Origin of the sequence: Rahnella sp. AN3-3W3 (genome assembly GCF_003263545.1) — a bacterium.
Taxonomy (GTDB): Bacteria; Pseudomonadota; Gammaproteobacteria; order Enterobacterales; family Enterobacteriaceae; genus Rahnella; species Rahnella variigena.
The window spans coordinates 1-57,671 of sequence record NZ_JYDG01000059.1; the positions used below are offsets into that span (position 1 = coordinate 1).

The following is a 57,671-nucleotide window of genomic DNA, read 5'->3' on the forward strand; positions in this document are numbered from 1 at the left end:
CCCGTTGCTCTCAATCACTTTCTGATACCAGCCGAAGCTCTCTTTTTTCGAGCGAGCCATGGTGCCGGTGCCATCGTCATTTTTATCCACGTGGATAAAGCCATAGCGTTTGCTGTACTGACCGGTGGTAAATGACACACAGTCGATACAGCCCCACGGCGTATAACCCATCAGATCCACACCATCTTCCAGCACCGCTTTTTTCATCTGCTCGATATGTGCTTTCAGATAAGCGATACGGTAATCGTCATGAATGACGCCCTCATCACCCGCTTTGTCGATAGCACCAAAGCCATTCTCGACAATAAACAGCGGCTTCTGATAACGCTCATACAAAATATTCAGGGTGTAACGCAGTCCGACCGGATCAATCTGCCAGCCCCAGTCAGACGCTTTCACGTGCGGATTCGGCACGCTGCCCGCAAAACCTGACAAACCGTTATCATCACTTGGATTGTGCGCTGAGATCGCGTTGCTCATGTAATAGCTCAGGCCGATGTAATCCGCGCAGCCGTCGCGCAGCGCCTGCAAATCGCCGTCTTCCATTTTGATGTTGAAGCCGCGACGTTCCCACTCTTTCAGCGCATACGCCGGGTAATAACCGCGCATATGCACATCGCTGAACAGGAAGCGTTCGTGCATCGCCTCAACGGAATACATCACATCGTCCGGATGGCAGGAGAACGGATACAGCGGCACCATGGCGATCATGCAGCCAATCTGGAAATCAGGGTTGATTTCATGACCGAGCCTGACTACTTTGGCGCTGGCAACGAACTGATGATGCAGCACCTGATACATCGTTTCTTCCGGATTTTCCTCCCCGGTAAATACCACACCGGAGCAGCAATAACCGAACAACGGATATTTCCAGTTACGCTGGTTATTGATCTCGTTGAAGGTCATCCAGTATTTCACTTTGCCTTTGTAGCGTTCCATTACCACCTGGCTGAAACGTACAAAGAAATCCACTACCTGGCGGTTTTTCCAGCCACCGTATTCCTTCACCAGATGCCACGGCATTTCGAAGTGGGAAAGGGTGATCACCGGCTCGATATTGTGTTTGAGCAGTTCATCAAACATGTCGTCATAGAATTGCAGACCGGCTTCATTTGGCTGTAATTCGTCACCATTCGGGAAGATGCGCGTCCAGGCAATCGAGGTACGGAAACATTTGAAGCCCATTTCTGCGAACAGAGCGATGTCTTCTTTGTAATGCGAGTAAAAATCGACAGCTTCGTGATTCGGATAGCTGTAGCCGTCAAGCACGCCGTCGGTCATTACACGGTCAACGCCGTGCGCGCCGCCGGAAAGGACGTCACAGATGCTGATGCCTTTGCCGCCTTTGTTCCAGCCGCCTTCCACCTGATGTGCTGCAACTGCGCCGCCCCATAAGAAATCTTTCGGTAACTGATGACTCATTTGATTCTCCCTGGATACTTATTGAGGGCAGATTGCTTCTGCCCTGTAGATCGTAATGTCAGATTTAATTCATTTCTGCCTGAGTAGCACGTCGGGTTTCTGCCTGTACTTTTTTGGTCGCGGCAACGTCGGGTTCATCTTTAAATCCGACCAGCCAGGTAAACAGCGCACCGAGCACAAAGGCGACGGTAATCGACAGCAGGAAACCGAGGAACTGCGGCATGTGGCCTTCTTTGAAGAACACCGGCAGTACGGCGATACCCGGCAGACAGTAGCTCCATGACACGGCGTTAAAGGAACCGGCGATCGCGCCGCCGATACCGCCCGCGACACAGCTGCACAGGAATGGTTTTTTCAGGCGCAGCGCCACACCGTAAATTGCAGGTTCAGTGATACCAAACAGGCCGGTGACGCCAGCGGACAACGAGATACCTTTCATTTCGCGGCTGCGGGTTTTCAGGTACACGCCAAACATACTGCCGGTCATCGCGAAGACCGCGGAAGCCTGCAGACCGGTAAAGGTGTCATAACCCAGCGTAGCGTAGTTGCCGACGGTGACCGGCGTAATACCCCAGTGAACGCCCAGCGTTACCAGCGGCTGCCAGAATGCACCTACCACGAAACCGGCAATGGTCGGGCTGAGGTGATAAAGGGTGTTGTATACGCCGCCAATCGCGCCACCAATCAGGTTTCCGACCGGGCCAAACACCAGCAGCGTCATCGGTACCATAATCGCGATACAGAACATCGGTGTGAACAGATTGCGGATAACCACCGGCAGCACTTTATTAAAGAAGTGCTCGATATACGACATTGCCCAGACCATCAGAATGATCGGGATAACAGACGCGGTATAGCTCAGATATTTCACCGGAATGCCGAGGAAATCGAGCGTCGGCGCTGAAACCGGAATACCGACTACATTCTGCAGGATATTCGCCATATCAGGATTGCTGACTGCTTCACGCATCAGCTGTTGCATGGCCGGATCGGCGGAGTTGATCGACGTAATTTTAAACGCCGTCACCATATTCATGTAATCAGGGCTGATCAGCGCGCAGGCCGTAATTACTGCGGTAAACGGATTGACGTTGAATTTTTTGGCTGCGGTAAACGCAATCATCACCGGCAGGAAGGTAAACGCTGTCCAGGACACAAAGTTGAGAATACGGTAGGTGCCGCTGTTCGCGTCCATAATGCCGACGGCAGCGAGGAAGGAGATAATTCCCTGCAAAATACCGCACGCCGCAAGCTGATAAAGGAACGGTGTAAAGATGCTGGAGATAACATCCATCACGCGGCTGACGATGCCCACATTGGGCGCGGAAACCGGTGCGTTTTCGTCAATCTCAATCAGTTTCAGAACCTCTTTATAGGCGTCGCTCACATGGTTGCCGATCACTACCTGCATCTGGCCGCCGGCTTCGATAACTGTAATCACCCCTTTCACGCGTTTTAATTCTTCTTTATCGACGGCGTTATTATCTTTCAGAACAAAGCGTAAACGGGTGGCACAATGTGTGATGCTAATCACATTATTATCGCCGCCAATATATTTAACAATATCCTGAGCTGTCTGAGCGTAATCAATAGCCATTATTTATTATTCTCCTGCGGGTATACAGAGGTGAGCTTTTTTGTTTTTTTTACTCGTTGGCAGGAGTGTAGCAAAAGAAAGGGTATTGTCACGATATAACAAAAAACAATTCGGGTGATTTGTTACATCTTAAAAACACCCTGTTTTTTCATTGCGCTGAGTCACGTTTTATTAAAGGTAATTTCTTTCCGATGGTTTCAATAATATAAAGTACGGGGATCTGAGTGGTAATATTATATTGGCCTTCGAGCACGATTTGCGGCATGTGGTAGGAGATGTTGAGGTCTGCCATCCGCGCCAGCGTTGAGGTTTCGCTGTTGGTCAGGCTGATGATCTTGCAGTTATGCTGGCTGAACTGCGTGGCAAAACGCAGGACTTCTTCCGTTTCACCGGAGACAGAGAGAATAATGGCGATAGCATCTTTATACATATCGCTGTTGATCGGAAAATAAGGGTCGTCAATAAAGGTGCTGAATTTCCCTACATTCGAGAAAAAGCGTGCGCTGTATTTTCCCAGTGAACCGGATGTTCCCACGCCAACAAATATAATACGCTGGGCATTCGCTATTTGTTTTGCCGCTTCATCTAATAACTCATCGAACTCGCTGTTATTAATACTTTTGAAATAGCTGATGATCTCGCTAATTCCAAATGAAACAGGCGGCTTTTCTTCATGTTCTAAAAACAGTTTAAAACGGATACGAAACTCAGAGTAACCGTCGCAATCCATTTTCTTGCAAAAGCGCAGAACGGTTGTCGTTGAGACGCCCGCCGCATCAGCCAGTTCACGTATGGTCATGTACATGACCTTATCGCCATTTTTGACGATGTAGTTATAGACCGTCAGTTCCAGTTCGTTTAACGCTGAAATGGCTTTGTGTGTGAACATGTGATGCCTGTTTGCAAAGAGCTGATAAAGAAAGAAACGGTGTCAGAGATATTTTAACATCGTCACTTCACAGTCGACATGGCCGGTATTGCCCATTGCGCCGTCAATGTGTTGAAAACCCAGACGCTCATACAGCGCGATAGCCTGTGTAAGACTGGCGGTGGTTTCCAGATAGCAGCGGGCAAAACCCTGTGAGCGCGCATGTTCAATGGCCTGAAGCGCCAGACGTTTCGCCAGCCCCTGACCGCGCAGGGAAGGCATGAAATACATCTTCTGTAATTCACACAAATCGTGTTCTGCGCCTGAGAGCGGAGCAACACCGCCGCCACCGGCGACCACACCATCCAGTTCCACCACCCAGTAAGCACAACGCGGCTGGCTGTAGCTTTCATAGAGATGATCTAAATTCGGATCAGCGACGGTATAGCCTTTATCGGCAGTCAGGCCAAATTCGGCTGATACGTGGCGGATTACGTTAGCGATGGCGGCATTATCTTCGGGACGGATCGGGCGCACCAGCACGCTGACAGGAAAGGTGGTCGTCATGTTGCTCACTTAGTTCCCACAATGAATAATCAAACAGACCGTTTTAATACCATCTTAGGGCGTGCCGATGCAACGCCGCAGGCGTGTCCCGCTGATTTTACTTATCTCAAATGAGAATTTTTTTCATTGGCAGAGGCAATAATTCGTTGCCTGCAAGGTCAGGGGCGTGATTAAATCTTCGGCGTTATATATCGTGCTACGCAACCTTCTTTTTTTAAGGAGGGTGTTTCTCATTCCTTTCAGGACGAAAGATAAAAATGTCAGATAATAATCACTACAACGATAACCTGCATCAGGTGCGTTTTCATGGCAAGGGCGGGGAATATTTCGCAATATGGCTGGTTAATGCATTATTAACCATCATTACTCTGGGGATTTATTCTGCCTGGGCGACCGTTCGTCGTCGCCGTTATTTTTTAGGTAATACCGAAATTAACGGAGATCGTTTTGACTATCACGCAAAGCCCATTCAAATATTGAAAGGGCGTCTGCTGGTGATCGGCGGCATTATTGTTTTCTATATTCTGGCGGCGATACTCCCTCAGTTAGCATTGTTGATTGCGCTGGCTTTTCTGGCGTTAATGCCGTGGGTGGTTATCCGCAGCTGGCGTTATAACGCGATCATGACCAGCTTCCGCGGTGTGCGCTTCAACTATCACTGCAAAGTGGGGCGCGCTTACTGGACAATGTATCTGTGCCCGATTTTATTAATGCTGGCGTTGTATATTCCGATTACTGCCGTGGTGTTGATTGCAGTTCAGATGGCCAGTATTAGCGCCATATTAATAAGCGTCATAATAGTTGTCGTGGCATTGGTTCCGGGTGTTGCGGCGGTTCAGGGTATTATCAGCGCGATGACGCATGACTTGTACATCAATAATCACTTTTTCGGAAATACTGCTTTCCGCGCAGAGCTGAAAAAGTCGACCTTTATTAAGTACAGCTTATTAGCCATCGTATTATTCCTGCCTTTCCTGATTGTGGCGTTCTGGCTGATGGGCTCGTTCTTCACCACGATGTACCAGATGGTGGCGATGGGGGCGATGTCTGATGATATGGCCGGTGCGATGCTGTTAAGTAACTTGTTCAGCTTCCTCATGGCTTTCGTCGTGCTTATCGTCGGTGCATTGGTTGTGGCCAGCTATCAGGTGGTCGCCGTGCGTAATTATGTCTTAAATCAGACGCACATCGGTGAGCGCGTAAAACTGCGTTCATCCATGAAAACCGCCTCTTATCTGGGACTGCTTTTCTCCAATGCGCTGATTGTGGTCTTCTCGCTGGGTCTGGCAACGCCAGTGGCGCATGTCCGCGCTGCGCGATATATGGCGGAGCGCACTGCGGTGGTAGGCGATTTGTCGCTGCTGGATGTCGTCGCCCATCACGATGCAGCCAACACGGCTGTGGCGGAAGAAATGGCGCAGGCGTTCGACCTTGGCGTCGGTATGTAAAACATGATCATCGAAGGCTTTTATCAGCCTCCGGGACGGCAGCACGTGAGGCTGCCCGCCTTTTTTTGGACGACGATCAGCGTCTGACTCTTGATGCGCAACCTGCAATTCAGGTTTTTTCTCTGCGCGATATTGAGGTTTCTGACGCGCTGGGCTCCATTCCCCTGTTTCTGACGTTTCCCGACGGTGGCCGTTTTGTGCCTGCTGATGACAGTGCGTTCCGGCGCTGGCTGCGGCAGCATCGCAGGCCGGGCTGGATATACCGCATGGAAAGCCATAAACGCGGTGTGCTTCTCACACTGGCAGCGACCTGCGTGTTGGTGGCCTTTTATATCTGGGGCGTGCTGCCGTGGGTAAGCAATGTCATTGCGCAGCGAATACCGACGACGATTGAACAAAATCTTGGGCATCACACGCTTACACTTTTGAGAGCCAGTGATTTCCAGGATTCGACGTTGCCTGAAGAAAAGCAGAAAGCCCTTCAGCAGCTCTTTCAACAGGTGACGCCACCTTCATTACGCCATGACCGTACCCCGATCAGACTGAAACTGATGAATATTCCGGACGTCGCCAACGCGTTTATGCTGGCGGACGGCACGCTGATCCTCAGCGATGAACTGGTGACATTGAGCCCCGGAGATGACGCACTGGCGGGTGTGATGTTGCACGAAATGGGACATCACGCTTACCGGCATCCGATGCGCATGATAGTGCGTTCTTCGCTGGTATCACTGACGTTGTTGTGGATGACCGGTGATGTCAGCGGTATCGGGGATACGTTATTGCAGACCGCATCGCTGGCGAATGAACTGCAGTTTTCGCGCGGTATGGAGCGTGAGGCGGATGACTGGGCGATTGTGGAAATGAAGCGGGAAGGGCGCTCGCTGGAAAGAATGGCTGAGATTTACCGTCGTTTATCTGCAGAGGGGCAGGATGAGAAAATAAAGGGATATTTGCCTGACTGGCTGAGTACGCATCCTGCTATGACGTCGCGAATAGAACATATCAGGAAGGCTGAAAGAGAATAGGGTTTATCAGGAACGGTGTCTGACGAGTTCTGGTTAGAGAACCCGTCAGACGCTAACGATTATTCGTAGGTAACGGTGAAGTTCGCTACGGCGTTAGCGATACCCGGTTTGATGGTATCGGCAGTTTGTATATAGGCGGCGGTCAGTGGAATATTGAATGCCCCCTCTTGCGTGGTCTTGGTGACAAAGGTTTTCTGATCGAACACGACGACTTTATCATTCATCTTAAGCTGGATGCCTACGCCTTCGGCCCCGCCTTTAGTCAGATCAATAATGCCATTGCCCAGTGTCGAGGCTGCATCGAAACTGATATTCACCGTGGTGTCAGCGTAACATTGCAAAGGGATCTGTACATTCACCGGCTTGAGCGTGGAATTTTTGCCCGTAAAATCTTCTTTCTTCGCAATCCCCATCGGTACAGGGATCGCACTGTTGCCCGTGATTTCGCAGGATGCCTGCTTAACCACGACGGTGCCAATGTTCACGTCAAAGACCATTTGTTCGCCTGCAGTGTCCACCATGCGAACATAAGCCAGGTTACCCGATATCGCGTTGCCGGGAACGATATTGCCCGTTTTAATGAAATCAACTTTTACGTTAGAAAGATAAATAGGCGAGGTACCATCCCCTTCAAAGGTTTTGTCAATAAATCCTGAGTAAACGGGCAGAGCATCTATTGTGACTCGTATTCCGACCCCCTCGATCCCGCTATTAAACGTCATGCCATCTGATAAGCCTGGATAAACAGAGCTATTTACAAAACTGTTTTTTTTGTATTGACCGCCACAGTTATTGGCCAGTAGAGCGCGCTGGTTATAGGTGTAACTTGCAAGCACGGTGCCTACGGGCTGGCTTTGTATGGCCGTAATCTGGCGATCTATGGTCACTTTCCCAAATGTGGAAGGATAGTCGCAAAGGCCCAGTGCCATGGCATTATGCACGCCGCAGGTCAATAGCAGCACGGCCAGCAACGATCGCAGACTGTTTTTTGCAGAGGCACCTTTCTTCAAAATACCGATAAAATTCTTCATGTTACTTCCTCATGCCTTAGTGGCATTGCGCCGTAATTTGTTTAATCAGCGCGGACGGGTCGCTGGCATTGCTGCCGGCCAGCGTGTATGAGCCTTTACACTGCTCATTGCTGCCGTTGCCCCATTTCGCCATGATGTTGCCGGTTTCCGGCAGGCCGGTCAGGTACACTTCGCCGTTGTCACTGACAATCCCGGTGACGGTGCTGTCGTCGTCCAGCAGGCTGACCGTGGCACCAAATGGCACCGGTTTACCCAGGAACAGCATCTGCACTAAGGCACGCTGACCGACGCGGGTTTTGAAGTCCGCACGCACAACCGCGCCGCGGGTTGGGATCACCGTCTGGGTGTTCATGTCCATATCCACGTCGTCAGCAAAGCTTTCGGTTTCCAGCGTCACGCTGTTTTTACGGTATGGCTGGGCAAAAGGCACGACCGCATAGCCACGCCAGTCGGTATGGACACCGCTGTTGTTTTCGACATCAACGTCATCGGCTCCCGGCGCTTTCACCAGCGCGATGGTATCGCCCAGCGGTTGTGACAGCGTGATGCCGTTTTCGTGGATCAGTACGCCGCCCTGAATGCCGTAGCTCCACTGGCGGGTATCCTGGTCATAGCTGTAACCGAGATTGCCTTCACCGGAGCCGCCTTTGTAATCCATGCTGGCATTACCGGACGCGCCGTTGCCCTGATTTTCATACCCCTGCTGCGCGGAATAGCTCAGGTTATTATTTTCCAGCAAGGTGCCGCTGATACCGGCCTGCTGAACGGTGGAACCGTGTCGTTTGGTGCTCATGCTGTACGTTGCCCATGTGCCGGATGGCCCCATGAACTTATCGAGCGGCACCGACATGTTGAAGGCAAACACCTGATCGGCCTCGGTCATGCCCGGGTTTTTCGAGTAGTTGTAGTTAAAGCCGTAACTGATGCCGTAAATGCTGGTGTTGTAACCGAGCTGTAACAGCTTCTCTTTACCGTCGCCGCCCCAGTAATCCTGCTGGCTGCCGCTGACATAAATCGACCCGTAGTCGCCGATTGACTGGTTGACGGACAACTGCATTTTGCTGCGCTGATTGTGCGAGCGGTTGTAGTTGTCGAAATCGTTATCGGTGTCTTTCTGGTAATCCTGCACGTCACTGAAGGCGTAGTAGCCTTCGGTGGAGTAACGGTAACCAGCGATTTGCAGGTTAGTGTCCGTTGCCTCGAAGTTCTTGGCATACATCGCCCGGTAGGACTGGCCTTTTTTGGTGCCCGGCGCATCATCAAACTCACTGGTGGCCTGGGTGGCATCAAATGACACAGCACCCACGGAACCTAAGTCAAAACCAACGCCGACGTTAGCCGCACGATAGTTTTCGGCATACTGCACGCCACCGTAAACGGTGGTGCGCGCGGTCAGACCATAAATATTAGAAACCTGAATAAAGTTCGGGGTCTGAGTATCGTCATTACCTGAACGATATTTACCCAGCGCCAGGTTGTATTTGAAGCGGCCTTCACGTTGTAAAATCGGTACGGAACTGGTGGCAATGTTGAATTTGGTGGTGGAGCCGTCAGATTCGGTTACCGTTACTTCCATATCGCCGCCGTTACCGGACGGATAGAGATCCGTGATGGCGAACGGCCCCGGCGATACGTTGGACTGGTAGATCACATAGCCGTTCTGTTTAATGGTGACCTGCGCATTAGACTTGGCAATGCCGCGCACCGTCGGTGCAAACTGACTCATGGAATCCGGCAGCATCTGGTCGTCGGAGGCCAGTTGCGCACCGGTAAACTGGACGCTGTCAAACACGTCAGCAGGCGTGGAATACTCGCCCAGCGTCAGTTGCCCGCCCTGCAGGAAACGCACGTCACGCTGCACGTAGGTATTAATCGACTCAAACTTGCTGGTGCTGGTGTCTTCGCCGCCGTGCGAGCCTTCAGTTTGCTGATTGCTGTAGGTCGAATAGTTACGCAGTCGCCACGCACCGAGGTTAGCCCCGCTGCGCAGGTTAACGAAGTTACTCTTTGACTGACCGCTGTCGTCGCGCTCTGTGGTAGAGCCGGAATAGCTGTAATTGAGCATAAAGGCGGCGATGCCGTTATCCCAGCGCTTAGGGTCAACCGAGTTGCGCGGACGTAGATTTACGCCGATTTGCGGTACGGTAATGTCATAACGCTTACGGTTTAAATCCAGATTTTCAGTGGCCTGCGGCACATAGGCGCTCAGCGGCTTGGTCAGTTTTGCATCAGGTGCAACGGCTTTCAGATCAGGGAATACGTCCAGCTTGACGCCGTACTCTGCCATCTCTGCGGGCGTGATCGCGCCATAAAGTTTACCCGGCGCATCCGGCAGGCTGACAAACTCTACGTTGCGCGTGTCAACCTGCTGGTTATTCAGATAGATATCCACCTGATAGGTGCCGGGCATCTGCCCGCCCTTTTCAGCGAAATAATCTAGATTGACGTTTTCCATATCGCCGCCATCACCGATGGCCTTAAGCATTTCCGCGTTAAACGTTTCTGCAGAAAAAGCCAATCCGGGAAGAGATAACAATATGAAAAAGGATAAGGGTTTTAATAAAAAAGAGCGGGCAGTCGTGGTGCTTTTTGATGCGCCACTCTTTCTTTCTTCACCTTTTCTCCTGGTGCTGCCTTTGTCCCGATGATTTTTAATATTGTTATTTTCCATAATAAACAGACATTCCCGGTTTTAATCTTTCGACTTATTTAGATTGATGCTTTGGCTTTTTCGGTTAATCCGCCGAAGTCATTAATAGCCTGCCAGACGATGCTGTTTCCTGCCGGAGCATTATCAATTTTGAACGACGATTTTGGCGGCACCATATACCCTTCTTTTAACTCTTTGCCGTTCACGCTGACTTTAGTCATGTTGACGTAATAAGGTGTCGGATTACTGGCAGTTATTGCATTGCCTGAGCGGGTGAAGGTCAGTTGCTGATACGCTTTGGCAATCGCGTCTTTGTTATTCAATGCAGTCGGGCGATAGATCAGCTTGATGCGGGTATTGATAGAGAACTGCAATGAGTTTTTTTCTTTCGACGCCGGAGGAATAGCCAGTGTGTTAACCCAGTAGACAGACTCTTTGTCCTGCGCTAATGATGATGAAGTTTGGGTAATACGCACGGCATTATCCTGACCCGGTTCAATACGGAACAGTGGCGGCGTGATAATAAACGGCACCTTCTCACCCGCTTTGTCAGAACTTACCCAGGAACGAATAAGATAAACATTCGAATCTTCGGTATTTTTAACAGAGAGGGAAACTTCTTTCATATTGCCGTTATAAATAACGCGGGTAGAACCTACGGAAAAACCGGCGAATGAGGGGGTTGAGAGTGCGAATAGCAATAGAGAATAAAAAGATTTTTTAAGTAGCGACATAATTAACCTTTGAAGTATGCAGTAATGATTCCACAGCTTTACTAAAAGAGTAAATAAAATGGTTGAGTATTTCCCAACCATTTTATTGATAAGTTAATGTATTACAGAATTAATTACTCGTAAGACATTGTGAAGGTCACAGGGATATTAAAATCACCGGCTCCCGCGCTGTTGGTAGCCGTTTTTGATAAACCGACGAGATAATTAAGGGTGTTCTCGCCAGCAACAATTGTCTTTTCATTTGCATCGAAAGTTTTTGGTACGATATCAGTGCCTGTATCAGCGTCTGTAATTAAGAAACCAATATACGGGACCTGTGCATTACCAATGATAACGTTAGGATAATAGCTGGAGGTTCTGGCATCAAAATTAACTTTTGCAACGGACACGCCTTCAGGGCAGCCAGACAATACGATACTAAAAGGCTTCTGCAATGCAGATTTGGTGGTGCCCGGAGCAACTTCATTTAGTGTTGCAATAGAGTAACCATTGAAGCTAACATCCAATGATGTGCTATTCGTAGCAACAGAACAAGAACTGGAAGTCACTTGACCGGTGAAGTTTAGGGAACCTTCATCTGCCTGTGCAGCAGAAACACCCAGACCCAACATAACAACTACAGCAGCACTTAATTTTTTCATATTCATGATCGGTTTAATCCTTTTAACCAAATTCTATTAACTTGGTGTTTTATTTTCAGCAAGCCAATAAATCGGGAAATATTAGTTGTAAGACAGAACAAAAGTAGTTGTTGCGTTGAATGCACCACCGGTCACTGCTTCAGCAGTAGACATGGCTGCCGCTTCCAGATTAATGGTTGCAACGCCGGTTTCAGCATTGATCGGTGCAGCTGCAGAAGCAGAATGCATTGGGATCAGATCGCCACCTTTGTTATAAATAGCGATGCCCAGACCGGTTGCGACTGAATCAGACCCCAGTGCCAGCAACTGGTTGTTAGTCGCATCAGATGCACCGTTCGCAGTAAACATTACGCCAGTCTGAGAAACAGGGCATGCAGTCAGATTCAGGACGATGTCTTTTTTCTCTGAAATTGCGCCAACAGCTGCAAAGCTTGTAGCGGACAGGGTATCAAATGCCACGTCAGTGGTGCTGCCTGCATCAACTGAACATGTAGTTGCAACAAGAGAACCTGTAACATTCAATGTACCAGTATCAGCCGCATTTGCACCCATTGCTGCAACCATACCGGCAGCCAGTACACTCATTTTAAAAAACGAAGTCATTTTCATTACTATTCCTTTATTTTAACAAAAACACACTCTTGGTAATAAGAGCTGGTGGGTGATGATGAAGAGGGTATAAATTCGTCCCCCCCTTATCGTTGGAGCGCATTATTCATAGTTGTCGTATAAATCTCCATGGCATACGCTGAATGTACTATTCAGTAAACTTAAGAATGGATATATCTGTATGAATCAAGGCGAATTTATATGATATATTTATTTTTATAAAATCGGGCCGGATTTCAATTTAAGTTAGTTAAAGGTATAGTTCAGTAAAGTGTATTTACCATCTACTAATATATCCCTTTATTTGTTTTTAGTAGTTTTCGCGATAATGAATTATTTATTATACCCCCCAAAAAATATTACTCATTCAATTATAAGAAATTAAAGTACCGGTAAGGAGACCAAAATTGAGTATCTTGACTATGATAGATGGTGAGAATGCGAACTCTCGCATTTCACCGGAGATCAGAGGACTGGACAGCATGAAAGAAAACACGCTCACCGATCGTTTTAAGATGGTGAAGAATTTTGATCTCAATCTTTTAACCACCTTTGAGGCGGTTTTTATTCATCGCAGCGGGACTAAAGCTGCAGATGCACTGGGCATCACCCCTTCAGCTGTCAGCCAGGCGCTCGGGCGTTTACGTGTTCATTATAATGATGCGTTGTTTATCCGGGACGGAAAGGCGCTGGCACCGACCACCGTCGCGATTGGTATACATGAAGGGCTGGCGGAAGCTTATGACAACATGATCGCCAAGCTGCAGAATATCTCATTTGATTCTCTGCCGACCCGGCTTGTGGTTCACTGCTCGCCATATATCTCTATGTTTACGATTAACGTCATGCGCAGGGTGCTGGATGAAATCGCACCCGACTGTGAGATAGTGCACAGCACCAGCGGTAATTCTATTGCTGAAACGGAAGATGCGCTTATTTTCCGTAAGGCTGACATCATTTTCGATGCTCATCCCCATATCAGCCACTCGCGTGTAAGCCAGCATATTGCCAGTGAAGTACCGGTGATGATTTGCCGGAAATCTCATCCGCGTCTTAACGGTAGCCTGACGCCTGAGCAGGCCGCAGAAGAGAGCCATATTTTCGTGGATTCCGAGAGCGCCAGTCTTTTGTCTAACAGGTTGAGCGTGAATGCTCTGATGCAAGTCGACAGAAAGTGCCGATTTATCAGCCCTTCAATGCTCTCTATTATTTCGATGGTTGAATCATCCGACATGGTGGGTTTTATCACGGAGCGTTTCTATCAGAAAATGAAAGACTCTTTTGATATTCAGAGACTGTCGATTGATGTCACATTGCCTTCACAACCTGTCTACATGATTTATAATAAAGCCGCACTGAATAACCAGTTTTTCTCGACACTGGTGAGAAAAATGTCGGATATCTTTATGCAGGAATTTAAGAATAACGCCCTGCGTTAATCAGTCTGTTGCAGGTATAAAAAATGCCAGTCAGGTTTCCCTGACTGGCATTTGTGTATATAAGGTTTAACGCTTATATCAGGCTGAGATTACAGCGCAGCGATCGTAGCTTTCTGTTCTGCCAGTTTCACTTTTGCATCACCGCAGGCAGCAAGACGTTCGCGTTCTTTAGCGACAACGGCTTCAGGCGCACGCGCCACAAAACCTTCGTTAGACAGCTTGCCTTCGATGGACGCAATCTCACCATCCAGTTTCGCCATCTCTTTGTCCAGACGCGCCAGCTCGGCATCTTTATCAATCAGACCGGCCATTGGGATCAGCAGCTCTGCGCCTTCAACCAGCTTGGTGACAGACACCGGGCCTTTGTCGCCAGCAGGCAGAATGGTGATGGATTCCAGACGCGCCAGAGACTTAATGAAGCTCAGGTTCTGTTCCACACGACGCTGTGCATCGGCACTTGCGCCACGTAACAGCAGTTCCAGCGGCTTGGCCGGAGACAGGTTCATCTCGGCACGCACGTTACGGATAGCGATGATCGCCTGCTTGATCCACTCGAGATCGGCCAGCGCCAGTTCGTCCACTTTCGCTGCATCAAACTCAGGGAAAGGTTGCAGCATAATCGTTTCTGCCGTGATGCCTTTCAGTGATTTGACACGCTGCCAGATGGTTTCGGTGATGAACGGGATGATCGGATGTGCAAGACGCAGCAGACCTTCAAGCACTTCTACCAGCGTATGGCGGGTGCCGCGCAGTTGCGCTTCGTTGCCACCGTTCATGACCGGCTTGGTCAGCTCCAGATACCAGTCGCAGAACTGGTTCCAGGTGAATTCATACAGAATGCTGGCAGCCAGATCGAAGCGGTAGTTATCCATCGCTTCACGGTACGATTTCACCGTGCGGTTGTATTCCGCAAGGATCCAGCGATCAGCCAGTGACAGCTCAAGTTCGCCGCCGTTCAGGCCACAATCCTGATCTTCGGTGTTCATCAGCACGAAGCGGCTGGCGTTCCACAGTTTGTTACAGAAGTTGCGGTAGCCTTCAAGACGCTTCATGTCCCAGTTGATGTCACGACCGGTAGACGCCAGCGCGGCCAGCGTGAAGCGCAGGGCGTCGGTGCCGTGTGGTTCGATGCCGTTCGGGAATTGCTTCTCGGTGCGCTTGCGGATTTTCTCTGCCAGCTGCGGCTGCATCATATTACCGGTACGTTTTTCCAGCAGGTCTTCCAGCGAGATACCGTCGATCATATCCAGCGGATCGATAACGTTGCCCTTGGACTTGGACATTTTCTGCCCTTCGTCGTCGCGGATAAGACCGGTCATGTAGACGGTGTTAAACGGAACCTGTGGCTTGCCGTTTTCGTCTTTCACGAAGTGCATGGTCATCATGATCATGCGCGCGATCCAGAAGAAGATGATATCGAAGCCGCTGACGACCACGCTTGAAGGGTGGAATGCTTTCAGGTCAGGCGTTTGTTCCGGCCAGCCCAGCGTGGAGAATGTCCACAGACCGGAAGAGAACCAGGTGTCGAGCACGTCTTCATCCTGGGTAAGCACAACGTCTGCGCCCAGATTGTTTTCGCTGCGCACTTCCGCTTCGTCACGGCCAACAAACACGTTGCCTTCGGCGTCATACCACGCAGGAATGCGGTGTCCCCACCACAGCTGACGGGAAATACACCAGTCCTGAATGTCACGCATCCAGCTGAAATACATGTTTTCGTACTGTTTAGGCACGAACTGAATTTCACCTTGCTCAACGGCTTCTACCGCCACTTTTGCCAGCGGCGCAGTACGCACGTACCACTGGTCAGTCAGCATTGGCTCAATCACCACGCCACCACGGTCGCCGTAAGGTACGGTCAGATCGTGAGGTTTGATTTCTTCCAGCAGGCCGGCTTCGTCAAACGCAGCGACCACGGCTTTACGCGCAGCAAAGCGCTCCAGGCCACGGAACTGCTCAGGAATATCGTTGGTACATGCATCGCTTTCTTCGCCGTTAGTATCAAATACTTCAGCGGTCTGGCGGATGTCGCCATCGAAAGTCAGGATGTTGATCATCGGCAGGCCGTGACGTTTACCGACTTCATAGTCGTTAAAGTCATGCGCAGGGGTGATCTTCACGCAGCCGGTGCCTTTTTCCATGTCGGCGTGTTCATCGCCAACAATCGGAATACGACGTCCCACCAGCGGCAGAATGATTTCTTTGCCGATCAGATCTTTATAACGCGGGTCTTCCGGGTTAACCGCCACGCCGGTATCACCGAGCACAGTTTCCGGGCGGGTAGTGGCGACTACCAGATAATCTTTGCCTTCAGCGGTTTTCGCGCCGTCAGCCAGCGGATAACGCAGGTGCCACATGGAACCTTTGGATTCGCGGTTTTCGACTTCCAGATCAGAGATAGCGGTACGCAGTTTCGGATCCCAGTTCACCAGGCGTTTGCCGCGGTAAATCAGATCCTCTTTGTACAGACGTACAAACACTTCGCGCACGGCGTTGGACAAGCCTTCATCCATGGTGAAGCGCTCGCGCTCCCAGTCCACGGAATCGCCCAGACGGCGCATCTGACGGGTGATCGTGCCGCCGGATTCTGCTTTCCAGTCCCAGATTTTGTCGATGAACGCTTCACGGCCATAGTCGTGACGGGTTTTGCCTTCTTCAGCCGCGATTTTACGCTCAACCACCATCTGCGTTGCGATACCCGCATGGTCGGTACCCGCCTGCCACAGCGTGTTTTTACCCTGCATACGCTGATAGCGGATCATGGCGTCCATGATGGTTTGCTGGAAAGCATGACCCATGTGCAAGCTGCCGGTAACGTTCGGCGGCGGGATCATGATGGCAAAGCTTTCTTTACTGGTATCACCATGCGGCTTGAAATAGCCCTGTTGTTCCCAGTGCTCGTAAAGCGGCTGCTCGATGTCTTGCGGGTTATATGTCTTATCCATTTCGCTTCGTATTTTCGTCGGTCGATGTGGTGACTGAGGGCGGCGTGGCCGTCGTCAAAGAGAAACCCACGCTGCGATAGGCTTTGTAGCGTTCGCGCGCAAGCTGTTTAAGGGAATCTTCGTAAGGAACGAAGTCTACCACTTCATGGAAAGCAGTAGCAAAATCTGCAAATTCTGGCATCAGGCTGATCAGCAGGTCGCGCGGCGCATTGCCGCGTTTGCCCGGCCAGCATAGCTCGACCGGCGCACCAAAGCGCGGGCCTTCTCCGGCCAGATTGTGCGGGACAAAGTGGCTGGGATCGCGCTGCCAGAGCGCTTCATCCAGACGCTCGGCCTGTTTCTGATCTTCACAGGCCAGCAGAACACGTTTGCCCATCCGGTAACGTTCAGCGGCGACCAGACAGGCCAGCGCTTCGTGTGAGCTAAGCTCGCCACTGGCGTCGGGCGCATCGAGAAGAAAGAAGGTTGCCTGTTTCATGATGAGTTCACTGTGCTGCTGAGAAAAAAACAGGGGCGCAACTGGTGCGCCCGCCTGTAAGAGGCCTGGCGAACCAGACCCTGATACCGAAGATTATAACTTATTTAGCCGGGGAATCACTCATCGCCATCAAGCCCTGCGCGGTTCAGCAGGAACTGTGACAGCAGCGCAACCGGACGACCGGTCGCTCCTTTATTTTTACCTGAACGCCATGCGGTACCGGCGATATCCAGATGTGCCCAGCTGTATTTACGGGTAAAGCGCGACAGGAAGCAACCGGCGGTGATAGCACCACCCGGACGGCCACCGATGTTCGCCATATCCGCAAAATTCGAATCCAGCTGGTCCTGATATTCATCAGCCAGCGGCAGACGCCATGCGCGGTCGCCCGCCTGTTCGGACGCGCCGATCAGTTCGTGCGCCAGCGGATTGTGATTCGACAGCAAACCGGTGATGTGATGGCCAAGGGCAATCACGCAGGCGCCGGTCAGCGTGGCAACGTCAATCACCAGCTCAGGATCGAAACGTTCAACGTAGGTCAGCGCATCGCACAGCACCAGACGGCCTTCGGCGTCAGTATTGAGCACTTCTACCGTCTGGCCTGACATGGTAGTCAGGATATCGCCCGGACGAAACGCCTGACCGCCAGGCATGTTTTCACAGCCTGCCAGCACGCCAATCACGTTCAGCGGCAGATTCAGTTCAGCCACCACACGCATCGCACCATAAACGGCCGCAGCACCACACATGTCGTACTTCATTTCATCCATATCAGCCGCTGGCTTAATGGAAATACCGCCGGAATCGAAGGTCAGACCTTTACCGACGAGCACGATAGGCTTAGCGTCCGGATTAGGATTTCCTTTATATTCCATCACCGACATTAGTGATTCGTTCTTAGAACCCTGACCTACCGCCAGATACGCATTCATCCCCAGCTCTTTCATCTGCTGCTCGCCGATTACGCGGGTAGTGATGTTGGTGCTGAACGCATCTGCCAGCTGACGGGCCTGTGACGCCAGATAAGCGGCGTTACAGATGTTCGGTGGCATATTGCCGAGATCTTTCGCCGCTTTAATACCGGCTGAAACCGCCAGACCGTGCTGAATGGCGCGCTCACCGCTGGTCAGTTCACGGCGGGTTGGCACGTTGAAGACCATTTTACGCAGCGGACGGCGCGGTTCGGTTTTATTGCTTTTCAGCTGATCGAAGGTATAAAGCGATTCTTTCGAGGTTTCGACGGCCTGACGCACTTTCCAGTAAGTGTTACGTCCTTTCACGTGCAGCTCGGTGAGGAAGCAAACGGCTTCCATCGAACCGGTATCGTTCAGGGTGTTAATAGTTTTCTGGATCACCTGTTTGTACTGGCGCTCATCCAGCTCGCGCTCTTTGCCGCAACCAATCAGCAAAATGCGTTCTGAAAGAATATTCGGTACATGATGCAGCAAGAGGGTCTGGCCCACTTTGCCTTCAAGTTCGCCACGGCGGAGCAGGGCGCTGATGTAGCCATCACTGATTTTATCGAGTTGTTCGGCAATCGGTGACAGGCGGCGCGGTTCGAAAACGCCGACTACAATACAGGCACTGCGTTGTTTTTCCGGGCTACCGCTTTTTACGCTGAACTCCATGCACTCTCCTGAATCTTAAAGACAAGGGCGGGAGGTACGGCTAGAATGAGTCGCCGGAGACACTCTCCCGTCATTGTGTTAACGACCTGTGTTAACCTAAACGGCGTTAGTTTTTATTTTGGCGGCTATAAGCAAGTTCCTATAGGACACCCCAATTCTCGGTGTTGTAATACTATTTTAGCTGCGAAGGTTGCCATATGATGAGAATAAATGACGGATTAGCGATGAAACTAGCGATTTTCCTTCAAAAAGACAAGTTTTCACAGGCGTATTAAGCGTGATCATCATTAGATATCTGGTTAGGGAAACCTTCAAGAGCCAATTTGCCATTCTGTTCATTTTGCTTCTTATCTTCTTCTGTCAGAAGCTGGTAAGAGTGCTCGGAGCAGCGGTTGATGGCGATATCCCAACAAATTTAGTCCTCTCTCTTCTGGGCCTTGGCGTTCCGGAAATGGCGCAGCTTATTCTGCCGCTCAGCCTGTTCCTTGGCCTGCTGATGACGCTCGGTAAACTTTATACCGACAGTGAAATCACGGTCATGCATGCCTGTGGTCTCGGAAAACGCTCACTGGTCATCGCTGCAATGGTTCTGGCGCTATTTACGTCAATCTTTGCTGGCGCGAACGCTATCTGGTTGAGTCCGTGGTCGTCCAAACATCAGGACGAAGTGCTGGCGGAGGCGAAAGCCAACCCAAGCATGGCCGCGATGGTCGAAGGCCAGTTCCAGCAGGCACAAAACGGCAATGCGGTTCTGTTCGTCGGCAGCGTGAAAGGCAAAGAATTCCATAACGTGTTCCTGGCTCAGCTACGTCCGAACGGCAATCAGCGCCCTTCTGTCGTTGTGGCAGATAAAGGGCACATGCTGCAGCGTGCTGACGGCTCACAACAAGTGATGCTGGACAAAGGCACGCGTTATGAAGGCACCGCATTGTTGCGTGATTTCCGTGTCACGGACTTCACCGATTATCTGGCGGTTATCGGCCATCAGACGGTGCAGCTTGACCCGAATCAGTCTGATCAGATGTCCATGACGCAACTCTGGAACTCTAACGAACCGGAAGCCAGCGCAGAGCTGAACTGGCGTTTAACGCTGATCGTATCCGTGTTTATTATGGCGTTGCTGGTGGTTCCGCTCAGCGTGGTTAACCCGCGTCAGGGCCGCGTTCTCAGCATGCTGCCGGCTATCCTGCTGTATCTGATTTTCTTCCTGCTGCAAACCTCGCTGCGCTCTAACGGCGCGAAAGGCAAGCTGGATCCGTTCCTCTGGATGTGGGGAACGAACCTGCTCTACTTTGCACTGGCATTGGTGCTTAATGCGTGGGATACCTTGCCGGTTCGCAAGATCCGGGCGCGTCTGAGAGGAGTTGCCTGATGTTTGGCGTATTAGACCGTTACATTGGTCGCACTATTTTCAACACCATCATGATGACGTTGTTCATGCTGGTGTCACTCTCCGGCATCATCAAATTTGTCGATCAGCTGCGTAAAGTCGGGCAGGGCGGATATTCTGCCGCCGGTGCCGGGTTATACACCTTGCTTAGCGTGCCTAAAGATATCGAGATTTTCTTCCCGATGGCGGCGCTGCTGGGCGCATTGCTTGGCCTCGGTACACTGGCAACACGCAGTGAACTGGTGGTTATGCAAGCCTCCGGTTTCACCCGTATGCAGATTGCTGCTTCCGTAATGAAAACGGCGATCCCGCTGGTGCTACTGACCATGGCGATTGGTGAATGGGTTGCGCCGCAGGGCGAACAAATGGCGCGTAACTACCGTGCGCAGCAGATGTACGGCGGTTCATTACTTTCCACGCAAAACGGTTTGTGGGCGAAAGACGGGCACGACTTTATCTATATTGAACGTGTGGCTGGTGAGAAAGAGCTGACAGGCGTTAACATCTATCATTTCAACGATCAGAACAAATTGCAGTCAGTCCGTTATGCCTCTTCGGCAACGTTCGACGGCGGTGAGTGGAAACTCTCTCAGGTAGATGAATCTGACCTGACGGACAACCTGCAGATCACCGGTTCTCAGACCCTGACCGGTGTCTGGAAAACTAACCTGACGCCGGACAAGCTGGGCGTGGTGGCGCTCGACCCGGATGCGTTGTCAATCAGCGGCCTGCACAACTACGTGAAATATCTCAAGCAGAGCGGACAGGAAGCAAAACGTTATCAGCTGAATATGTGGAGCAAAATCTTCTCGCCATTGTCTGTTGCGGTGATGATGCTGATGGCGCTGTCGTTCATCTTCGGACCTCTGCGCAGCGTGCCAATGGGCGTGCGTGTGGTGACCGGGATTTGCTTCGGTTTCCTGTTCTACGTACTTGACCAGATCTTCGGCCCGTTAAGCCTGGTTTACAACATTCCGCCTATACTGGGCGCACTGTTACCAAGCGGACTGTTCTTCGTCATCAGCATGTTCTTACTGCTGAAAAAACGATAACTCCGCAGCGCAGATAAACAAAAAGCAGGCTTCATAAGCCTGCTTTTTTTACGTCTGAAGATTGTCTGCCGGAGCGTCAGATCTCGTTATTACGCACCAGATCGGCGACCAGATCGTTCACGCCATCACTCATGTTCTTAAACTTGGTCAGTTCGCTGCGGGTGACCACCACGAACACACCTACACCGCGCTGCGGCACCATCGCGACATACGTGATAAAGCCGCCGCCGCCGCCGGTTTTCTGAATGATGCGCGGCAGCAACGGCGTTGGCGCCATTGTTACCCAGCCCATTCCCAGTGAGTCCGCCATGCCCGGCACATCCATCCCTTTAAGCGACACCAGATCTGAACGTTTGTAATACATCTTCTGCGCCATATCGGCGGTTGTGGTGCGTTGCCCGAGGAACTGACGCATCCAGCGGCCCATATCGGCAGGCGTTGAATAAAGACCGCCACTGCCCGCTGCTGCAATGGTGTTGATGCACGGACTCGGACGCAGGCCTTCCATCAGGCGCGAACACTGGCTGGCGTTTGGCGTCAGCGTGGTATCGATCATGCCCAGCGGCTTAGTGATTTGATCGCGCAGCAGTTGTGTATAAGGCTGATTAGCGGCTTTTGACAACGCATCGGAAAGCAGGTCAAACGCCAGATTGGAGTAAGACGCGCGGGCGCCCGGTGGCACGGTGAGTTTTGCGACGCTCAGCCAGGTCCAGCGATCGCTTTTCGTCGGCCAGGTAAAGACGGCACGATGCGCCGCTCCGCCCGGTTGCTCACGCGGCAGGCCGCTGGTGTGCGTAGCCAGATTCAGCAGCGTAATCGGATTTGTGCCGCTGTAAGCCGGCACGCGCGCACCGGCCGGAGCATATTTACGCAGCGGGTCATTAATGCTGACTTTTCCCTGCTGCGCCATTTTCACCAGCACTTCGCTGGTAATGAGCTTAGTCAGCGAGGCGATACGCACCACGGAGTCTTCACGCGGACGTAAATCGGAGCCCGGTTTTGTTTCCCCGAAGCTGCGGAAAACCTGCTGATTATTATCAACGACCACCAGCGCCATTCCCATTGCGCCACTGCCGTAAAAGATGTGTTCTGCATGGTCATCCACGACCTGCGACGCCAGACGCGCAGTAGTCTGCGCGTGGCTCCATAAAGGCGTACTGGCGAAGGCCAGCGCGAGGAGCGAAAGTGAGAGTTTTTTCAACAAGCTGGTATCCATCAACAGGGCAAGATCTATTCGTGATTTGTATACTAATGCGAAGTTTGAAAAACGGCACCGGAAAAACGCGGGCAAAACGAAGATTTTTGTCAGTAAATCCTCACTGCATTGCGGTGTATGACTGTTTTTTCAACACTTAAACCGAACAACACGGGATAACTATTGCGTGACCCGCTGGGCTGGGTATAATGCCCACGTTTTCCGCATACTACTTTCAGTGCCGAAGTGGCGAAATCGGTAGACGCAGTTGATTCAAAATCAACCGCCGCAAGGTGTGCCGGTTCGAGTCCGGCCTTCGGCACCATTAGTATGAAAATTAAGTCACCTGCGGGTGGCTTTTTTTATGCCTAAAATCCAGTTCCCGCAAGGCTTTTCCCCGCTTTTCTTTGATTCAACCTATATCAATTTGGAATGCGCCCGAGCCCGTAGACAAATCTGTTCTATATTTTGAACTTAGGATAGGTTTAGACGCATCACTTCATCAAATAGCTGAAGAAAATTTACTTTCCAGCGCCAACTCAGTCAATGCAATCATCCTTTCATAACGCATGATCAGTTGATAAAAGAATAATGATAGAAAGGATAAGACCATGTATCCGTAAGCAATGGCTGAAATCCAATTGTAGTTTTCCGGGATTTTTGTCAAAGCAGTAATGGTTGCGACAATGCCTGGGAGGATGCCCAGCTTATCGATAGGCCCTATCAGAAGATTCATTCTTTTCTCCAGGAATTCCCTTTCATTCTTAATCTCTAATAACCCTAACTGTAACTCCTCCGTTGTTAATTCCTTTAACAAAGGGAAAAACATTCCATCCACGGATAGCTCCGTTTTCACATTAAGGTTAAGAGATTCGCACAAGGGTAAAAGAAACGATCGTTTAATTTTCGAACGATATCGATAGGCCCTATAGATTTGAATGGCTGGGATTGTAAGGTAAAGTAATAATAGAAGGGAAAGGCCAGCTAATCCTAACCACACTACCTTTGTAAGATAATATAGAAATGCCATTGCTACAGACAAGAAACTCAAAGCCGAGATTATTAACAAAAATCGAAAATCTCTTTTGTACGTTTTCTTGTGGGATTTTCTTCTTCTTTCAGCAATTTCGATGGATTTTAATATATTGAGATATCTCATAATTATGACCAAATTTCCTTTTCAGTAAAAAATAAAATGGATACTAAACCCTCAACTTTTAAACACCTGACTCTGATGCCATTCAATAAACCTTTCCGCCGGCCAGTAAACTTTATCTTGCGGTAAATAAAGTTGTTTTCCGTCACGCTGCCAGAAAAGATGATCCACAACCGGGCTTCGGTTTACTCCACCGGAAATACGGATAGTCATATGCTCATCTATTCCTATCGCTCCCATATCAAAGGCTGAGTGATGAAGGGAACAGAGCGCCAGCCCGTTATTCACTTCGCACGGCCCGCCGTATTGTTTCCAGCGGATATGCGCCGCTTCCAGTCCTACAAGTGCGCCATCCAGCCGCAAATCGTAGCCACAGATAGCACAGCGTGAGTGATAAGCCCGAAGAACAATCTCCCTGAAACGTGGATCGCGCGCTTTCATCAGAGACGTAAAATCAAATCCAAGACGGTCTGCGAGAAGTATCTGGAGGCTTTCCGGGAAACGCTCTGTCATGATCTGCTGGGCCAGCTTGTTAATCATTTCCGGCGCTTCACGAAGGATCTGGTAGCTGCTTTCGTCAAAACCACCCGATACATGATTCTCAATCAGTTCACGTTTTGTCGGCTGGATGTTGCCCTTGCGTGGCTTACAACATTCAGTATTTTCCAGTGTCCAGAATCCGTCAGTCCTCAACCGCCAGAAAGGCATATTAGGATAGTAGTCGCGACGCTTAGGGCCGAAGTCCGCCAGCAATTTTGTCAGCGGCTCGTGGATCTCTTGCCCATAGTGGAAGAGCCGGGAATGGCCTCTCAGGTATTGAGATAGAACATAAAGCAACAGCAGAGGTTTATGCGGCGCGCACTGGTCGCCGTTGCGCCAGACTGCCACATTGGAAATTGCTGTTTGCAGTGCTTTACGAGAGGTCATAGCTGAAGTTTAACAGGTTGAAGTTATTGCGATCATGCTCGCAAAGAATAGGTAATTCAACGCTCTTACGTTAAAAACTATGCGACGCGTCACGGGTGCGTTCTGACAGAATATCATCTGTCCAAAAGAGGTTCCCGGTGTGCTGGAATGCTTTCCACCCGCCAGTTAACCGCATAAAAGAGATAAACATTCAGAGGGCGTTTGCCTTCTTTAGTGGTCGCTTCAATCAGGTGGCCAGGGGCGATTGCCGGGAAAATGGCGGTTGAGAATAATGCGGGGGGGGGGCGCCTTAGTGAATTCGTGAAGGCAGCAGAAGAGTTAAGGAGAAAGTAGTAAATCCGGGTTAGGGCCTGGAGGGAGAGTCGGTGAAAAAGGAGTGGGGTCTCATGCCATAACGGCAGCATTGACAGGCGGCCTTTAGGATTTGTCGGCGAGGCCCCAGAAACTAATGCGCCAGCCATTCCTGGCCGACGTCTTCTTTTACGCCTGTAATTCAAGGGAATAGCTGTCTTCCCGGCCTTAGCATTCTATGGAAATCTACCTCATCAATCCACATCAAGTGCTATCAGTGAATGTCCGGGATTTCATCTTATTTTCTATGCCGCCAATAACAGAATATCATCGCTTTCGGCATTGATTACCTGGGTCAGTTCAGGACGCTTCTCTGCTAATATCAGCAGGTTTGTCTGATACTCAATACCTGAAATACGCTCTTTTCGGTAATCGAGGAAAGAACGTATGCTTCCGGCATTGTGTTGAGTCAGTGCATGTATCGTCTCTGGCGATGAAGTTAATGTCTCAACGATAGTTTCATTAATTTCCAGCCAGTCGTTTTGCATTTTTTGCATTGTCTCTATGGCGTATTTGGGCGCATTGATTTTTTGCTGAATATAGCTCAGGCACATTCCGAGATGCATAAAGCGTTCCTGAAGCAGGGATAATTCAGGTAATGAAGTGAAGAAGGTCGGATCATTTGCTGAACGAGCGCAATTTTTTAAAATCAGGCTGGTAAATTCGTACTGCTCATTGAAAGGACGTATCAGTGTTTTAAGCTGTTCGTAGTCATTCATCTCAACAAATTGTCGGGCAGTGGTGATGACAGCATTAAAACGGGCGGTCTGCTGGAATGAGGCCTTCAGCTGGGCATCTAAGGCTAATGAAAGTAGCGTGTCAAGTTTCTCAGTATGCGTATGCAGAATGGACTCGATATTATTAAGTTTCTTACAGACGATGGCGAAGCCAGCAGCTGATACGGCCAGGTTAAGTCCGGCAAGTGCAATATTGGCATACTGAAGATTTTGCAATGTCCCGAGAGAATTTTGCAAGGTGTCAATGCCGCCCTGGATATTGGAAAGTGACGATTTCAATTTCTCTATACTTTCTGCCGTTTGCTCTGCATTACCTGGAAATTTCAAATGAGCAATAATACTTCCCGCCTTGTCATTCCCTTTTGTAACGCGAATAACACCACCATAAATAGCATAAAGCCCGGTCTTGAGGCCTTCCAAAATTTCTGGTGATTGTTGGAACGTACGGTAAAGAACTTCTGGAATCACAGACATTTTTTAAGCTCCTGGCAAAATTTATCAGTTTCCTGCCTGATATAGGCCTGACGGATACACGCAATACGTATCACCGCGGGAAGGGTGATACGAAAGGCGGGCCCCGTGAGATCATAAGTGACCCAGGCAGCCGAAATGACTGCTGCTATCGGGTTCATCATTGCAGGAGCGCGGATCGCAATCGCTTTTCCAATCAGGGGGATCCCCGCTTTCGCTGCCACATTGAGTGCCGGAACCATCGCCGAGTTGACCAGCCGGGAAAGTGTATAGGGTCCGCAAGTGGAGTAAAGCCAGGAGACTAAATCAGCTGTCTTCCCCTTTTTCAATAATTGTTCAAGTTGCTGGTTATCAAACTTACAGTTATGCGCATTAAATAACGCCTCGATTTCTTCCTTACTCTTTCCTTTAAAAGAGGTAGTCAAAATTTGTTTGATAATTAACTCCTCAATATCGCAGACTGAAGCATTTTTGGGAACTTTCACCCCCATTTTTTTGGCGACATCCGTGGCGACAGCAAGGTAAGAGGGTTGAGATGTTGAACGGAATGCATTAACCACGGTGTTTCCGCCAAACGCACAAATTTCACGCGCTAAATCCGCACTAATAATGTGAAGTGCTCTGCGTCTTTGGTGTGCCAGAATATTTTTCTTACTGTTTTCAGTCAGTGCCAGACGACCTTTTCCTGAGTCAGTAATGATATCAGCCAGTTCAGAAAGTTGTGCAGGTGAAGCATAACGCAACAACTTATCAAGTGAGAGTGTCTTATTAATCAGAGGTATAGATTGTTCTGAACTCACTTTACTCTTCTCCCTAAAAAATGAAATGACGTGATACTTCGTGTGTTTTTAAACTGACCTTATTTAAGCCGCGCCATGGCGCTCTGGAGCAGGGCATTACTCTGAGCATGATGTGACTCACTGTTTTCAAGCATTGATACCGATGTATTTAAAGCCTGTCGCGACTGTATTGGGGCTTTAATACGTGCCATCACGGCAACCGTGTCACGATATCCCTGGTCAATCCATGAGTCGATGTTTTCAGCCGTGAATCCCAGCAGGTCCTTCATTCCTCCGAGTACGCCTTCGTTACGGCTTAGTGAAGTTTGTGGCCGGATTTCCAGGACTGTGGTATCTGGAAAATGATGGCGATCCCATAATGAACCGTCGCTCAAATGCGTGACGATCACCATATTACAACCGGCATCAACCAGCGGGGTGACCGGCGTATTACCCTGCAAGGTTGCCCATCCACCCATCCCACCATCACTGTAGTGCTTGCCGTTAATGTCGCGGGATTGAAACAGCAGCGGCAGTGCAGCTGAGGCCAACAGGGCTTCTCTTTGCAGGGTTTGAGGTAAGGCCTGAATCAGTTGGAACTCCGAATCTTGTGTTTTACCTACACCAAATTCAGCCAGTGCGCAGCTTATAATATCGGAGAAGCCTCCCTCTGTGGGATAGAGCGAAGCATATAACGGTGTTCCGCTGGCTAATGCATCGGGATCCAAAAACTGGTTCATCAATTCTATTAACGGTTGGTCAGATAATAGAGATTCATCGTCCTGCAGAGCAGAAAATGATCTTATTCCCAGACCGTTTATCAGAGCACCCAGTAATGTTCCGGATTTACTAAGCAAGGGCGAAAGCCCCATTGCGAGGCCATATTGCGTCAGTAACCGCAGATAAGCCGATTTATTGAATTTAAGCACCTCATTAGTGCCCAGATGGTGCCATATCTCACCCATTCGGGCTGCACCTTGTTCCAGCGAAGCGGAGGATGAAAGAATGGCGCCATTCAGGGCACCGATGCTGGCACCGGCTATGCAGTGAATTTCCGTGCCGGACTCTGCAAGCGCCCTGATAACCCCAACCTGATAAGCGCCAATAGCTCCGCCGCCAGACAGCGCCAGGCCCACTTTTATGGGTTGATTCATTTCAGGTCCTCGCTAAACACTTCGTCGAACATCGCGTCTGCAATGCGTTCTGCCGAACAAATTCGGGGCATCCTGATGGGCAGCGTTTCATAGGATTGAGTAACGGCCCAGCTAATCGGATGACTCTCTTCCTTACACCAGTTAGCCATCCAGTTAATGACCGCAGGCCAGGCTGTGTCTTGTACTGCGCCAGCCTGCCACGCCAACCAGTTACGGACGTCATGACGCGCATTGGGTTTTGTCCCGAAATCCAGAGCCATCTGGGCCAGCGCCCTGTTTTTCAACATCTCAATAAATTGTTCAGCCTGTTTTGCTTCAGCCTGTCGGATAACATCGCCAAAAGCTCCCCAGCGCAATTCTTCAAGTGCCACGTAGCAACGCCCGGCCAGCGGAAGCGCGGCATAACGTCCTGCACTCCAGTTAGAGAAAATACGGTCTAGATGCAACTGACCCTGTTGAAGGCTATCGACGCGCTGGAGCTGCTCTTCCAGTTTACCTACGCGTTGGTTAACGTGGCTGGCAAGCTCACGTAACTGTTCACGTGTGTCGGCGGAATATTCCGCAATTTTCGCCGTATCCTGCGACAACGCATTAACGCGTTCGTTGACCCGCGACACGGCTAAATTGGTGCCTGCCAGTGATGACGTCAGCTCGGTGAGCCAGGTAAGGGATGCCTGTATTCCGTCGTTAAAAGAAGCGTTTATCGCCTGTTGTCTTGCAGCTGATTGTCCACTCATGCCCTCTTTAATTCGCTGAAAGAATGACCGGTTTTGCGAGCTGCGCAGATGATCGTTTACAACATCAATACCGTTAGCAAAATCGACAACGAATTTTTCAGGAATACACTCAAGTACCTGGCAGGCTTCAATATCAGCAAAAGTCTCTTTAAAAAGTGTCATCAGAGCAGCGCCTCCAGTTCTTCTTTCAGCGCTTTACCGTCGAGTATCATTTCCGGCGTCAGCTTCTGCAATTCATGTAAACGTTCTGTGAGCTGTTCCTGCTGCTGCTTGTCACTTTTGTGATCTTCTGTACTTTGGATCAGAGTATTGCGGAGTTGCTCAACTTTACTTTTAAACTGCTGAAAGAACAGGTCGATCTCAGCAACGATGGGGTCGTTGATTTCTTCCTGAATAATTTTATTGAGTTGTTCGAAATGTTCCTTCCTCTGAACTTTTACTGCTGCTTTTATTTTATTGATATCAACCACTGATTTGACAACCTCCACACTGTAGTCCTCCCAACCCCAGTCGTTGGTGCTAAACCATTTGCATACAGATCCCCACATACTACTGGAGCGGCGATAATGCGTTTCTTTGAACGATTTTTCTTCTAGCAATGTGGTCATACGACTTCTGACAGACAAAGGAGCCTGCAGGTTTTTAACCTGGGGGAACGAGATCTTAATTGAGAATCCATCCTCTTCCAGGCGTGAATTGATCTGGTTAGCAATATTATCTATCGCTCTTAGCGCGTTACCGTGGAAACTCTCTTCAATCCCGGCAACAATATCCGTCAGGGTCGGCTTGATGTCCCCCTCGATTTCATCCAGAAGAGACATGACTGAATTTTCAATTTTAGCTACAAAGGCTTCCGCTGCAGCACGCTCTGCAAATGTCACTACTGGATTATCAGGATCAAAGTCCCTCGTTACCGGTTTGGATCTTTTCGCCAATACCCTGGGAAATTTGCCCAGTGAAGATTCACGTTTTTTTAGCTGCGAAGATTCAATCTCTTCTTTTTCCTGACGTTTACCGTCACGGAAATAATGTTCGATTTGCCCGTCCAGTTTTAACTGAACCTGTGTCATCAAAGCTTCAGATTCCTGTTTGACCCGCATCATGGAAGCAGTAACTTCTTTATCTACCGATTTCTGGCAGCAATTAACATTTTCGATATCAGTAAGCAGATCATTAATCTGTTGCTGCAATGTAGTAATACTCGCCCTAAGTCCCTGATGGCGCACAGACAGGTATTCTTGGGCGTTTTCAGCGTTTTGCACCAGTTTTGATGCAGCAGAATCCACGGCTAAGGCAGCTGCTTTAGCATGCGCTGCATGAATGACTTCAGTGATCAACTTATCAAACAGCGAATGGCGCCAGATCTTTTCAGCACGGTTCAGGCTCTGGACTTTATCCTGCAGGTCGCTTTCATCCCACATTTGTCCATAAGCCAGTTGGGCAAAATCCTTTACCCATTCTTCACTCATTGGTAGCGCATCAGAATGGCTAAGGACGTTTCGGGCCCGGTTGGCGAGGTATGCCTGGCGGGAAGAGCCCGGATAAACCTGCTCTGCCGTCAGAACGTCACCATCGAGCATTGCCGGAACGTTTTGCTTAACCGTCGGTGCGTCATCGCTGTTACGATCTTTCTGATCGAACTTATTCACCAGAATAAACAGGCGTCCGGCAGCCACTTCGGCAATTGCATTAAGTTCTTTACGCACATTCTGGTCGGCCAGAGAATTTAACTGGGTGTAATCGAGAACGGCCAGAACCGCGGAAGCTTTCCGCAGTTGATCTCGCATCATCGCCTGCAAATGTGGCTGGCCTGCTTCGTTTGGCCCCGGGGTATCGAGCAGGGTTAACGTGCCCTGGCTGTCATCCATACTGGTCAGGTGGCTAAATTCCACTTCAATAACCGGGAGTTCATGAAATTCATCATAGGCATCAAAAGGGAATTCGACTTCAAGTTCGCTGGCAAGGCGCACAAGGTCGTTGAGATGGGTCAGACAGGAGAAAATTTCTTCCTCATCAAGATAGGTATCTTTCAACCATTCAACATTGCGGGTGATGGCCAGTAATTTTTTCTTCTCACTGTCCTTTTCCAACTGACGAACAAGATGTTTACCTTCTGGTGTGCTGATTTTCTTATTTAAATCAATCAGAAGGTTATGCAGGGCGTCAGTATTATTTAGCTGTAAATCCGGGATAAGCTTACCCGGCACATGGCGAATCAATGTCGGTATTGACGTCATCGGACGATTACGATTGGGCAGAATCTCTTTACCAACAATGGCATTAATGGTGGTGGATTTTCCCGCTTTCATGGTACCGACGACGGCAAGCACGATCTCTTTACGGGCGATTTTTAACCGCTCACCCTCAAGTTCTTCAACTCTTTTCTCTGCCTTATGCCGGGCAAATAACTGCCCCTGGTCATTGGCTAATACTTTCGGTTCGTTAATCATCTTGTGCAGCAATTCAATATTTAACTGCAATAGCCGTCCGGCTTCATCACAGAGTAAAGCAACATTGTTCTCGTGCATGATCATCCTTATTAAAATGTAGAAAGTTCGGTCCCTGACGTCTGGCATTGGTGTTAACTCACAAGGTCTAAACGGCAGAAGAAAAATTTACAATTTGATTATTAGTAACGGCACACGCCTGAAAACCTTCAGGCTAATTTATCAGTCAGATAATGACGGCCTTCTGTTTTGGTTCAGGGGAGAAAAGTTCGGTGCAGCATCAATCACTGACTGCATATTTTCCCGGTTCCCGACATTGTCCTGAAGCGTGTTGACTGAAAAGGGATTGCCATGTAATTGCGCACGAAGGTTATCCCAACGCTGGTTCAGAACTTGCCAGTTCCGCTCGTCGTAAGTGCCTTTGAAGATAACCGGCATAAAATCGATGGTCGGTAACGCATCGCCGCGTTCTCCAGCGTTCAGTGCTTCCTCAAGTTTTTTCTGCCAGAGGCTGTTCAACCGATCGACCCGGCCAATCTGTTGCTCTACCACGCCAGGGTTCCATTCCGGATGCAGCATGATTACCGTTTTGCAGGCCAGATGCAGGTTTAGTCCCTCTCTGGCGACCAGCGATTGAGCGACAAGAACAGAAGGGCGGCTGTATTGGCGGTTGAAGGCCAGATTAATCAAGTTGCGACTGGCTGCCGAGGTTTGTCCATTCATCAGGCGTGCATAGTCACTTTCGCGACGGCTGTACTCTTCATGGAGCCAGTCCACAACAACTTGCCAGCGTAGCTCCGCAAATTGACTCTCCCCGTCGACTTCTTCGTCACTCTCGGGGTTATCACGATCACGCGTTGCATTAACGATATCGGTAAAAACGTCTGCCAGGCGCGCAGGGGAGCGTCGTTCTTCAGCTGTCCCGGTCAGCGAGTAAATAGCCCTGGCAACGATGACCAAATCTTCATTACCATCGCGACGGGGGGCACGTTGCTTAAAGACGTTAAACAGTGTTTTCACACTCTGGCTTTCGCAGGTCGATAATCCCTCATCTAGCCGTAAAATCAGGCTATTGCGAAATGCGATACGGCTGTTATCTAGCTCTTTGTATTGACTGGCAAGTTGTGCATTGATGTCCTTCTGGCTGGCCTCGCCGTCATATAACTGACGCCAGGCGCATTGAACGGCAGGCCACTCGGACACTGGCAACTGTTCATGTGGCCAGTAATTTTGTTTTGACTCCAGCGTTCGCAACATTTCGCGTGCATTAAGTAACTGTACCAGTGCGGTCATTGGTCGGGTAAACCGGCCAAAAACCAACACTTTTTCATCGCGAGAGCAAACCTCCTCTACGGCTTCAACCGCAGCCAGGATTGCAGGATGGGTAAAGAGGGGTGTTTCTTCACCCGTACTTAGAATGGGGGTGAGTTGGCTCTGCCACCATTTGGCACGTTGTTGGCGCTTATCCGCGTGCGCCCTGGTTCCCGGTTCAGTGACTTCTTGCTGAGCCGTTTCGAACGGAGGCATAACGTCTTCCTCCGGAGCATTCAACAGCGTGGCGATACCATGCCCGTTGCCAACCGTCAGTCTAAGTCGTTGCGCTGCGCTGTCTTCGTGCATCTGGGAAACAAACGACAGCGCTTCAGCGGCGCAGATCGCCTGTCTCCAACTCATCGGCAGTGAGAAGGTATCCACCACGATCTCTTTCTTACGACGATAGGGACGGGTTGAGTGCTGATGGAATTTTTGTACGGACTCGTCTTCGCGTTTGTCACGACGCAACAGATACGGCGAAAGTGCCTGCTCAAACGCAGCGGAAGCCTGGTAATACTTCTGTTGTGACAGGCTGTTTGCATAGTTTTCCCTGATGTCTGCGACGGCGGCCTGGTAATGTTCTATTGCCTGAATGGCTTCGGGAGAACTGACCTCAATCCGGGCCAGCATTTGTGTCCATTGCTGGCTGTCGAGTTCAATGGGCGTTGCGCTGACGGCCAGTCGTCGGGTTTCACTGGCAGGCTGAATGATATTTTCCAGCAAACGATTCAGGCTGCTGCTTTGTCCCCGGCTTTTGTGCGCTTCATCGACGATAACAAGTTCAAACGTCCCGAGCCCAAGCCCCACACTGGTTTCAAGATGTTCGCGTTGTGTTGAATACACGCCAAAATCTTTATCTGACAGAGCTTTATCCCAGTCGATTTTACGCGTCAGCGATTTCATCTGTTTTCTGGCTGGATGTGCGGCGGGCAGACGACGTATCGCCGCGCTGATTTTTTTAGCAGCAAGCTTGAGATGAGGTTCGGTTAATGAAGGGCAATCACATTTTTCAGACCACCGCCAGCAGAGTTCCGGGAGCAATCCCCAGCGCCATGGATGACTATTTTCGCCCAGTCGCCAGTTCGCCATGGCGTGGGAAACAATCAGACAATTTTCCTCAAACCAGGGGGCGGATGGTATGTCCGTTTCCCACACACTCATATATTGCTTAAGACTAAGCAGCGGTGCGGAAGGGGTGACACCTACCGTTTTTAGCTCCTCCCGCCAGTTGGCCGCCAGTCCACCCGGAATCAAAACGGCGACTCTGCCGCCTGCCGCAATGACGCAACGGGAAAGTGCTGCGGCGATGCGGGTTTTTCCCATACCCACTTCATCCGCCAGGATAATGCCATGATGTTCAATGCGATCGGCAATTGCCAACAAGGCTGCTTTTTGCCCGGCATTAAGCTCTACCTGTTCCTGCGTAACCAGTTCGCGTAATAACTCAGTGACGACTGGCCAGCCCTGAAAGTTATTCTTCATTTACACTCTCCGAAATTGCGCAGGGAATCAACACCCCATGCTTGTTCAATACGCATCAGCATCTGCAGATAATCCTGTCCCTTATCACTCTGATCGTCTTCGGCATACACTGGCCGGAAAGGTGCTTCTCTCAGCGGACTGAGTGGATTGATACCAAGATCCATAAAGCGGGTGATATCTCCATTGTCGCTTACCTGAATCAGTGCCTGTTCGAGACTACGGCACCAGTAAAGCCACTGGCTTTCAGGAAGCGTGGTCTGGCGCTCGGCAATACCTTCGATTAACGCCATTACCTGTCTGACCGGCTGAGAAGAGACCGGCTGGTCGTCAGAATTTATCGTGAAAGAACCCGCTGTTGAGGTTGTCAACATGCTGGTTGGATCAGCAAAATCCACGTCGGGTGTGTGAGGAAAACTGGATAGCTGCCAAAGTACTTCTTCCAAATCGAGCGGCCGCAAAGGCGTTGCGGCAATGCGGCCAAGCGCATCAACAACGGGAATTTTTGCACTCTGTGTCCCGTTATCTGCCGGCCAGGCAATGTCCACCCAGCGTGGCATTTCGCCCTGCCATAGAAACCCCTGCGAAACCAAGGGACAGGAAGTTCCGCCAGGCGCGAAAGCGGTGATGTTATTCTCAGGGGATCCAGAGTAATGAAGGGTACCCTGACCGTCTGCAAGGGGTGTCCATTTGAGCCAGGTTATGGGCGGTGCAAAGTAGGGAGTGCGTTCCTCCATCTCCTGTCCCGCCTGAAGGGGCATTTGCAGAGCATCACAATCAATCTCTGACTGGATGGGTAGCAACCATGCCAGGGTTTTTTCGGGAGCCAGCTTCCCAGCCGCGGTTCTCGCCAACCGTTCCGGTGCAAAAAATACGCCGGCTTCGAGATTTCCCACGCCTGTTATCATTCGCTGCATAAAGCCAGGCCCGGTAAGATTTCCTGAGCCCATATAAAGCCAGCACTGAGTCAGCGTATCGCTGACATTGCGGTAGTTAGCACTGAAAATAAATTTGGCATGTAGGGTGCGTTCAGTCTTTGCCAACTGAGAAGGGGGTCTGACAGTGATATGTTGTTCTCTGAGCGTTGCCACATTATTGGCAACGCCTGACAAGCCTCAGGATTAACATAGAGATCAATTTCCGGTTTTTTTGTTAATAAATCGTCGTCCTGTAAAAGCTGGACAATTTTCTGTGGCACCAATGATTTGTCGCCTTTACCCCCTTCATAGAAACCGGAACCCATCGCAAGATAATTTCTCTTTCCAGCAATGGCAGGCTGTTCCAGCCAGGATTTCAACTGATTAAAGAGTGACCTTTTGCGGTTGTCGACCAAACGGGGTTTACCGTCGGCATATTGTCGACATACGTTAAGCCATGCGTTGACATCCAGCCGCGCCAGCCCTCCGGTCGTTAGCCGGTCATTTATTTCTAATGACAACAGGCTGGTGTCACACCAGGAGGAGATATCCTCAAACAAATTTTGCGCGGCACGAAAATCTGCACAACTTTGTTGAATATCCTTGGTGACGTTCTCCAGTGCTTCACTGGAGAGATCCAGGCACCAGACCAAATCAAGGCTTTCAGTCAGTGTCTCTTTTGTCCAGTTTCCGGTGCTGACGACCAGTCGTAATCGCCAGGCATCTTCCGGTTGGTCAGGCTTAAATCCCAGCAGAGCGACTTTCGCATGAAGTAAATTCAGCGGTGGAGCTGCTTTCATCTGGCAATGTAATACGCCGGGGACATCAACGGTGGAAATGGGCTTATTTCCGGCATCAAGAAAGAGTGCCAGCTTTATTTGCCCGTGATGAGCTCGCGCAGCCTGATTAAGGCAGCTAAAGCGATCCACTGCATTTTCCAGAAAGTCATCCGTTGCTGAATAACCGCATAGCCAGCCAAAATGCCCCTTATAACCCTCAGGCGCATCAAAATAGTCGGCCAGGGAGGGAGGCAGTTTTGAGAAATCAGCCATTATTCATTTCCTTCTTTAACCAATCAGCCAGTTTGCCATGTAGATCAAGGTTGAGCAGGAACAGATTGCGGATCCGCCAGGATATTGATGCAGGCCAAAAACCGGAGGCCTCTTCGGCATATTGTTCTTCACCCTCGGGGTTCTGAGCAGATTGAGAGACCCCGTTATCAAAGGCCGGGCCAGGTTCAATCAGGTCGCCCTTTAGCTTGAGAATATGACCGTCACGGCTGACCAGTGCGTGCAATAAAGCCACAGGTTCCAGGGTACATTCGCTGCAAAACTGGTTTGCAGCCGCATCACTGTGTTTCAAATCCAAAAATGCTTGTGCGTCAAGTCTCAGCCTTTCAGCCGTGTCACTGATTGCAAGTGGAAGTTTCTGATGCAATGAAAGAGCAGAGCCACGCTGAGACATTTCATATTCCAGAAGATCCAGTAGTGCGAGTGCCGTGTTTTGTGTTTTGAAGAAATAGGCACCCGCCTGTAAGTCGTGCCAGTGAACTGACGAAATTTCGTCAGGGCGGTCTTTCCAGCTCAGTGGTTTAGGCGGGGACTGACGCAAACGGTCCATCCATCGCAAGGCGTCCCTGCGACGCTTGCTATCCTCGTCGTTGCCAGCATTTTCCAGCTGGTGTCGTATCAGCAAGCAGGCATCTTGCGATAAGGAGATTAATGGCGAATTGATGGTTTTTGGCGGCTTTCTGTCAGGTGAGCTGATCCATTTTTTCAACTCAGCCATTTGCGGCGTTTCAAGCCTGACAAGTTGTTCGCCCACCTGACTGCATTGAAAGGCGTTAAAATTACGCTGAGCATGAACAAATCCCAGTGCGGGCAGTGCTTCAATCGTACTCATACGCATCGGGATGGTGACGTAGAAAGCGCGTCTTCTTGCGGCGTTAAAGGTCAGGCGGTTAGGTTCTAATCTGCGAATCTTACGGATGCCACGAAGGCGACGATCCCGGTTCTTCCCTTCATTCTCCCGAAAGCCCTGCCAACAGCAAAGCGCTTCAATGGCATTCGCGGCTTCGATATTGCTGACGTCTTTGCCCAGCTGAGATGCTATCGCCACCCCCTGTAACGCCATCATCAGTTGGCGCCCAAACCAGACGCCGCCCAAACCTGGCACAGCCCGATGATGGAAGCGCGCAACAATTTCGCTAAGTTGTAAGGTACGTGTTCTTCTAACGGAAGGTACGGTTGCAGGCGCGCAAAGACCCCAGGTAATTTTGTTCAGAGTCATTCTGCGGTGCTTCCTTCCACAACAGGCTGCCGTTGAACGTTACTGACGGCTTCCCCAAAGGCGGCTAAAAACCACTTAAGCATGGCGCTGTCTACCACTGTGGCGGAGAATTCCAGGCGTTGATTGCCGATTTCCCGATGGGTTTGATCCAGTGACAGCGGTGATTCAATCAGATGGAGTCCGGCGGTACGGTCAATTTCAAACGTCAGATATATCTGGTGACCCTCACCAAAACCAAAGCGACCATCATCATCATATTTTTTCAGGTTAAATTCGGCAGGGCGCACAAAGGTGAATGTGCTGATGCTGGCTGCCAGAATACGATTTAGCGCCAGACTCCGTTCGTTGTTATACCCTTCAAAACGGCAGACCAGATACATGCGGGGCCCCTGCTGTGCCAGGCCCAGCGGCATCACTGAGTTTTCACTCTCTTTGCCACTCGCATTACGGTAGGTGATCTTCAGCCAGCGGTTGAGATAGAGAGCTTCGCTTACCGATTCAAAAATACCTTCCGCTATCGGGGGAGGCAGCAAAGGCTGACTGGTTGCCACGACCCTGACCTTGTCCGGCCACTCCGCCTCGAGCCGCCCGGTTCCAATGTCGTGGAGATTTCGATGAGCCTGAGTAAAAAAGCCCGTCATTGATCTTATTAACCTGCTGGGCAGAATCGGCTTGAGGTGTGCTTCGGCCATGGCCAGAATCAGAGATTCCTGCGGCGTTAGCATGGGAAGGGAAACGCCTTTTGATCCCTCTAACCAGCGATATCCATACGGGCGACTGCGTAAGTCGCATTCAATATCAAAATGAGTGCAGAGCATTTCCAGATGACGCTGGATGGTGCGCAAATCGCGCTCAATTCCCGCATGAAGCAATTGTTCATGTAATTCTTTGGCGGTGGTTTTCCTGCCGCGCGGAATCCGTCGTAACAATTCAAGAGCAAGCAGCGTTGTTTCTATTGTTTCTGGTCGTTTGGCCATGGTTTATTCCCTTTTCGGTCCATACGAAACTGATTAATGCATAAACCCAATTGCGACGTCTTCTCGTTTTTTTACCCGGCATTCCGCTTTAAGAGCGGTAACAAATGCATTAGCGGATGTCAGTGGTTTGAATGCATGTTGGCGTGATACGACGGAAAAATCCCCAGGCGTCAACAAGGACAATCTCGCTAATTCATTGATAGCAGAAGGTGAGGGCTCACCGAGTTTCAGTTGCTTGCAGTAAAGATTCAGTAGCGCAACTGCCTGATTATCAGACATAAAATTAAAGCGAATTTTCAGGTCAAAACGGCGTAATGCTGCTGCATCCAGCACATCGAACCTGTTCGTGGTGGTAATAAAAATTCCGTCGAAATGTTCCATCTGGCTGAGCATTTCATTGACGCAACTGATCTCCCAACTTTGCCGGCACTCTTCCCGGGCAGTGAGAAAACTGTCCACCTCATCAATGAGTAGCACGGCGTTATCCCGTCGGGCCTGCTCAAAAGCCGCGGCAATATTCTGCTCGCTTTCACCGACATGCCTGCCGAATAGCTGTGACGCTTTTTTTTCAATCACGGGGAGCTTCAACTGTTCTGCCAGCCAGTAAGCCCAGGCGGTTTTACCTGTACCTGGGGGGCCATAAAGACAAAAGCGGGCTGAATCGGCAGGTGACAAGGAAGCGGCAATCTCGCCAAGCGGGCAGTCACTGTTAATGAATGCCATGTTATAAAATTCAGATGATTTGACTTTAGTTTTTAGCTTTATCGGCAAATGTCCCTGAGCCTTTAGGGTGCTATTAATTAAAAACATTAAATAATGAGTATGCCTCTCTTCATCCAGTTTATCTTTGATGGAATGCAAAATTGTCCCGGCTCGATTTACAACGGCAGGTGCCAGATAGGGGATGTTGGCCAGTTGTGAAATATCATTATTCGAGAGCGTTGCACCACAAGCTTCACGCAGAATCGTTTCCCGCTGTACCCGGGGAGGGGCGGTTAATTCTAAAACGATATCAAACCGGCGGATGTATGCGGGGTCCATTTCGCGGATCTCATTAGAGACCCAAAGGGTGGGCACCCTGTTTTCTTCAAGCAGGCGATTAACCCACGCTTTTGGCACGGGCTGGGGCGCCGTTGTTAGCGAACCCTGGCTTTCACTAAAAACATCTTCTGCTTCGTCGAGCAGGATGAGTGCTTTTTCCCCACCAAAAAATCGTTGCGCTGCCCGCCATGCGCGAAGACGACGACTGCCATTGATGGGCCTTGCAGTTTCATTTTCGCTGGTAACTTCATAAATCTCGCTGTTTAACTCTTCTGCCAGCAATCGGCAGAGCTGGCTCTTACCCGTTCCCGGTTGCCCATAAATCAGGATATTCACACCGATACGACTGGATTGAAAAGCATAATGAAGCCACTGCCTCATCACATTGATCGCTGGAATATGCTGGTAATCTTCAAATTTAAGATGCGCTGGTTCACAGCGGGAAATCATCCCCCCCAGTAGCCTGGCTGGATCTGTTTCACCCGCAGACAGACGTTCATAAAAGGTCGGGGAAAATGGCTCGAGTTTATTGCGTAATGTATAGGCGCCATTGGTTTCCAGATTCACAAGACCGGTTTTTGTTAATACGCTTAACGGTCCTAATGCGAAGCGGACATCGTCCTCCGTGAGATCCAGTACTGCAGCCAGAGCCCTGTAAACTTTGGCTGAAGTCATCGCTCCAAGGTAGTCAGCGGTATCATCAAGCAGTTGCTCTTGATGGAGTTGCAAAGTGAATTCCAAAATTAAGCTTTCAGCTGGACTGAGTCCAATTCGGCGGGCCAGGCTCTCTAATGCCTGCTGAAATTCAGTAGACTTCGTCATCGGGATCTGTCGTTCAAGCTCCGCATGACGCAAACGTAATACCCCCAGTATTGATTGCTGTAACTGATGATTGAACTCCTCATCTTCATATTTAGTCAGGTTCAGATATCCAGCCAGAGGCTGATTGTTAAATCCGTGCTGAGTCATGAATTGCTTATGCGCACCTAACCGGAAAAAAAGACGTAATATCCACAGTTGCAGAGTGTTATCGCGTTCGAATGACTTAATAAGTTCAGCATTTTGAGTGTTTTTCATGTTATTCCCCTTTGAAAATCTTATTTTCTCCATGGGCGTGACAAGTTGTGTCGCAATGTATTCTATTTAATTTTGTTTAATATATGAGCATGGTGAGACACACTCTGTCGCAGGCTTGTGTTATGGGGTGAGAGAGATAAGGTGAATGGCTCGGATTACGGGGATGCTTACACTTACACCACCTTTTACAACTGATTGACTGTATCCAGAGGATGGAAATCGCTGATTTTATAAATGCTAAAGCCCGTGAGGATGAGAACTGTCATCTGAGGCAGTTTTCCCAAAGCGAAGACTGGTAGTTCAGGCTCATAATTGGAGGTTTTGATAGGACTCAGGCTGCTGTCACATAAATGTAATATCTCCGAATGATAGTAAAATTTGAAACTTGCCGATTTTTTACGTCAAAAAATCATTCGCAACTTCAAAATAACCCACTAAGGGGAGAGGGATGTTATTTACGTTTCTGTGAACTATCACGTTAACTGAGAAATCAGTCGCGGTTATATCTGTATTTACACAGAGCCAGGGGGGGGGAAGTAGCAGACAAATGTAATCGCTATTCTGCTATCACAAGGTTTAGAGTGCCCGAAGCTGTAAACCACCATAGAGATAATAATCTAAATATAGAAATGTACAGACGGGCAGGGGCGTTGACATTTAATCAGACTGGATTTATTAACGCTAAATATAGATTAAACACTCGTTTCATGCCCATCAGTATCTTCCTCTTATTTTTTATAAGGTTTAGCAAACCAAACCAATAAAGTGAGTGTAAGAAAAACATAAGACGAAACAGAGAATATTTCATTCGCAGAAATCAGCAGTGATTGCTGAGTAATGGTCTGATTAATGTATTCAAGCGCCTGAGAAGTGCTTAATCCTGCCGTTTTTAAATTGCTGATATAATGCTCAAAAACAGGATTGGCAGAATTAATATTTTCTGTTAACTGGGCGTGATGCACCGATTCTCTCCGGCTCCATAACGTCATCGTCAAAGATGTCCCTACAGAACCTGACAGAGTGCGCAAAAAATTACTCAGGCTTGTAGCACTGGCCAATTTATCGTAAGAAAGTCCTGCTAAAGATATTGTTGTTAAAGGCAGAAAGAAGCACGCAACCGCGAACCCTTGTATCAACTGCGGCCAAATAATTGACGTAAAATCGATCGTCGGCGTGAAAGTAACAGAACGCCAATGATAGCATATGAAATAGACCGTAAAGCTGAATGTAACCAGCAGCCTCATGTCTATGTTCTTATTGTAGCGACCAATGAGTGGAGCGATGATCAGTGGCATTATGCCTATCGGTGCGTAAGCTAAACCAGCCCAAACTGAAGTATAGCCATATACACTCTGTAAAAGTTGAGGCATCAAAACAATAGCACCGGAATAGATAAGATAGGCGCAAACAATACACAAAATGGCGATGCTAAAATTCAGGGATTTGAAAAGACTTAAGTCAACCAAGGGGTTTTTATCTTTTATTTCATGCAGCACGAATAAGGGCAAAGTCACAACGCAAATTATTGTGAGCGTCACAATCGTGGAGGAGCTAAACCAGTCAAGGTCTTTGCCTTTATCCAGCATTATTTGCAGAGACCCCACTCCCAATACCAGCAGGCTTAGTCCAATCAGATTGAGTTTCACTGGCTGAGTGGCAGTTTCCCGGCCCTTCAGTAAGAAAGAACAAACTAAAACTACCGCGATACCCATAGGGACATTAATAAAAAAGATCCATCCCCAATGGTAATTATCGCAAATATAGCCCCCGAGAATAGGGCCAAAAATCGGGGCGATGATAACGGTCATAGACCAGATAGCTAAAGCGTAGGTGCGTTTCTCCGGGGGATAATTGCGCAGGAGCAGGCTTTGAGATAACGGAATGAGGGGGCCTGCGACTAATCCCTGAATGATACGAAAGAAAATCAGCATATCGAGACTGGAGGCCACTCCGCAACAAAACGATGTCATGAAAAAGAGTGTGACAGACATTAAAAAAAGACGTCGTTCTCCTAAACGCAACGAAAGTCGCCCCGTGACAGGAATCGAAATAGCATTCGCCACACCAAAAGATGTAATAACCCAGGTTCCTTCATCGGAAGAAGCGCCCAATGACCCGGAAATCGTTTGGATCGCCACATTCGTTATTGTTGAGTCGAGCATTTGCATAAAAGTCGCCATTGCCAGCGCAATAGTGACAAAAATTAAGGTGCTGCCTTTCAGCGGCGGGAGTACTGATGATGAACACGCCATTATTGTGCCCCGTTTCGCGCAATAATCCCGGTGATCACACTTTCAATTCCCCGTGTTTCGACCACAAGCGCCTTACTGCTCAAGGCGGGGGTTGAGATAACATGTTTTGAAAGTGTTTCATCACCCACCTCATTTTGACCGCTGGAATAGAGCTTCGCCGTCGTGGAGAGACCAATTCGCAAGGGATGTTCAAGCAGTTGCGCTGGATTGAGTGCGACCCGCACTGGTACGCGCTGAACGACTTTAATCCAGTTACCTGTGGCATTTTGCGCAGGCAGGAGGGAGAAACTACCTCCAGTTCCCATATTTATCCCGGTGACATGTCCTTCATATGGGACGTCATCTCCGTAAATATCACTGATAATGGTCACTTTCTGGCCTAAAGAAACGCCGCTAAGCTGGGTTTCTTTGAAGTTTGCATTAACCCACATTTGTTCAACAGGAATGACTGACATCAACGTTTGCCCGGCAGAAACAGTCTGACCAACCTGCACATTTCTTTCTGCGATATACCCTGTCACCGGGCTGCGGATCACCGTACGTTGCAAAGTGATCCATGCCTCTCGGACGGCATCTGCGGCCTGCAGAACCTGCGGTTGTTCATTAATGGGCGTATCAAGCAACAATGCTTTGCTGGCTTTATATTGCTGAATGGCTGCATCTAATGCTGCTTTTTGGGAGGACATCTTATTTCGATAATGTTCAAGCGCCATTCTGGCAATCAATGCATCACGGCTCAGTCCGTTTTGACGCTCGTAATCAGTTACCGCCTGGCTGTACGCAATTTTTGCCTGCCTGACATCTGCTTCAAGCTGGTCATTCTGAAAGGCAAGCTGTTGTGTTTGCCGGACAACATACGCCAGGTTATGTTTAGATTTTTTATAAGCGAGTTGTGCATCGGTATCATCAAGAACCGCCAGCACATCACCTTCCTTTACAAATTCGGTGTCAGTATGGTTAACCGTAATGACACTTCCATTAATGAGCGCTGATACCGGATTTATGTTTCCTGCTACATAAGCATCATCCGTGGTTTGCACGTTTCCGAGTAAGAGATATCTATATGCTAAGGTCACGAGGGAAATTGTTATAATCATAATAATAATGCTAGTGATGACTATTTTTTTATTCTTAAAATCTATTTTCACCGGATATATCCACAATTATTTCTTGATGTCGACGCTGTCAGACATCAATGACAAAAAGGCAGAACTCAGTAAAGAGTTTAACTTCCTGATAACTTGGGTTTAAGCTGCACGTTCTGGAACTATTAGATAATAGAAAGGTATGGTATTTATAGAAGAATGATTCGTATTCTTTGTAGAATTTTTCTTACGTATGTAATCGATGGCTGAAATAATTAATCTAAAATTAACAATGTTAAAACAATATATTACTGAATGCGTATAGCTCTCATCTTTAACTATGCCCTCATTTATATTGCGTTTATATTCACTCCCGTAATAAATGTTAGAATGTATTTCATGTGGCAACCTCAATAATTAATATTTAACGACTCGCATATTTCAATTGTAAATGTCGTTATATGTATCTCTCATATTTTCTCGGACACAGGAAATTTGAAGGAATTGATGTTTAATTTTTGTTAAATCAAAGGATGATGATTTAATAATGAAGGCAATAATCGTAGACGACCACCCTATCGCACTCATCGCGATAAGAAATTTGCTTAATGCAAATGGAATAGACATTTTGGCAGAACTGGATGAAGGGGGAAACGTCGTCAATAAAGTCGAAACGCTAAAACCCGATCTTCTTATCATTGATGTCGACATCCCTGTACTAAGCGGTATCGAAGTGCTGGAGCAATTACGTAAGCGTCGTTATTCAGGGGCTATTATCGTCATTTCGGCTAAAAATGAAGTCTTTTATGGACAGCGCAGTGCAGAGTTAGGAGCAAATGGATTTGTCAGTAAAAAAGAAGGACTTAATAATATTATGTCTGCAATTGAAGCTGCCAATAATGGTTACAGTTATTTCCCTTTCACGCTGAGTCGTTTTTATGGCGAGACAACAAGTGAACAAGGCAAACTGGATTCACTTTCCATGCAGGAAGTAAAAGTTTTCAGATATATGATTAACGGTACTGATTATACCAGTATCGCCAGTAAAATGAACATTAGCAATAAAACAGTTTGTACCTATAAAAGACGTTTGTTAGAAAAGCTTAACTGTAATTCTTTGATGGATCTTTTTAGTTTTGCGCAAAGAAATAAGCTTGGATAAACTCATGAAGATTTTTGCGTTTATACTTTTAATTGTGCTATTCCCTGTAAATGCGGCTACGGTAAAGAATATTGAAATTAAAAATAGTTTTATTAATAATTTTGAGAGGGTAAAATTAAGTAAGGATGAAATACGCCTGATTGCCCGTAAACAGAGTCTGGTTATTGGTACATGGACGCCTGAGATTTCACCCGTTGTTTACGATAGCGTTGACCATTATTACAGAGGAATTAATGCTGATTATCTGGCGTTAATGCAAAAGAGCCTGGGTGTTAAGATCACTATTACACTGTATAGCAGCGAGGCCGAAGCACTTGAAGAACTCAGAAAAAACCACGTCGATATGCTGCTTACCCCATTGACGCGTAAAACCTATGAAGAGGATGATTTACTGCATAGCTCGGCTTTAGTCAGAACCTATCCGACGCTCGTGACATCCTTAAAAAACGCGATGCAGCCTTTATCAACAGATAAAACGGTCACTATTGCATGCTCTGAATCATGCCCTCCTGCCGAGAGTATCAAAGCTGACTTCCCTAATGCAGTGATTAAATATTATGATACTGATTATCTCGCCATGTCATCAGTATCAGATAATGAAAATACTTACTTTATTGGTGATAACATCTCCACCGGTAATTATATTTCTAAGTTTTTTCCTCAGTCACTCTCAGTGATACGTTACTTTCTTCAGTCAGATCTGGATAATCACTTCATTTTTAATTCTGAACAAGTCATACTCTGTGAAACCATCAATAACTTTATTCATGCAATATCAAATGAAACAAATATTCAGATTACTCAAAACTGGCTAGATAGAGGGAATCTCTCATTTTTAAATAAGCCAATTACATTAAGTGGCCGAGAGAAGAAATGGCTTAAAAAACATAAAAAAATACGTGTACTTGTCAACCCATACTATCCTCCTTTTACAATCACCAATCACGAGAATGAAATTCGCGGCATTATGGGTGATATCTTGAATCTTATCCAGATACAAACCGGTATGGAATTTGAACCGGTATTTACTAATTCAAATGCTGGAATGATTAAGATAATGCTTAAAGGGGAGTGGGATCTGATCCCCGCCGCCACTTATAGCAGTGAAAGGGTAGATCATATTTCATTCAGTGATCCTTTTATGAAAGTCCCTTTTGTCCTGGTAACGAAACTAAAACGAGCAGTGGATACTTCGCTCAAAGATATTACTCAGGTCGCAATACCTTCTCACTTTACCATTGACCGTCAACTCAGGGATAAGTACCCACAGGTAAAATGGATCTTAGTAGAAAACACCAGCATTGCTATGAATATGGTGAATAAAGGTGAGGTTGATGCAGCAGTGACAACTCAATTATCAGCACGCTATATCATCGATCACTATTATCCTAATGCATTAAATTATATGCGCCTCTCAGATATGCCGCTTGCACCAATCAGTTTTGCCTTATCCAAAAGCGATCCTGAACTGAAATCCATTTTAAACAAAGCTCTTATGTCGATTCCACCGCGAGAGATACTTCAGTTGACTGAAAAATGGTCAAAGATGCCTAAAGTTCAGATCGAAACCTGGAACCTATACAGCAAGCAATTTTATCTCGTTATCGCGTTAGCCGGAACACTGATTATAAGTAGCCTGATTTGGGGAATTTATCTGTTAAGTGAAGTACGTAAACGTAAAGAGTCCGAGCGTCAGTTGGAAATTCAGCTTCAGCTGAAAGAATCTCTTTCCAGCGCACTTGAAGAGGAAAAAAATAAAGCGATTCTTGCAACGGAAGCAAAAAGTCAGTTTCTCGCCACGATGACACATGAATTGCGCACTCCTGTCAGCTCCATTGTGGGTTTCTTAGAATTACTGGACGGTCATAAACTCGATGATCAACAACATCGGGAAGCTATTTCACAGGTATATTCCACAGCGCAATCATTGTTAGGGTTGATCGGCGAAATACTTGATGTTGATAAAGTGGCGTCAGGTAAATATCAGATTCAATATCAAAGAACCGATGTTAATAAACTGATTCTTGAAATATGCCGCTCTTTTGAGGGGATTACGCAGAAAAAAAATCTTTCATTAAATGTTAATATTACTCTTCCCAATGATATACAGGTACTCGTTGACCCTCAGGCACTCAGGCAGATTGTGAATAATCTCATCAGTAATGCTTTGAAGTTTACTGATGAAGGTTGGGTTCAGGTGTGTGTGCATCAGCATAGATTTAGCGACTATCAAACCGGAATTCAGATCCTTGTCAGTGATACCGGATGCGGTATTTCCCAGGACGAACAGGCGACACTTTTTACGCGTTACTCCCAGGCCAGGTCCGGACGTTTGCAAACCGGGTCGGGCTTAGGGCTGGCGATATGCAAAGAGCTCGTTTCGCTGATGCATGGCACACTCACGATGGATAGCCAGCCCGGCAGCGGAACGACTCTTACCCTCAACTTACCTGTGGAAATATGTGCGCCACAGCCAGACATTTCCTCAGTACCTCAAAGTGAGCCTTTAGCTCTCGCCCCTCTCTCTATTCTGATAGCAGATGACCATCCAGCTAACCGCCTGCTGCTCAGGAGGCAATTACAAAATATCGGTTATGAGGTGCATGAAGCCAGTGACGGGGATGTGGCAGAGAAAATGCTAGGGAGAATGCATTTCGATTTGTTGATTACTGACATTAATATGCCGGGCAAAGATGGAATTACACTTTCTAAAGACATACGAAAAAGCCATCCCACTTTACAAATCTGGGGACTGACGGCAAATGCTCAGGAGCACATGCGAGAGAAATGTTTGCAAAGCGGGATGAATCTCTGTCTTTTTAAACCCGTTTCCCTGGGAACTCTGACCAATGAACTCAATAAGCTTGCGCGAGGGCGTCCGGTTACACCTGCGATTTCTCATCTCAATGTGGATGTACTGAATCGCAACACTGGCGGACAAAAGGATCTGCTCAATGAGCTGATTCAGGTTTTCTATCGTGAAGCTAAGAAGGATCTGGCTGAAGCTGAGAAGGCAATCACAGTGGGCTCTTTCAGCAAGTTCAGGCAGGCCATGCATCGCCTTCATGGTGCTTCTCAGCTTCTCGAAATAGCAGAACTTAAAACAATTCTTGTCCCTGTTGAAGCCATGGATGAGATTGAGTTGACGAATGAATATTGTCTGTCGGTGCTGAAATCAGTCAGAAGCATTTTGCAGGACGTCAGTGAAGAGATCGCCATTATTTGTCCGGCAGACATTCAAGAACTGCCAGACAGATAATAATAGTGATATTTCAAATCATTTGGTTAAATCTATAAGCTGGCTTTCCACCACAATTCCATCTTCTGCGCTTTTCAACATCAGATTGGCTTCGTAGTATTTGCCAGTGTTGAGCAGATGGGTGGTTTCGGCAACGGCATGGCGTGTTTGTTGTAATGGCATCAGATACTGATTTTGCACCACGCTCATGCCAGCTAAACGCAGCGTGTCGACGGCTCCTTTTGGATCGCCCTCAGAGATTTTCTCGTTAGCCTTTTTAATGGCGGCCTCTTTTTCTGGTGAGGCAACGAAGTTCTCTGAAATCGAAAAATTAGAATTAATGATAATATACTGATCGTTAATCATCTTCGCATTATGATCCATCTTGGTGAACTTGCTCCAGTCTGTGCTGGTATCAGAGAGCAAGGTCGTCGCGTTAGCGATATAGTTTTCGGCTTTTCCAGTATGCCCCTGAAATATGGCGACTCTGGCCAATTGTATATCGCGCATCGCATCAAATCCCTGTCCGGCCATGTGCAATACCTCTCCGGCTTCGCGTTGAACCTTTTTAACTGAAGTGGTTTCCGTTTTAACATCGGCAGTATTTTCTGACGCCCAAACTGGAGTCGCGGTCATCACGGTAGCTATCATGCTGGCTAATAATAAGTTTTTCATAATAATATCCTTTCAATAAATTGTTTCTGGAAAACATTTATAGAATAGGGTTTACATTGCCTGATGGTAATAGGACCGCCACCTTTATTGTGAGAGATATGACTTACACTTGTCATCCCTGTTTAGTATGGATTACAGATGTGAGATTGAGATGATAATGACGGGGTGTTTATCCTATGTATTTTGATGAAAACAAAGAATAGATTGTCACACTAAATTCGTTATTGAAAAAACTATTATCTCTTTATCTTTATCTTTATCAGGCAGAGAAAATTGAATAATACCAATGAAAAAATAGCTCATCTTTCCTGGTGTGCGCTGATAGCTCTTTACATCAACAATCACAGACATCCATCACAGGATGCCGCACAAGAAGACCTTTTTTTACGTCGCTGGCTAATAAATGCTCAACACCAAAAAAGGTTTCCCAAAGAAGTGGCGGGATCACTCAATGACATTATTTGCTATAGCAGGCAGTTAAGTCGGAAGGTGAGAATAAAAGAATATTTGCTGGATATATGGAACAGTTATTCAAGGTCAGAAGAGGACCCGCTGTCGTTATGAAGCTGCCCTCAGCATCAATATATTATTTTACGGTATTCACCCGACAAGAGGCATCATGCGTGTTGGAAAAATTTTACTTTTAACTCTCACTTCTTTCATTTTGCCGCAGTCCCTGGGCTCAACTATAGCTACGGGAAATACGGTTCCGCCAAAGATGGTTACATATGAAGAGTTTATTTTCCCGGAGTCAGATGATGTGTTTCCAATGACAACTTTGGAAACTGCAAATGACAAGGTTGTCCAAAGTTATAAATTAATTAACTCCCATAAAGTGAGGCGTTTTTTATTACGTCTATTATCGGGAAAATAACGTATTGATAATAATTTATTTATTGCAGAATTTGAATTGTAAACAGCTAACAGAAGTCACTGGCTGTGGCGCGGTTTTATTTATCCTCTGTCAGGTTATCGTCTGTCAGATCATAGTTTCCATGACATAAACGCTATCGAATTCCCCCGGCGCCGTTCAATATTTGATTTGGTCATTTATTGGCGTTGCTTATATTTTTAAATAAGAAAACCTCTAATTGTTTATAAAGTGAGCGAGCATATGAAAGTTACACAATCGAATAAAGATGACGTTTATGCGTCAGCAGAGTTAGCATCATCATTACCCACTTCAGTTTTTCCAATAGCAGAGTGTGAGCCTCGCAATATATTTAATGCGATTCGTGATGAATTATTACTTGATGGTAATTCACGTCAGAACCTTGCGACTTTTTGTCAGACCTGGGTAGATGATGAAATCCGGGAACTTATGGATTTGTCCATCGATAAAAATATGATCGATAAAGATGAATATCCGCAAACTGCTGAAATTGAAGCTCGTTGCGTGCGAATGCTGGCGGACCTGTGGAATTCCCCCATGCCGACAACCACGCTGGGTTGTTCCACCATTGGTTCTTCAGAAGCGGCAATGCTTGGCGGGTTGGCACTCAAGTGGCAGTGGCGCAAGAAGCGCGCTCTGCAGGGGCTTCCTTCTGACAAACCAAATCTGATATGTGGCCCGGTTCAAATCTGCTGGCATAAATTTGCCCGCTATTTCGACGTTGAACTGCGTGAGATTCCATTGGAAGGCGATCGTCTTATCATGTCGCCGGAAGAGGTACTTAAGCGTGTGGATGAAAATACTATCGGTGTGATCCCTACGCTTGGCGTGACATTTACCTGCCAGTACGAGCCGGTGAAAGCAGTAAGCGATGCTCTTGATAAACTTCAGCTGCAGACCGGGCAGGACATCCCAATGCATATTGACGGCGCCAGCGGCGGTTTTCTGGCGCCATTCTGTGCCCCGGAACTGGAGTGGGATTTCCGTTTACCACGAGTTAAATCCATCAACGCATCAGGACATAAATTTGGTCTGGCTCCGCTTGGCGCTGGCTGGGTGATATGGCGCGAGTCGTCAGATCTGCCTGAAGAGCTAATTTTCAACGTTAATTATCTGGGCGGAAACATGCCGACCTTTGCGCTTAACTTTTCACGCCCTGGAGGTCAGATCGTTGCGCAGTACTACAACTTCTTGCGTCTGGGACGAGAAGGGTACGCAAAAATCCATAACGCCTGTTACGCCACAGCCCAGCATCTGGCGGCAGAAATCGGCAAGCTTGGGCCGTTTGAGATCATTTTCGATGGCGACAGTCAAAAAGGTATTCCTGCACTGGCCTGGACGCTGAAAGAGGGCGCTTACCTTGGCGGTTACACGCTCTACGATCTGGCTGAGAAGCTGCGCGTGCGTGGCTGGCAGGTGCCGGCTTACTCCATGCCGTCCCACCGAGAAGATTTGGTGGTTCAGCGCATTCTGGTCCGTCACGGTGTGAGCTACGACCTGGGCTGCCTGCTCATTGAAGATATGAAACGTGCGCTGAATGACTTCATGAGTCACCCGCTCAGCCAGCCTTCCAGCGCATCACGCACGGGCGGCTTTAATCACGCATAAACGCGTGACTTCTCTTGTTCCGGGGTGACCCGACAGTCCCCCCTAAATTTCAGATTAAAACTTACTGAGAAGACTCTGCGCTTCCTTCAGGAGATCAGTTATGGCGAGCACAATAAAAAGCGCCGCACCTAAACAATTATCGTTGTTGGGCTTTTTTGCTATCACGGCGTCGATGGTGATGGCCGTTTATGAATACCCCACGTTTGCAACCTCGGGTTTTTCCCTTATTTTCTTTCTGCTGTTAGGCGGCCTGCTGTGGTTTATTCCCGTCGGTCTTTGTGCGGCCGAAATGGCGACGGTGGAAGGGTGGCAGGAGGGGGGCGTTTTCACCTGGGTTTCTAAAACGCTCGGTGAAAAATGGGGATTTGCGGCTATTTCGTTCGGTTATTTGCAAATCGCGATTGGGTTTATCCCCATGCTCTATTTTGTGCTGGGTGCGCTCTCTTACATCCTCAAATGGCCGGAGCTAAACAACGATCCGATAGTAAAAACGGTAGCGGCGCTGGTGATCCTCTGGGGTCTGGCTTTAACGCAGTTCGGCGGCACCAGGAATACGGCACGTATTGCAAAAATCGGTTTTTTTGCAGGTATCCTGCTGCCTGCATTAATTCTGGTTGTTTTGGCGCTTAGCTATTTGCATTCCGGTGCGCCGGTGGCTATCAAAATGAGCATGTCGACTTTCTTCCCGGACTTTACCCAGATGGGTACCTTAGTGGTATTCGTGGCGTTTATCCTGAGTTACATGGGTGTTGAGGCTTCTGCAACCCATGTCAACGAAATGAAGAATCCGGGGCGGGACTATCCGCTCGCGATGCTGTTGTTAATGGCTGCGGCCATCTTCCTGAGTTCTATCGGCGGGTTGTCTATCGCTGCCGTGATCCCTCACAGTGATATTAATCTATCGGCGGGTGTGATGCAGACTTTCACCGTGCTAATTAATCACTTTGGCAGCGGTTTTGAGTGGGCTATCCGTGTTATTGCCGCGTTGTTGATGTTGGGAGTATTGGCTGAAATTGCTGCCTGGATTGTCGGGCCATCTCGTGGAATGCTGGTGACGGCGCAAAAAGGCATATTGCCCGCGAGTTTCGCCAAAATTAATAAGAACGGTGTACCCGTCGTTCTGGTGATTTCCCAGTTAATCATCACTTCTGTGGCTCTGATTGTTCTGACCAATACAGGCGGCGGCAATAATATGTCATTCCTGATTGCGCTGGCATTAACCGTTGTTATTTATCTGTGCAGCTATTTCCTGCTCTTCCTCGGATATATCAATCTGGTGTGCAAGCAGTCGAAAAACAAGCGAACCTTTAATATTCCTGGTGGAAAAACGGTAAAACTTAGCGTTGCGATGGTCGGTTTACTGGTTTCAATGATTGCCTTTGTGGTCTCGTTCTGTCCGCCTTCTGGTCTGCCGGGCGGGGAGGCGAACCACCTTTACGCGGGTCTGCTGATCGTCAGCTTCCTGGTAGTGGTGTCGATTCCGTTCATTATCTATGCATTGCATGATAAGCGTGGTAAGGCATGTAATTTAACACTTGAACCTATCACTACAGATTTAGCGCCTGAAGGACATTTCTTCATTCATCCGCGCGCGCGTTCGAAACATCATATCTTTGTAGGTGATAAAAAAATGCATTGATTGGAAACAAACAGACCAGTATGACTGGTCTGTTTACTTATTTCGTGTCTGACCTGCTTTATCGCTTCTTTCAGGATCTCATTTATAAAAGTTTGCCTGACAGCTTAATAAAGAAAAATACATCACTCAGGCTGTTAATACCTCTAAATAAATCACCGGCTGAAATGCTTCCTCTGAAGCATGATTTCACCCTGATCTTGTCCCCCACATTATTTCTAAACAACCCCAAAAAATGCCGCGCCTCCACCAGCGCATGCCGGTACAAAAACACCCTGATTCTTATGTTCTGCTCCAGCCTGGCCAGCCGGATGATTTCCGCAATCACCTCTATATAGCTTTGTGTCCTGACGTCAAAATAATCGCTGCGATGCGTGATGGAATCGGCATTTACCTTATAAGTGTAATCTTTGCTGTCGGATATAGACAGGAATGATGATGCTGACATCAATCCGTTCAGTTTGAATTTCTGAAATGAGCGTCATTCGTCATCATGCCTTTTGACCGGGATTTCTCTTCTTTCTCTGATTTCCGATTGAATATCGTAAATGTATTCCTCGCAAAGCTCTTTATCCTGAGAAAATAATCGTTCGATGAAGTTTCTTTTTTTATTGCATCGGGTGCATCTTTTCATTTTCATCTCGTATTCGCATTATTCTTCATTTGGTATTTTCGCGGCGTAACAAATCCCGGCTGCAAAATGAGCCGCTAATAATATAAGAGTTTTAATCCACGTTCAGGAACGCCAAGGATAACCAGAGCTGGCTGGCAAAAGATAATCGTTTTGATAGATCAATAAGTAAGAACTGATCGTTAATACCGATCGACTTGCTGAGCTGGTTAACGACTTCATCGCTGCTGGCCGTCCGTCTTCCCGCAGACTGACTTCATGCACCCTGAAGCCAGTCCTTTGTGGCGCGATGACTTTGCCGGATTGCTGCCGGTTCACATCATCACTGCGGAATACGATCCGTTATGTGACGAAAGCGAGGCGCTGTACTCCCGGCTGACTGAGCAGGGTGTTGAATGTACTGCTCAGCGCTATCTGGGTGTCATTCATGGCTTTTTCCAGCTCGGTGGGATCAGCAAGACAGCGCGAAATGTCATGCGGGATATCACCGCGCACGTCAGTTCATCGGATAAGCCGTAATTTTTTTCATACGCATCAGGCTGCTGTTGGCCTGCTCGCATAATTCAAAGAGCACAGGGATCAGATGCGCTGATGCTTTCAGGTAGCCGCTGACCTGTGCAATCCCCTCCGGTGGGATTATCTCGCAGTTCTCCAGTCCTTCGCTCAAACACAACAACCCCTGGCACAGTCCGCCGGCGGACTCCGATGCCAGCGCGCTGAGATCATAAAGCTGAGCTTCCCCGAAGTGGCTGAGATCCAACCCTTCAATCAGTGAACGAAAAACGGTGACAGAGTTTGCGGTGAAGGCCGTGCTGTTTTCAGTATTAGTCATGAAGATCATTCCATTGTCAGTGAGTCGAGGCCCCCTTTACTGGCGGGGTGATTGCCGCTGCCAGAGAACTGTATGCCTGTTCATGCTGCAAAGAAATAACCTGTTTATATTTACAGTGGTTTGTTGTCGGAACTGGAAGATGTCTCGCAAAATTCGCACAGAGAACCGGGGATATTCACCACCAGAATGGTATCCATGAGATAAAAATTGAAATTGGTTTATTAATAACAGTCTTTTCCGGATATTATTCTGGCGATTTTGAATTAACTCAAATTGAATGTAATAATATTAAGTGGTTGTCACGTAATGTCATTATCACGCTGGCATGATTTACTTATTGATGCTATTTTTAGGATGTAATTGTTATTAAATATTTCAATTTTTAGTTGCCGTAAGTTTACAATTGCTCGTATTTTTATCATATTGTTCTGTATTTAATCACTAAAACATAAAAATTTTCTTATAGTTACATATCACAATATTATTGTTTACTAATTACTCCCTATATATAATTTTCTTATAAGGGACTTTCTGAATTTTCACTTTGCCCCCCGTCATACCTATGTTAATTATTTATACGCGGCGCAAGACCGCACACACATCACATAAATAATAAAGACAGGGTAATAATGAGCAATTTAAAAGCGTCAATCTTAATTGGCGGCGTCGTGCTGTCGGCATTATCTGCCAGCGCCCGGGCCGAGATTACTGTTTTAGATAAAAATCCTCAGAGTAATGCTTTGCTGGCGCCATTAAGCTTGCAGGTCGGCGGCAGCATCCGTCCTGAGTGGATTTTCAATAACGGTCCGGAGCCTGGCTATTATAAAAATGGTCACGATGGTGGCACCCGTTTCCGCTTCCGTGGTGATTATAAACTGACACAAGATACCTCAGTCATCGCCTACTACGAGCTGGGTGTGGACATGGCGAACCTGCTGGGCATGAATGGTCACTATCCGGAAGGTGGTCAGCGTGATACTCAGCGTCAGTTATATGCAGGCTTTAAAAATGATCGCTACGGGACATTAACCTACGGCCACCAGTACGGTATTTATTATTCTGTCGTCGGGATTAAAAGTGACGTATGGGACAACGATGGTCATGCGGGCGGTACCGGTATTGGCATTAACGGCAGCTACGATGGTGCGAATAAGCCTAAAAACAGCATTAAATATACCAACGACTTTGGTCCTGTGACGTTATATGCCAACTACTTATTACCTGAAGATGAAATTCAGGCGGGCGAAGATCAGCACTATCGCCGTAATAATGGTGGTGGTTTAGGCTTCGATTATAAACTCACCAAAGATTTGGTCTGGAGTGCGGCGTATAGCCTGACTGACGCCACGGTGAAAGATAATCAATATAACGAAAAAGATTATCATCAGCAGTTGTCTGGTACCGCATTAACCTGGCAGCCAAACAACTGGTACATCGTCGGCACCGGCAGTTATTACAAAGATTTTGTGCCGAGCACCCGTGAAAATCCTGTCGAACATTATTTTGCTGGCAGCGGTTACGGTGTGGAAGGGTTCGTCGGTTATACCTTTAATATCGACAAACCGTTCCTGAAATCTATCCAGCCATACGTTGCAGCCGATTCCCTGCAACTGAAAGGCGGCGAAGAATATCACGCGAACCACGTCTATCTGGGCGCGGGTACCACCATCGGTTACGGCTTGTCTGTTTACGTGGAACGCACATTAGCGCACACCACCGACGACGAAGCTGACGCCACCTGGGTTACCGTCTTCTACGATTTCTAGTTCACACGCCTCATGGATCATCAGGCCAGCGCAGTTGCGCTGGCTTTTTTCGTCTGTAAATCCGCTTAGTTTGTGAGTGCTTCCGTCACTTCTATAGCCACCACGTCGTCATCGCTAAAGGGCATTTCCAGCGTCTGATACAGCACTTCCAGCCGTTCACACAGAATATATCCCAGCAGGTCTTTTGCCTGCGGATTATCCAGCGACACAATGGCATAAGACAACGCACGACAGTGATCGACGATCTCTTCCAGTTCCAGCGGGGTATTGTCGTAAAGGTTAGGCATTGTAGGCCTCCGGTGCGGAGGTGTTTGAAAAAGCAGTGTTAGAAAATTCCATTTTAGTACTCCAGCTGATAGTTGATTAACTACCTCCAGAGACGCTAATCCCGATGGTGGCAGCTCAAACAGCGTTAGCGTTCCGGCCAGTCTGGAATCCGGTGCTTCGTGAGAAGCCACTGTCTGAGCCACCATAATTTGGGTGAGTGCAGACCGTACCATATTCACCCTATTTTCATAGAGTTGATGGCACCAAACTGGGACAGAACGCTAATTCTGACTGCGGATTTTGCCGCAGTGGGGAGAGCTTATTCTTCGATGTAAGATATGTGAATGGTTTGGAGGAATTTACATATTCGTACTTTCTTATTTGGAAGGAAGATCTCAAAAAGCTACGACCCCATAAATAATGTTGTCAATATTATATAAAAAATCAATGATGAAAACCCTTAGCTTTTAACTGCATAATTTTATTATTTTTGTATTTAACTTTTCTAGGTATCTTCCCGAAGCATAGTTTTTAATTAATTCAATAGGATCCTGATAAATACATGTTATCGGAGAGTAATCATTATCTAGGCAGTCTTCTTTTACATGGATTTTATTTTTGTTTTTTATTGCCATGTGAATGGATTCGATCTTCCCAGACAATCCTGGAAAGACGAAAACATTATTAATTACCTGTGCATCAGGCTCTGCCAATTTAATTGCTTGAGAGTAGTAAAATTGCTTAACAATGTCTGATAAACTTGGGGATGTATTTATACTAGTCGCTGCATAATATTTTGCATCGACAACCACATAATTATTTTTCTCTGGATGTTTTACAATAGTATCTGTTCTTTGTCCTTTTTCGGGAGCAAGGTAATACTCCCCTGATATCTTGAAAAGAGGAGCCATGAGCCTATGGTTCATTTTCTCTTTATTACGTAAACAGTTATTTAACATTTGCTCCCACATACCATGAAATTCTCTGATCCCTATAATCAAACTGTCTTGGTGGTCTCCTTTTTGAATGTTTAAGTATGTTATTAAATTTTT

At 48.0% G+C, this 57,671-nt stretch carries 45 protein-coding genes, 1 tRNA gene and 2 pseudogenes (1 of these 48 running past the window's edge); 15 read left to right on the plus strand and 33 right to left on the minus strand.

Annotation, left to right across the window (positions count from 1 at the left end; genetic code table 11):
- The 4 genes from UC15_RS16440 to UC15_RS16455 form a co-directional block, all read right to left on the minus strand.
- Nucleotides 1-1,422, minus strand: a 1,422-nt coding sequence (locus tag UC15_RS16440; protein WP_112289434.1) for a 6-phospho-beta-glucosidase, incomplete at its 3' end; no start/stop codon positions are given.
- Nucleotides 1,423-1,486: 64 nt separating this feature from the next.
- Nucleotides 1,487-3,019 carry a PTS transporter subunit EIIC gene (locus UC15_RS16445; protein WP_112289435.1) on the minus strand — a complete coding sequence of 511 codons (1,533 nt, stop codon included), beginning with the start codon at nt 3,017-3,019 and terminating at the stop codon, nt 1,487-1,489.
- A 148-nt stretch (nt 3,020-3,167) separates the two neighbouring features.
- Nucleotides 3,168-3,908 (minus strand): MurR/RpiR family transcriptional regulator, encoded by a 741-nt coding sequence (locus tag UC15_RS16450; RefSeq protein ID WP_112289436.1) that lies wholly within the window; start codon nt 3,906-3,908, stop codon nt 3,168-3,170.
- A 42-nt stretch (nt 3,909-3,950) separates the two neighbouring features.
- On the minus strand, nt 3,951-4,454 hold the full coding sequence (locus UC15_RS16455) for a GNAT family N-acetyltransferase (protein WP_112289483.1): 504 nt from the start codon (nt 4,452-4,454) through the stop codon (nt 3,951-3,953).
- Between the two features lie 257 nt (nt 4,455-4,711).
- On the opposite strand from UC15_RS16455, the gene UC15_RS16460 reads away from it, so the two are divergent.
- Both UC15_RS16460 and UC15_RS16465 read left to right on the plus strand, forming a co-directional pair.
- Nucleotides 4,712-5,902 carry a YjgN family protein gene (locus UC15_RS16460; protein ID WP_112289437.1) on the plus strand — a complete coding sequence of 397 codons (1,191 nt, stop codon included), beginning with the start codon at nt 4,712-4,714 and terminating at the stop codon, nt 5,900-5,902.
- A 3-nt stretch (nt 5,903-5,905) separates the two neighbouring features.
- Nucleotides 5,906-6,930, plus strand: a pseudogene (locus tag UC15_RS16465) (M48 family metallopeptidase).
- A 59-nt stretch (nt 6,931-6,989) separates the two neighbouring features.
- Here the strand turns inward: UC15_RS16465 and UC15_RS16470 are convergent.
- Both UC15_RS16470 and UC15_RS16475 read right to left on the minus strand, forming a co-directional pair.
- Nucleotides 6,990-7,961 carry a fimbrial protein gene (locus UC15_RS16470; RefSeq protein WP_112289438.1) on the minus strand — a complete coding sequence of 324 codons (972 nt, stop codon included), beginning with the start codon at nt 7,959-7,961 and terminating at the stop codon, nt 6,990-6,992.
- A gap of 16 nt (nt 7,962-7,977) precedes the next feature.
- On the minus strand, nt 7,978-10,446 hold the full coding sequence (locus UC15_RS16475; protein ID WP_232829920.1) for a fimbria/pilus outer membrane usher protein: 2,469 nt from the start codon (nt 10,444-10,446) through the stop codon (nt 7,978-7,980).
- Between UC15_RS16475 and UC15_RS26055 the strand changes: the two genes are divergently transcribed.
- Nucleotides 10,433-10,609: a hypothetical protein gene (locus UC15_RS26055; RefSeq protein ID WP_232829921.1), complete on the plus strand. Its 177-nt coding sequence runs from the start codon at nt 10,433-10,435 to the stop codon at nt 10,607-10,609. The genes UC15_RS16475 and UC15_RS26055 overlap by 14 nt on opposite strands.
- 61 nt (nt 10,610-10,670) lie before the next feature.
- On the opposite strand, the gene UC15_RS16480 is transcribed toward UC15_RS26055, so the two are convergent.
- The 3 genes from UC15_RS16480 to UC15_RS16490 form a co-directional block, all read right to left on the minus strand.
- Nucleotides 10,671-11,345 (minus strand): molecular chaperone, encoded by a 675-nt coding sequence (locus UC15_RS16480; RefSeq protein ID WP_112289440.1) that lies wholly within the window; start codon nt 11,343-11,345, stop codon nt 10,671-10,673.
- A gap of 113 nt (nt 11,346-11,458) precedes the next feature.
- Nucleotides 11,459-11,992, minus strand: coding sequence for a fimbrial protein (locus tag UC15_RS16485; protein ID WP_112289441.1), 534 nt, complete (start codon nt 11,990-11,992; stop codon nt 11,459-11,461).
- Between the two features lie 75 nt (nt 11,993-12,067).
- On the minus strand, nt 12,068-12,595 hold the full coding sequence (locus UC15_RS16490; RefSeq protein WP_112289442.1) for a fimbrial protein: 528 nt from the start codon (nt 12,593-12,595) through the stop codon (nt 12,068-12,070).
- A gap of 482 nt (nt 12,596-13,077) precedes the next feature.
- On the opposite strand from UC15_RS16490, the gene UC15_RS16495 reads away from it, so the two are divergent.
- Nucleotides 13,078-14,034, plus strand: a complete 957-nt coding sequence (locus UC15_RS16495) for a LysR family transcriptional regulator (protein ID WP_232829922.1) — start codon at nt 13,078-13,080, stop codon at nt 14,032-14,034.
- An 89-nt stretch (nt 14,035-14,123) separates the two neighbouring features.
- On the opposite strand, the gene UC15_RS16500 is transcribed toward UC15_RS16495, so the two are convergent.
- The 3 genes from UC15_RS16500 to pepA form a co-directional block, all read right to left on the minus strand.
- Nucleotides 14,124-16,979, minus strand: coding sequence for a valine--tRNA ligase (locus tag UC15_RS16500; protein WP_112289444.1), 2,856 nt, complete (start codon nt 16,977-16,979; stop codon nt 14,124-14,126).
- Nucleotides 16,972-17,457: a DNA polymerase III subunit chi gene (locus tag UC15_RS16505; protein WP_112289445.1), complete on the minus strand. Its 486-nt coding sequence runs from the start codon at nt 17,455-17,457 to the stop codon at nt 16,972-16,974. The genes UC15_RS16500 and UC15_RS16505 overlap by 8 nt, the downstream gene beginning before the upstream one ends.
- 116 nt (nt 17,458-17,573) lie before the next feature.
- Nucleotides 17,574-19,085: a leucyl aminopeptidase gene (gene pepA, locus UC15_RS16510; protein ID WP_112289446.1), complete on the minus strand. Its 1,512-nt coding sequence runs from the start codon at nt 19,083-19,085 to the stop codon at nt 17,574-17,576.
- A 277-nt stretch (nt 19,086-19,362) separates the two neighbouring features.
- Between pepA and lptF the strand changes: the two genes are divergently transcribed.
- Together lptF and lptG are read left to right on the plus strand one after the other, a co-directional pair.
- Entirely contained in the window at nt 19,363-20,457 is a 1,095-nt protein-coding gene (gene lptF / locus UC15_RS16520; protein ID WP_112289447.1) for an LPS export ABC transporter permease LptF, read from the plus strand.
- On the plus strand, nt 20,457-21,527 hold the full coding sequence (gene lptG / locus UC15_RS16525; protein ID WP_112289448.1) for an LPS export ABC transporter permease LptG: 1,071 nt from the start codon (nt 20,457-20,459) through the stop codon (nt 21,525-21,527). Before lptF ends, lptG begins: the two co-directional genes overlap by 1 nt.
- A 76-nt stretch (nt 21,528-21,603) precedes the next feature.
- Here the strand turns inward: lptG and ampH are convergent, their stop codons facing one another.
- Nucleotides 21,604-22,743 carry a D-alanyl-D-alanine-carboxypeptidase/endopeptidase AmpH gene (gene ampH / locus UC15_RS16530; RefSeq protein ID WP_112289449.1) on the minus strand — a complete coding sequence of 380 codons (1,140 nt, stop codon included), beginning with the start codon at nt 22,741-22,743 and terminating at the stop codon, nt 21,604-21,606.
- Between the two features lie 219 nt (nt 22,744-22,962).
- On the opposite strand from ampH, the gene UC15_RS16535 reads away from it, so the two are divergent.
- Nucleotides 22,963-23,047 (plus strand) — tRNA-Leu (locus UC15_RS16535).
- A 177-nt stretch (nt 23,048-23,224) separates the two neighbouring features.
- Here UC15_RS16535 and UC15_RS25675 read toward each other — a convergent pair.
- The 15 genes from UC15_RS25675 to UC15_RS16610 form a co-directional block, all read right to left on the minus strand.
- Nucleotides 23,225-23,560: a hypothetical protein gene (locus UC15_RS25675; protein WP_157960994.1), complete on the minus strand. Its 336-nt coding sequence runs from the start codon at nt 23,558-23,560 to the stop codon at nt 23,225-23,227.
- Nucleotides 23,561-23,932: 372 nt separating this feature from the next.
- Complete coding sequence (locus tag UC15_RS16545; protein ID WP_112289451.1) at nt 23,933-24,805, minus strand: phosphorothioated DNA-binding restriction endonuclease; 873 nt, start codon at nt 24,803-24,805, stop codon at nt 23,933-23,935.
- A 596-nt stretch (nt 24,806-25,401) separates the two neighbouring features.
- Nucleotides 25,402-26,367: a hypothetical protein gene (locus tag UC15_RS16550; RefSeq protein ID WP_112289452.1), complete on the minus strand. Its 966-nt coding sequence runs from the start codon at nt 26,365-26,367 to the stop codon at nt 25,402-25,404.
- Nucleotides 26,358-27,164 (minus strand): hypothetical protein, encoded by an 807-nt coding sequence (locus tag UC15_RS16555; protein ID WP_112289453.1) that lies wholly within the window; start codon nt 27,162-27,164, stop codon nt 26,358-26,360. The genes UC15_RS16550 and UC15_RS16555 overlap by 10 nt, the downstream gene beginning before the upstream one ends.
- A gap of 59 nt (nt 27,165-27,223) precedes the next feature.
- Nucleotides 27,224-28,297, minus strand: a complete 1,074-nt coding sequence (locus UC15_RS16560) for a patatin-like phospholipase family protein (protein ID WP_112289454.1) — start codon at nt 28,295-28,297, stop codon at nt 27,224-27,226.
- A complete protein-coding gene (locus UC15_RS16565) occupies nt 28,294-29,196 on the minus strand; it encodes a diguanylate cyclase regulator RdcB family protein (RefSeq protein ID WP_112289455.1) in 903 nt (300 codons plus the stop codon). The genes UC15_RS16560 and UC15_RS16565 overlap by 4 nt, the downstream gene beginning before the upstream one ends.
- Nucleotides 29,196-31,562, minus strand: a complete 2,367-nt coding sequence (locus UC15_RS16570; RefSeq protein WP_112289484.1) for a dynamin family protein — start codon at nt 31,560-31,562, stop codon at nt 29,196-29,198. Before UC15_RS16570 ends, UC15_RS16565 begins: the two co-directional genes overlap by 1 nt.
- Before the next feature lie 141 nt (nt 31,563-31,703).
- Complete coding sequence (locus tag UC15_RS16575; RefSeq protein WP_112289456.1) at nt 31,704-34,277, minus strand: DEAD/DEAH box helicase; 2,574 nt, start codon at nt 34,275-34,277, stop codon at nt 31,704-31,706.
- The gene (locus tag UC15_RS16580) at nt 34,274-35,317 is read right to left on the minus strand and encodes a hypothetical protein (RefSeq protein WP_198659719.1); all 1,044 of its coding nucleotides are present in this window, start codon (nt 35,315-35,317) and stop codon (nt 34,274-34,276) included. The genes UC15_RS16575 and UC15_RS16580 overlap by 4 nt, the downstream gene beginning before the upstream one ends.
- Nucleotides 35,242-36,243 carry a hypothetical protein gene (locus UC15_RS16585; protein ID WP_112289458.1) on the minus strand — a complete coding sequence of 334 codons (1,002 nt, stop codon included), beginning with the start codon at nt 36,241-36,243 and terminating at the stop codon, nt 35,242-35,244. The genes UC15_RS16580 and UC15_RS16585 overlap by 76 nt, the downstream gene beginning before the upstream one ends.
- Nucleotides 36,236-37,480, minus strand: coding sequence for a hypothetical protein (locus tag UC15_RS16590; protein ID WP_232829923.1), 1,245 nt, complete (start codon nt 37,478-37,480; stop codon nt 36,236-36,238). Before UC15_RS16590 ends, UC15_RS16585 begins: the two co-directional genes overlap by 8 nt.
- Nucleotides 37,477-38,457 (minus strand): YafY family protein, encoded by a 981-nt coding sequence (locus tag UC15_RS16595; RefSeq protein WP_112289459.1) that lies wholly within the window; start codon nt 38,455-38,457, stop codon nt 37,477-37,479. Before UC15_RS16595 ends, UC15_RS16590 begins: the two co-directional genes overlap by 4 nt.
- Before the next feature lie 33 nt (nt 38,458-38,490).
- A complete protein-coding gene (locus UC15_RS16600; RefSeq protein WP_112289460.1) occupies nt 38,491-40,575 on the minus strand; it encodes an ATP-binding protein in 2,085 nt (694 codons plus the stop codon).
- A 728-nt stretch (nt 40,576-41,303) separates the two neighbouring features.
- On the minus strand, nt 41,304-42,827 hold the full coding sequence (locus tag UC15_RS16605; protein WP_112289461.1) for a DHA2 family efflux MFS transporter permease subunit: 1,524 nt from the start codon (nt 42,825-42,827) through the stop codon (nt 41,304-41,306).
- The gene (locus UC15_RS16610; protein ID WP_112289486.1) at nt 42,827-43,924 is read right to left on the minus strand and encodes an HlyD family efflux transporter periplasmic adaptor subunit; all 1,098 of its coding nucleotides are present in this window, start codon (nt 43,922-43,924) and stop codon (nt 42,827-42,829) included. Before UC15_RS16610 ends, UC15_RS16605 begins: the two co-directional genes overlap by 1 nt.
- Nucleotides 43,925-44,459: 535 nt before the next feature.
- On the opposite strand from UC15_RS16610, the gene evgA reads away from it, so the two are divergent.
- Nucleotides 44,460-45,074 carry an acid-sensing system DNA-binding response regulator EvgA gene (evgA, locus tag UC15_RS16615; protein WP_112289462.1) on the plus strand — a complete coding sequence of 205 codons (615 nt, stop codon included), beginning with the start codon at nt 44,460-44,462 and terminating at the stop codon, nt 45,072-45,074.
- Nucleotides 45,067-48,333, plus strand: a complete 3,267-nt coding sequence (locus tag UC15_RS16620; RefSeq protein WP_112289463.1) for a transporter substrate-binding domain-containing protein — start codon at nt 45,067-45,069, stop codon at nt 48,331-48,333. The genes evgA and UC15_RS16620 overlap by 8 nt, the downstream gene beginning before the upstream one ends.
- A gap of 18 nt (nt 48,334-48,351) precedes the next feature.
- On the opposite strand, the gene UC15_RS16625 is transcribed toward UC15_RS16620, so the two are convergent.
- Nucleotides 48,352-48,987: a YfdX family protein gene (locus tag UC15_RS16625; protein WP_112289464.1), complete on the minus strand. Its 636-nt coding sequence runs from the start codon at nt 48,985-48,987 to the stop codon at nt 48,352-48,354.
- A 273-nt stretch (nt 48,988-49,260) separates the two neighbouring features.
- Here UC15_RS16625 and UC15_RS16630 point away from each other — a divergent pair, with 273 nt between their 5' ends.
- From UC15_RS16630 to gadC, 4 genes are all read left to right on the plus strand, one after another.
- The gene (locus UC15_RS16630) at nt 49,261-49,551 is read left to right on the plus strand and encodes a DUF2913 family protein (protein ID WP_157960996.1); all 291 of its coding nucleotides are present in this window, start codon (nt 49,261-49,263) and stop codon (nt 49,549-49,551) included.
- Nucleotides 49,552-49,606: 55 nt separating this feature from the next.
- A complete protein-coding gene (locus UC15_RS25680; RefSeq protein WP_157960997.1) occupies nt 49,607-49,861 on the plus strand; it encodes a hypothetical protein in 255 nt (84 codons plus the stop codon).
- 240 nt (nt 49,862-50,101) lie between these two features.
- Nucleotides 50,102-51,487, plus strand: a complete 1,386-nt coding sequence (locus tag UC15_RS16635) for a glutamate decarboxylase (protein ID WP_112289466.1) — start codon at nt 50,102-50,104, stop codon at nt 51,485-51,487.
- A gap of 100 nt (nt 51,488-51,587) precedes the next feature.
- Nucleotides 51,588-53,126, plus strand: coding sequence for a glutamate:gamma-aminobutyrate antiporter (gene gadC, locus UC15_RS16640; protein ID WP_112289467.1), 1,539 nt, complete (start codon nt 51,588-51,590; stop codon nt 53,124-53,126).
- A gap of 82 nt (nt 53,127-53,208) precedes the next feature.
- On the opposite strand, the gene UC15_RS16645 is transcribed toward gadC, so the two are convergent.
- Nucleotides 53,209-53,571, minus strand: coding sequence for a hypothetical protein (locus tag UC15_RS16645; protein ID WP_232829925.1), 363 nt, complete (start codon nt 53,569-53,571; stop codon nt 53,209-53,211).
- A gap of 411 nt (nt 53,572-53,982) precedes the next feature.
- On the opposite strand from UC15_RS16645, the pseudogene UC15_RS16650 reads away from it, so the two are divergent.
- Nucleotides 53,983-54,273: pseudogene (locus UC15_RS16650) on the plus strand (alpha/beta hydrolase fold domain-containing protein); the annotation flags it as partial.
- Here the strand turns inward: UC15_RS16650 and UC15_RS16655 are convergent.
- Nucleotides 54,251-54,586 (minus strand): hypothetical protein, encoded by a 336-nt coding sequence (locus UC15_RS16655; RefSeq protein ID WP_112289468.1) that lies wholly within the window; start codon nt 54,584-54,586, stop codon nt 54,251-54,253. The pseudogene UC15_RS16650 and the gene UC15_RS16655 overlap by 23 nt on opposite strands.
- A gap of 629 nt (nt 54,587-55,215) precedes the next feature.
- Between UC15_RS16655 and UC15_RS16660 the strand changes: the two genes are divergently transcribed.
- Nucleotides 55,216-56,352, plus strand: coding sequence for a porin (locus UC15_RS16660; RefSeq protein ID WP_112289469.1), 1,137 nt, complete (start codon nt 55,216-55,218; stop codon nt 56,350-56,352).
- Nucleotides 56,353-56,417: 65 nt separating this feature from the next.
- Here UC15_RS16660 and UC15_RS16665 read toward each other — a convergent pair whose 3' ends face one another.
- Nucleotides 56,418-56,639, minus strand: a complete 222-nt coding sequence (locus UC15_RS16665; protein WP_112289470.1) for a hypothetical protein — start codon at nt 56,637-56,639, stop codon at nt 56,418-56,420.
- Nucleotides 56,640-57,086: 447 nt separating this feature from the next.
- Nucleotides 57,087-57,671, minus strand: the end of a protein-coding gene (locus UC15_RS16670) for an LlaJI family restriction endonuclease (protein WP_112289471.1). It continues 693 nt past the right edge of the window; the window shows 585 of its 1,278 coding nt (coding positions 694-1,278); the start codon falls outside the window, past its right edge; the stop codon is at nt 57,087-57,089.

Bases quoted from the DNA above. Each gene is read 5' to 3' on its own strand.
- UC15_RS16485 (WP_112289441.1), bottom strand. From the start codon at position 11,992: ATGAATATGAAAAAATTAAGTGCTGCTGTAGTTGTTATGTTGGGTCTG.
- UC15_RS16460 (WP_112289437.1), top strand. From the start codon at position 4,712: ATGTCAGATAATAATCACTACAACGATAACCTGCATCAGGTGCGTTTT.
- UC15_RS16610 (WP_112289486.1), bottom strand. From the start codon at position 43,924: ATGATTATAACAATTTCCCTCGTGACCTTAGCATATAGATATCTCTTA.
- UC15_RS16545 (WP_112289451.1), bottom strand. From the start codon at position 24,805: ATGACCTCTCGTAAAGCACTGCAAACAGCAATTTCCAATGTGGCAGTC.
- UC15_RS16660 (WP_112289469.1), top strand. From the start codon at position 55,216: ATGAGCAATTTAAAAGCGTCAATCTTAATTGGCGGCGTCGTGCTGTCG.
- UC15_RS16550 (WP_112289452.1), bottom strand. From the start codon at position 26,367: ATGTCTGTGATTCCAGAAGTTCTTTACCGTACGTTCCAACAATCACCA.
- UC15_RS16470 (WP_112289438.1), bottom strand. From the start codon at position 7,961: ATGAAGAATTTTATCGGTATTTTGAAGAAAGGTGCCTCTGCAAAAAAC.
- lptG (WP_112289448.1), top strand. From the start codon at position 20,457: ATGTTTGGCGTATTAGACCGTTACATTGGTCGCACTATTTTCAACACC.
- UC15_RS16505 (WP_112289445.1), bottom strand. From the start codon at position 17,457: ATGAAACAGGCAACCTTCTTTCTTCTCGATGCGCCCGACGCCAGTGGC.
- UC15_RS16455 (WP_112289483.1), bottom strand. From the start codon at position 4,454: ATGACGACCACCTTTCCTGTCAGCGTGCTGGTGCGCCCGATCCGTCCC.
- UC15_RS16590 (WP_232829923.1), bottom strand. From the start codon at position 37,480: ATGACTCTGAACAAAATTACCTGGGGTCTTTGCGCGCCTGCAACCGTA.
- UC15_RS16560 (WP_112289454.1), bottom strand. From the start codon at position 28,297: ATGAATCAACCCATAAAAGTGGGCCTGGCGCTGTCTGGCGGCGGAGCT.
- UC15_RS16625 (WP_112289464.1), bottom strand. From the start codon at position 48,987: ATGAAAAACTTATTATTAGCCAGCATGATAGCTACCGTGATGACCGCG.
- UC15_RS16645 (WP_232829925.1), bottom strand. From the start codon at position 53,571: ATGTCAGCATCATCATTCCTGTCTATATCCGACAGCAAAGATTACACT.
- UC15_RS16475 (WP_232829920.1), bottom strand. From the start codon at position 10,446: ATGCTTAAGGCCATCGGTGATGGCGGCGATATGGAAAACGTCAATCTA.
- UC15_RS16565 (WP_112289455.1), bottom strand. From the start codon at position 29,196: ATGACACTTTTTAAAGAGACTTTTGCTGATATTGAAGCCTGCCAGGTA.
- UC15_RS16490 (WP_112289442.1), bottom strand. From the start codon at position 12,595: ATGAAAATGACTTCGTTTTTTAAAATGAGTGTACTGGCTGCCGGTATG.
- UC15_RS16450 (WP_112289436.1), bottom strand. From the start codon at position 3,908: ATGTTCACACACAAAGCCATTTCAGCGTTAAACGAACTGGAACTGACG.
- UC15_RS26055 (WP_232829921.1), top strand. From the start codon at position 10,433: ATGGCCTTAAGCATTTCCGCGTTAAACGTTTCTGCAGAAAAAGCCAAT.
- ampH (WP_112289449.1), bottom strand. From the start codon at position 22,743: ATGGATACCAGCTTGTTGAAAAAACTCTCACTTTCGCTCCTCGCGCTG.
- UC15_RS16500 (WP_112289444.1), bottom strand. From the start codon at position 16,979: ATGGATAAGACATATAACCCGCAAGACATCGAGCAGCCGCTTTACGAG.
- UC15_RS16575 (WP_112289456.1), bottom strand. From the start codon at position 34,277: ATGAAGAATAACTTTCAGGGCTGGCCAGTCGTCACTGAGTTATTACGC.
- UC15_RS16655 (WP_112289468.1), bottom strand. From the start codon at position 54,586: ATGACTAATACTGAAAACAGCACGGCCTTCACCGCAAACTCTGTCACC.
- UC15_RS16585 (WP_112289458.1), bottom strand. From the start codon at position 36,243: ATGGCTGATTTCTCAAAACTGCCTCCCTCCCTGGCCGACTATTTTGAT.
- pepA (WP_112289446.1), bottom strand. From the start codon at position 19,085: ATGGAGTTCAGCGTAAAAAGCGGTAGCCCGGAAAAACAACGCAGTGCC.
- UC15_RS16605 (WP_112289461.1), bottom strand. From the start codon at position 42,827: ATGGCGTGTTCATCATCAGTACTCCCGCCGCTGAAAGGCAGCACCTTA.
- UC15_RS16600 (WP_112289460.1), bottom strand. From the start codon at position 40,575: ATGAAAAACACTCAAAATGCTGAACTTATTAAGTCATTCGAACGCGAT.
- UC15_RS16495 (WP_232829922.1), top strand. From the start codon at position 13,078: ATGAAAGAAAACACGCTCACCGATCGTTTTAAGATGGTGAAGAATTTT.
- evgA (WP_112289462.1), top strand. From the start codon at position 44,460: ATGAAGGCAATAATCGTAGACGACCACCCTATCGCACTCATCGCGATA.
- UC15_RS16595 (WP_112289459.1), bottom strand. From the start codon at position 38,457: ATGGCCAAACGACCAGAAACAATAGAAACAACGCTGCTTGCTCTTGAA.
- gadC (WP_112289467.1), top strand. From the start codon at position 51,588: ATGGCGAGCACAATAAAAAGCGCCGCACCTAAACAATTATCGTTGTTG.
- UC15_RS25680 (WP_157960997.1), top strand. From the start codon at position 49,607: ATGCGTGTTGGAAAAATTTTACTTTTAACTCTCACTTCTTTCATTTTG.
- UC15_RS16445 (WP_112289435.1), bottom strand. From the start codon at position 3,019: ATGGCTATTGATTACGCTCAGACAGCTCAGGATATTGTTAAATATATT.
- UC15_RS16570 (WP_112289484.1), bottom strand. From the start codon at position 31,562: ATGCACGAGAACAATGTTGCTTTACTCTGTGATGAAGCCGGACGGCTA.
- UC15_RS16665 (WP_112289470.1), bottom strand. From the start codon at position 56,639: ATGCCTAACCTTTACGACAATACCCCGCTGGAACTGGAAGAGATCGTC.
- UC15_RS16480 (WP_112289440.1), bottom strand. From the start codon at position 11,345: ATGTCGCTACTTAAAAAATCTTTTTATTCTCTATTGCTATTCGCACTC.
- UC15_RS16635 (WP_112289466.1), top strand. From the start codon at position 50,102: ATGAAAGTTACACAATCGAATAAAGATGACGTTTATGCGTCAGCAGAG.